General features: G+C 68.0%; 60 protein-coding genes and 1 tRNA gene (2 of these 61 running past the window's edge). 26 read left to right on the top strand and 35 right to left on the bottom strand.

All coding sequences use genetic code 11. The annotated features are described in order from the left end of the window. The 3 genes in view from ASF63_RS01625 to ASF63_RS01615 are tightly spaced (at most 53 nt apart) and all read left to right on the top strand, a layout consistent with a single transcriptional unit that may run on beyond the window. Positions 1-787: the 3' portion of a cysteine desulfurase family protein gene (locus ASF63_RS01625; RefSeq protein WP_056508753.1), read on the top strand. The gene continues 353 nt to the left of window position 1, outside the view; only the last 787 of its 1,140 coding nucleotides appear in the window; its start codon lies off the left edge, out of view; the stop codon is at positions 785-787. Between the two features lie 53 nt (positions 788-840). After that, positions 841-1,788: a glycosyltransferase family 2 protein gene (locus ASF63_RS01620; protein ID WP_056508751.1), complete on the top strand. Its 948-nt coding sequence runs from the start codon at positions 841-843 to the stop codon at positions 1,786-1,788. 20 nt (positions 1,789-1,808) lie between these two features. Continuing rightward, positions 1,809-2,582 (top strand): SDR family NAD(P)-dependent oxidoreductase, encoded by a 774-nt coding sequence (locus ASF63_RS01615; protein WP_056508749.1) that lies wholly within the window; start codon positions 1,809-1,811, stop codon positions 2,580-2,582. 45 nt (positions 2,583-2,627) lie between these two features. Here ASF63_RS01615 and ASF63_RS01610 read toward each other — a convergent pair whose 3' ends face one another. Next, positions 2,628-4,673, bottom strand: coding sequence for an ABC transporter ATP-binding protein (locus ASF63_RS01610; protein ID WP_056508747.1), 2,046 nt, complete (start codon positions 4,671-4,673; stop codon positions 2,628-2,630). 173 nt (positions 4,674-4,846) lie between these two features. On the opposite strand from ASF63_RS01610, the gene ASF63_RS01605 reads away from it, so the two are divergent. Continuing rightward, positions 4,847-6,325, top strand: coding sequence for a DHA2 family efflux MFS transporter permease subunit (locus ASF63_RS01605; RefSeq protein WP_056508745.1), 1,479 nt, complete (start codon positions 4,847-4,849; stop codon positions 6,323-6,325). 26 nt (positions 6,326-6,351) lie between these two features. Here the strand turns inward: ASF63_RS01605 and ASF63_RS19265 are convergent, their stop codons facing one another. Next, entirely contained in the window at positions 6,352-6,495 is a 144-nt protein-coding gene (locus ASF63_RS19265; protein WP_200933952.1) for a hypothetical protein, read from the bottom strand. 93 nt (positions 6,496-6,588) lie between these two features. Here ASF63_RS19265 and ASF63_RS01600 point away from each other — a divergent pair, with 93 nt between their 5' ends. Beyond that, on the top strand, positions 6,589-7,170 hold the full coding sequence (locus tag ASF63_RS01600) for a 1-acyl-sn-glycerol-3-phosphate acyltransferase (protein ID WP_056508743.1): 582 nt from the start codon (positions 6,589-6,591) through the stop codon (positions 7,168-7,170). A gap of 111 nt (positions 7,171-7,281) precedes the next feature. Next, the gene (locus tag ASF63_RS01595) at positions 7,282-7,812 is read left to right on the top strand and encodes a DUF6328 family protein (RefSeq protein ID WP_056508741.1); all 531 of its coding nucleotides are present in this window, start codon (positions 7,282-7,284) and stop codon (positions 7,810-7,812) included. An 18-nt stretch (positions 7,813-7,830) separates the two neighbouring features. Here the strand turns inward: ASF63_RS01595 and ASF63_RS01590 are convergent, their stop codons facing one another. Beyond that, on the bottom strand, positions 7,831-8,373 hold the full coding sequence (locus tag ASF63_RS01590) for a Dps family protein (RefSeq protein ID WP_056508739.1): 543 nt from the start codon (positions 8,371-8,373) through the stop codon (positions 7,831-7,833). Between the two features lie 162 nt (positions 8,374-8,535). Between ASF63_RS01590 and ASF63_RS01585 the strand changes: the two genes are divergently transcribed. The 3 genes from ASF63_RS01585 to ASF63_RS01575 all read left to right on the top strand — a co-directional run bounded on the left by ASF63_RS01585 (position 8,536) and on the right by ASF63_RS01575 (position 9,860). After that, positions 8,536-9,009: a GNAT family N-acetyltransferase gene (locus ASF63_RS01585; RefSeq protein ID WP_056508737.1), complete on the top strand. Its 474-nt coding sequence runs from the start codon at positions 8,536-8,538 to the stop codon at positions 9,007-9,009. Between the two features lie 76 nt (positions 9,010-9,085). Further along, a complete protein-coding gene (locus ASF63_RS01580) occupies positions 9,086-9,385 on the top strand; it encodes a hypothetical protein (RefSeq protein WP_056508735.1) in 300 nt (99 codons plus the stop codon). A 130-nt stretch (positions 9,386-9,515) separates the two neighbouring features. Continuing rightward, positions 9,516-9,860, top strand: a complete 345-nt coding sequence (locus ASF63_RS01575; protein ID WP_056508732.1) for a LysR family transcriptional regulator — start codon at positions 9,516-9,518, stop codon at positions 9,858-9,860. A 19-nt stretch (positions 9,861-9,879) separates the two neighbouring features. Here the strand turns inward: ASF63_RS01575 and ASF63_RS01570 are convergent, their stop codons facing one another. From ASF63_RS01570 to ASF63_RS01555, 4 genes are read right to left on the bottom strand one after another with little or no spacing between them, the layout of a single operon-like run. Then, complete coding sequence (locus ASF63_RS01570) at positions 9,880-11,544, bottom strand: ABC-F family ATP-binding cassette domain-containing protein (protein WP_056508729.1); 1,665 nt, start codon at positions 11,542-11,544, stop codon at positions 9,880-9,882. A 12-nt stretch (positions 11,545-11,556) separates the two neighbouring features. Further along, positions 11,557-11,817: a hypothetical protein gene (locus ASF63_RS01565; protein ID WP_056508726.1), complete on the bottom strand. Its 261-nt coding sequence runs from the start codon at positions 11,815-11,817 to the stop codon at positions 11,557-11,559. Between the two features lie 27 nt (positions 11,818-11,844). Next, the gene (locus ASF63_RS01560; protein ID WP_056508724.1) at positions 11,845-12,381 is read right to left on the bottom strand and encodes an isochorismatase family protein; all 537 of its coding nucleotides are present in this window, start codon (positions 12,379-12,381) and stop codon (positions 11,845-11,847) included. A gap of 4 nt (positions 12,382-12,385) precedes the next feature. Beyond that, on the bottom strand, positions 12,386-12,946 hold the full coding sequence (locus ASF63_RS01555) for an alpha/beta fold hydrolase (protein ID WP_056508722.1): 561 nt from the start codon (positions 12,944-12,946) through the stop codon (positions 12,386-12,388). A gap of 146 nt (positions 12,947-13,092) precedes the next feature. Between ASF63_RS01555 and ASF63_RS01550 the strand changes: the two genes are divergently transcribed. Next, positions 13,093-13,431 (top strand): hypothetical protein, encoded by a 339-nt coding sequence (locus ASF63_RS01550; RefSeq protein ID WP_056508720.1) that lies wholly within the window; start codon positions 13,093-13,095, stop codon positions 13,429-13,431. Positions 13,432-13,494: 63 nt separating this feature from the next. Here the strand turns inward: ASF63_RS01550 and ASF63_RS01545 are convergent, their stop codons facing one another. After that, positions 13,495-15,261 (bottom strand): GNAT family N-acetyltransferase, encoded by a 1,767-nt coding sequence (locus ASF63_RS01545; RefSeq protein ID WP_056508718.1) that lies wholly within the window; start codon positions 15,259-15,261, stop codon positions 13,495-13,497. An 84-nt stretch (positions 15,262-15,345) separates the two neighbouring features. Here ASF63_RS01545 and ASF63_RS01540 point away from each other — a divergent pair, with 84 nt between their 5' ends. Both ASF63_RS01540 and ASF63_RS01535 read left to right on the top strand, forming a co-directional pair. After that, on the top strand, positions 15,346-16,125 hold the full coding sequence (locus ASF63_RS01540; RefSeq protein WP_056508717.1) for an alpha/beta fold hydrolase: 780 nt from the start codon (positions 15,346-15,348) through the stop codon (positions 16,123-16,125). 148 nt (positions 16,126-16,273) lie between these two features. Beyond that, positions 16,274-16,564, top strand: a complete 291-nt coding sequence (locus tag ASF63_RS01535) for a hypothetical protein (RefSeq protein WP_235560661.1) — start codon at positions 16,274-16,276, stop codon at positions 16,562-16,564. A 104-nt stretch (positions 16,565-16,668) separates the two neighbouring features. On the opposite strand, the gene ASF63_RS01530 is transcribed toward ASF63_RS01535, so the two are convergent. The 3 genes from ASF63_RS01530 to ASF63_RS01520 form a co-directional block, all read right to left on the bottom strand. Next, positions 16,669-16,887 carry a hypothetical protein gene (locus ASF63_RS01530; RefSeq protein ID WP_056508715.1) on the bottom strand — a complete coding sequence of 73 codons (219 nt, stop codon included), beginning with the start codon at positions 16,885-16,887 and terminating at the stop codon, positions 16,669-16,671. Positions 16,888-16,984: 97 nt separating this feature from the next. Beyond that, positions 16,985-18,058, bottom strand: a complete 1,074-nt coding sequence (gene ychF, locus ASF63_RS01525) for a redox-regulated ATPase YchF (protein WP_056508713.1) — start codon at positions 18,056-18,058, stop codon at positions 16,985-16,987. A gap of 59 nt (positions 18,059-18,117) precedes the next feature. Next, on the bottom strand, positions 18,118-18,867 hold the full coding sequence (locus ASF63_RS01520; RefSeq protein WP_056508711.1) for a class I SAM-dependent methyltransferase: 750 nt from the start codon (positions 18,865-18,867) through the stop codon (positions 18,118-18,120). Positions 18,868-18,926: 59 nt separating this feature from the next. Here ASF63_RS01520 and ASF63_RS01515 point away from each other — a divergent pair, with 59 nt between their 5' ends. Together ASF63_RS01515 and ASF63_RS01510 are read left to right on the top strand one after the other, a co-directional pair. After that, positions 18,927-19,520: an exonuclease domain-containing protein gene (locus tag ASF63_RS01515; protein ID WP_056508708.1), complete on the top strand. Its 594-nt coding sequence runs from the start codon at positions 18,927-18,929 to the stop codon at positions 19,518-19,520. Between the two features lie 44 nt (positions 19,521-19,564). Then, positions 19,565-20,896, top strand: a complete 1,332-nt coding sequence (locus ASF63_RS01510) for a DNA recombination protein RmuC (RefSeq protein ID WP_056510122.1) — start codon at positions 19,565-19,567, stop codon at positions 20,894-20,896. Between the two features lie 2 nt (positions 20,897-20,898). Here ASF63_RS01510 and ASF63_RS01505 read toward each other — a convergent pair whose 3' ends face one another. Together ASF63_RS01505 and glpX are read right to left on the bottom strand one after the other, a co-directional pair. After that, positions 20,899-21,198, bottom strand: a complete 300-nt coding sequence (locus tag ASF63_RS01505; protein WP_056508707.1) for a hypothetical protein — start codon at positions 21,196-21,198, stop codon at positions 20,899-20,901. Between the two features lie 158 nt (positions 21,199-21,356). Beyond that, entirely contained in the window at positions 21,357-22,343 is a 987-nt protein-coding gene (glpX, locus tag ASF63_RS01500) for a class II fructose-bisphosphatase (RefSeq protein WP_056308721.1), read from the bottom strand. 184 nt (positions 22,344-22,527) lie between these two features. Between glpX and fbaA the strand changes: the two genes are divergently transcribed. Then, positions 22,528-23,556 carry a class II fructose-bisphosphate aldolase gene (gene fbaA, locus ASF63_RS01495; RefSeq protein WP_056508705.1) on the top strand — a complete coding sequence of 343 codons (1,029 nt, stop codon included), beginning with the start codon at positions 22,528-22,530 and terminating at the stop codon, positions 23,554-23,556. Positions 23,557-23,620: 64 nt separating this feature from the next. Here fbaA and ASF63_RS01490 read toward each other — a convergent pair whose 3' ends face one another. From ASF63_RS01490 to ASF63_RS01480, 3 genes are all read right to left on the bottom strand, one after another. Beyond that, positions 23,621-24,145: a DUF6264 family protein gene (locus ASF63_RS01490; protein WP_056508703.1), complete on the bottom strand. Its 525-nt coding sequence runs from the start codon at positions 24,143-24,145 to the stop codon at positions 23,621-23,623. Between the two features lie 266 nt (positions 24,146-24,411). Continuing rightward, the gene (locus ASF63_RS01485; protein ID WP_056508701.1) at positions 24,412-25,203 is read right to left on the bottom strand and encodes an IclR family transcriptional regulator; all 792 of its coding nucleotides are present in this window, start codon (positions 25,201-25,203) and stop codon (positions 24,412-24,414) included. 2 nt (positions 25,204-25,205) lie between these two features. After that, on the bottom strand, positions 25,206-26,249 hold the full coding sequence (locus ASF63_RS01480) for a 4-hydroxy-3-methylbut-2-enyl diphosphate reductase (RefSeq protein ID WP_200933967.1): 1,044 nt from the start codon (positions 26,247-26,249) through the stop codon (positions 25,206-25,208). Positions 26,250-26,339: 90 nt separating this feature from the next. Between ASF63_RS01480 and xseA the strand changes: the two genes are divergently transcribed. The 5 genes from xseA to ASF63_RS01455 are packed head-to-tail and all read left to right on the top strand — an operon-like array spanning position 26,340 to position 30,648. Next, positions 26,340-27,632 (top strand): exodeoxyribonuclease VII large subunit, encoded by a 1,293-nt coding sequence (gene xseA / locus ASF63_RS01475; RefSeq protein WP_056508697.1) that lies wholly within the window; start codon positions 26,340-26,342, stop codon positions 27,630-27,632. Between the two features lie 31 nt (positions 27,633-27,663). Continuing rightward, complete coding sequence (locus ASF63_RS01470; protein ID WP_056508695.1) at positions 27,664-27,900, top strand: exodeoxyribonuclease VII small subunit; 237 nt, start codon at positions 27,664-27,666, stop codon at positions 27,898-27,900. Continuing rightward, complete coding sequence (locus ASF63_RS01465; RefSeq protein ID WP_056508693.1) at positions 27,897-28,535, top strand: DUF4245 family protein; 639 nt, start codon at positions 27,897-27,899, stop codon at positions 28,533-28,535. Before ASF63_RS01470 ends, ASF63_RS01465 begins: the two co-directional genes overlap by 4 nt. 5 nt (positions 28,536-28,540) lie before the next feature. Then, on the top strand, positions 28,541-29,230 hold the full coding sequence (locus ASF63_RS01460; RefSeq protein WP_056508691.1) for a carbonic anhydrase: 690 nt from the start codon (positions 28,541-28,543) through the stop codon (positions 29,228-29,230). Beyond that, entirely contained in the window at positions 29,227-30,648 is a 1,422-nt protein-coding gene (locus tag ASF63_RS01455) for a class II fumarate hydratase (RefSeq protein ID WP_056508688.1), read from the top strand. Before ASF63_RS01460 ends, ASF63_RS01455 begins: the two co-directional genes overlap by 4 nt. 67 nt (positions 30,649-30,715) lie before the next feature. Here the strand turns inward: ASF63_RS01455 and ASF63_RS01450 are convergent, their stop codons facing one another. From ASF63_RS01450 to ASF63_RS01430, 5 genes are all read right to left on the bottom strand, one after another. After that, complete coding sequence (locus tag ASF63_RS01450; protein WP_056508686.1) at positions 30,716-30,922, bottom strand: YbdD/YjiX family protein; 207 nt, start codon at positions 30,920-30,922, stop codon at positions 30,716-30,718. Further along, the gene (locus ASF63_RS01445) at positions 30,922-33,153 is read right to left on the bottom strand and encodes a carbon starvation CstA family protein (protein ID WP_056508685.1); all 2,232 of its coding nucleotides are present in this window, start codon (positions 33,151-33,153) and stop codon (positions 30,922-30,924) included. The genes ASF63_RS01450 and ASF63_RS01445 overlap by 1 nt, the downstream gene beginning before the upstream one ends. Before the next feature lie 139 nt (positions 33,154-33,292). Continuing rightward, positions 33,293-34,675 carry a PhoH family protein gene (locus ASF63_RS01440; protein WP_056508684.1) on the bottom strand — a complete coding sequence of 461 codons (1,383 nt, stop codon included), beginning with the start codon at positions 34,673-34,675 and terminating at the stop codon, positions 33,293-33,295. A 170-nt stretch (positions 34,676-34,845) separates the two neighbouring features. Further along, positions 34,846-35,964 (bottom strand): aminotransferase class V-fold PLP-dependent enzyme, encoded by a 1,119-nt coding sequence (locus ASF63_RS01435; protein ID WP_056508683.1) that lies wholly within the window; start codon positions 35,962-35,964, stop codon positions 34,846-34,848. A 36-nt stretch (positions 35,965-36,000) separates the two neighbouring features. Then, entirely contained in the window at positions 36,001-36,780 is a 780-nt protein-coding gene (locus ASF63_RS01430) for an isoprenyl transferase (RefSeq protein WP_056508681.1), read from the bottom strand. A 97-nt stretch (positions 36,781-36,877) separates the two neighbouring features. Between ASF63_RS01430 and trhA the strand changes: the two genes are divergently transcribed. Further along, a complete protein-coding gene (trhA, locus tag ASF63_RS01425; protein WP_056508680.1) occupies positions 36,878-37,606 on the top strand; it encodes a PAQR family membrane homeostasis protein TrhA in 729 nt (242 codons plus the stop codon). Between the two features lie 16 nt (positions 37,607-37,622). Here the strand turns inward: trhA and ASF63_RS01420 are convergent, their stop codons facing one another. Continuing rightward, positions 37,623-37,907, bottom strand: coding sequence for a hypothetical protein (locus ASF63_RS01420; RefSeq protein WP_235560660.1), 285 nt, complete (start codon positions 37,905-37,907; stop codon positions 37,623-37,625). 69 nt (positions 37,908-37,976) lie between these two features. Here ASF63_RS01420 and ASF63_RS01415 point away from each other — a divergent pair, with 69 nt between their 5' ends. Continuing rightward, entirely contained in the window at positions 37,977-38,363 is a 387-nt protein-coding gene (locus tag ASF63_RS01415) for a DUF4307 domain-containing protein (RefSeq protein WP_056508678.1), read from the top strand. A 96-nt stretch (positions 38,364-38,459) separates the two neighbouring features. Further along, positions 38,460-38,951 (top strand): transcription elongation factor GreA, encoded by a 492-nt coding sequence (gene greA / locus ASF63_RS01410; RefSeq protein WP_056508676.1) that lies wholly within the window; start codon positions 38,460-38,462, stop codon positions 38,949-38,951. A gap of 80 nt (positions 38,952-39,031) precedes the next feature. Here greA and ilvA read toward each other — a convergent pair whose 3' ends face one another. Next, entirely contained in the window at positions 39,032-40,261 is a 1,230-nt protein-coding gene (gene ilvA, locus ASF63_RS01405) for a threonine ammonia-lyase (protein WP_056508675.1), read from the bottom strand. Then, positions 40,258-41,454 carry an AI-2E family transporter gene (locus ASF63_RS01400; protein WP_056508673.1) on the bottom strand — a complete coding sequence of 399 codons (1,197 nt, stop codon included), beginning with the start codon at positions 41,452-41,454 and terminating at the stop codon, positions 40,258-40,260. The genes ilvA and ASF63_RS01400 overlap by 4 nt, the downstream gene beginning before the upstream one ends. A 77-nt stretch (positions 41,455-41,531) precedes the next feature. Here ASF63_RS01400 and ASF63_RS01395 point away from each other — a divergent pair, with 77 nt between their 5' ends. Continuing rightward, complete coding sequence (locus tag ASF63_RS01395) at positions 41,532-42,794, top strand: winged helix-turn-helix domain-containing protein (RefSeq protein WP_056508671.1); 1,263 nt, start codon at positions 41,532-41,534, stop codon at positions 42,792-42,794. Further along, entirely contained in the window at positions 42,791-43,270 is a 480-nt protein-coding gene (locus ASF63_RS01390) for a hypothetical protein (RefSeq protein ID WP_056508669.1), read from the top strand. The genes ASF63_RS01395 and ASF63_RS01390 overlap by 4 nt, the downstream gene beginning before the upstream one ends. A 69-nt stretch (positions 43,271-43,339) precedes the next feature. On the opposite strand, the gene ASF63_RS01385 is transcribed toward ASF63_RS01390, so the two are convergent. The 3 genes from ASF63_RS01385 to ASF63_RS01375 form a co-directional block, all read right to left on the bottom strand. Further along, positions 43,340-43,906, bottom strand: a complete 567-nt coding sequence (locus tag ASF63_RS01385) for a LemA family protein (protein WP_056508667.1) — start codon at positions 43,904-43,906, stop codon at positions 43,340-43,342. Between the two features lie 91 nt (positions 43,907-43,997). Then, positions 43,998-45,311, bottom strand: a complete 1,314-nt coding sequence (locus tag ASF63_RS01380) for a D-arabinono-1,4-lactone oxidase (RefSeq protein ID WP_056508665.1) — start codon at positions 45,309-45,311, stop codon at positions 43,998-44,000. Then, positions 45,308-46,555, bottom strand: coding sequence for an alanine racemase (locus ASF63_RS01375; protein WP_056508663.1), 1,248 nt, complete (start codon positions 46,553-46,555; stop codon positions 45,308-45,310). Before ASF63_RS01375 ends, ASF63_RS01380 begins: the two co-directional genes overlap by 4 nt. Positions 46,556-47,042: 487 nt before the next feature. Between ASF63_RS01375 and ASF63_RS01370 the strand changes: the two genes are divergently transcribed. After that, positions 47,043-47,115 (top strand) — tRNA-Leu (locus ASF63_RS01370). Between the two features lie 12 nt (positions 47,116-47,127). Here ASF63_RS01370 and ASF63_RS01365 read toward each other — a convergent pair. The 8 genes from ASF63_RS01365 to ASF63_RS01330 form a co-directional block, all read right to left on the bottom strand. Beyond that, positions 47,128-47,835 (bottom strand): DedA family protein, encoded by a 708-nt coding sequence (locus ASF63_RS01365; protein ID WP_056508658.1) that lies wholly within the window; start codon positions 47,833-47,835, stop codon positions 47,128-47,130. After that, positions 47,832-48,656: a hypothetical protein gene (locus tag ASF63_RS01360; RefSeq protein ID WP_056508656.1), complete on the bottom strand. Its 825-nt coding sequence runs from the start codon at positions 48,654-48,656 to the stop codon at positions 47,832-47,834. The genes ASF63_RS01365 and ASF63_RS01360 overlap by 4 nt, the downstream gene beginning before the upstream one ends. A 289-nt stretch (positions 48,657-48,945) precedes the next feature. Continuing rightward, positions 48,946-50,433 carry an NAD(P)/FAD-dependent oxidoreductase gene (locus tag ASF63_RS01355; RefSeq protein ID WP_056510117.1) on the bottom strand — a complete coding sequence of 496 codons (1,488 nt, stop codon included), beginning with the start codon at positions 50,431-50,433 and terminating at the stop codon, positions 48,946-48,948. Positions 50,434-50,472: 39 nt separating this feature from the next. Beyond that, positions 50,473-51,765, bottom strand: a complete 1,293-nt coding sequence (locus ASF63_RS01350; protein WP_056508655.1) for a S8 family serine peptidase — start codon at positions 51,763-51,765, stop codon at positions 50,473-50,475. Then, the gene (locus ASF63_RS01345) at positions 51,762-52,304 is read right to left on the bottom strand and encodes a DUF501 domain-containing protein (RefSeq protein ID WP_056508653.1); all 543 of its coding nucleotides are present in this window, start codon (positions 52,302-52,304) and stop codon (positions 51,762-51,764) included. The genes ASF63_RS01350 and ASF63_RS01345 overlap by 4 nt, the downstream gene beginning before the upstream one ends. Positions 52,305-52,369: 65 nt before the next feature. Next, entirely contained in the window at positions 52,370-52,933 is a 564-nt protein-coding gene (locus tag ASF63_RS01340) for an FtsB family cell division protein (protein WP_200933951.1), read from the bottom strand. A 53-nt stretch (positions 52,934-52,986) separates the two neighbouring features. Then, positions 52,987-54,267 carry a phosphopyruvate hydratase gene (gene eno, locus ASF63_RS01335; protein WP_056308775.1) on the bottom strand — a complete coding sequence of 427 codons (1,281 nt, stop codon included), beginning with the start codon at positions 54,265-54,267 and terminating at the stop codon, positions 52,987-52,989. Positions 54,268-54,366: 99 nt separating this feature from the next. Beyond that, positions 54,367-54,891, bottom strand: partial view of an O-methyltransferase gene (locus tag ASF63_RS01330; RefSeq protein WP_056508651.1) — the 3' portion only. Its footprint extends 135 nt past the window's final position; 525 of the gene's 660 nt are visible here — the last part of the coding sequence; its start codon lies beyond the right edge, outside the window; it ends in the stop codon at positions 54,367-54,369.

Here is a 54,891-nt window from a genome sequence, read left to right as displayed (position 1 = left end):
GGCGGCGGCCGTCGACTCGCACGGCCGGGTCTCCGCGGCATCCCTGCGAGCGGTGGTGCGGCGGGACACCGCGCTGGTCGCCATCGGGCACGCCAACAACGAGATCGGCACGATCCAGGACGTGGCCTCGCTCGCGGAGGTGACCCGCGCCGCCGGTGTTCCGCTGCATGTCGACGCGGTGCAGTCCGCGGGGTGGCTGCCGCTCGCAGGAGTCGGGGCAGATGCGATCGCGATCGCCGGGCACAAGCTCGGAGCGCCGAAGGGAATCGGAGCCCTCGCCGTGCGCGGCCGGGTTCCCCTCGAACCTCTTCTGCACGGGGGCGGTCAGGAGCGCGGGCGTCGGTCGGGGACGGAGAACGTCGCAGGGGCGGTCGGCCTCGCCGTGGCGTTGGAGCTCGCCGAGGCGGAACGCGACACCGTCGGCGCCCTCGTCGGAGCGGTGACGCAGCGTTTCATCGCCGCCGTCCTCGCGGCCGTTCCTCAGGCCGCGCTCACGGGAGATCCGGTCCGGCGGCTCCCCGGGACCGCGAGCTTCACCTTCGCGGGAGTGAGCGGCGAGGCCGTGCTGCTCGAGCTGGAGCGCCGGGGCGTGGTGTCGTCGAGCGGCTCAGCGTGCGCCGCCGGGAACGACGAGCCGTCGCACGTGCTGCTCGCCTGCGGCGTCGATCCCTCCGTCGCGCAGAGCTCCGTGCGGTTCACCTTCGGCCACGACCCGCTGCCCGACGATCTGCCCGACCGACTCGCCGCCCTCGTGTCAGAGTCCGTGCGCGCCGTCGTCGGCGCCTGAGAGGCGAGACGGCTGAGAGGCGAGACGCCCGTAGGCGGCCATAGACTCGGCTGGTGACCGCCCCCGCCCCGATCGTGACGCTGATCGTCCCCGGCCGCGACATCGCCGGCTTCGCCCCGGCCGCACTCGATTCGCTGCGCGCGCAGACCGAGAATCGGTGGCATGCGATCCTCGTCGACGACGGCTCGACCGACGACACCGCCGAGATCTTCGCTGCGGCTGCGGCATCCGATCCGCGCTTCCGTGCCGTGCGACATGAGGCGTCGCGCGGCCTCGGCGCCGCGCGGAACGTGGGGATCGATCTCGTCGACACCCCGCTCGTGGGGTTCCTCGACGGCGACGATGAGCTGACCCCCACCGCGCTCGAGCGTCTCATCGGAACCCTCACCGAGACGGGGAGCGACTTCGTCGCCGGTGCGTACGTGCGCTCGCGCTTCGACGGCGAACGCTACGTCCCTGGGCGCGTGCAGCCCTGGGTCGAGGCCGCGACGTCGCCGGCACGACTCGGAACCACGATCGTCGAGCACCCGCAGGCCAGCGCCAACATCGTCGCCTGGTCGAAGATCAGCCGCACCGAGCTCTGGAGCGATCTGCGGTTCCCCGAGGGGGTCGCCTACGAGGACCAGGTGGTCGCTCAGCTCATGTACACCCGGGCACGCGCTTTCGACGTGATCCCCGACACGGTCGTCCGGTGGCGGCTGCGGGCCGACGGCACCTCGATCACACAGGGCCGCGCGCAGCTGCCGGTGCTCCGCGACTACCTCCGCGCACTGCGGGGAGGTATCGGCGTGCTGTATGACGCCGGTGCGCATGCGGCCGTCACCGCACGCCTCGAACTGATCCTGGCGATGGATCTGCCGCCGCTCCTCGAGATCGCCGCCACCCACCCCGACCCGCGCTACGCCGAGGGCGTGGAGTCGTTCGCCGCCGAGATCCAGGCACTGCCCGAATACGCCGATGCGCGCCCCAATCCCGCTCTCACCGCTGCCCTGGCGTGGTGAGAGCACGCCCCAGGAGACACATGAACGGCTACCTCGCCGACCTCTTCTCGCTCGACGGCCGCACGGCGGTCGTGACCGGAGGCAGCTCCGGCATCGGTCGCGGCATCGCCACGGCACTCGCGAAGGCGGGCGCCTCGACCGTGATCGTGGCTCGAGGCAAGACCAGGGTCGAAGAGACCGTCGCCGAACTCACGGATGCCGGATGCCGTGCGGCGGGCGTCGTCGGCGACCTCAGCACTCGGGAGGGGATTGGTGCTCTGGCGGAAGCTGCCACCGTTCCCTTCGGGGAGCCGGACATCCTGGTGAACTCCGCCGGCATCAACATCCGCCCACCCTTCGCCGAGATCACCGAGGACGACTGGGACGCGACGATGACCGTCAATGCTCTCGCACCGTTCCTGCTCGGGCAGCGTTACGGCGTCGGCATGGCCGAGCGCGGATACGGCAGGTTGATCCACATCAGCTCGCAGCAGGCGCACCGCGCTTTCGTCGGCAGCGGGATCTACGGGGTGTCGAAGGGTGCGGTGGAGTCGCTGATGCGGTCGGAGGCCGAGGCGTGGGGCGGCACCGGCGTCACGAGCAACACGCTGGTCCCCGGGTTCGTTCTCACCCCGCTGAACGCCCGCCTGCAGGAGGACCCCGCCCAGATCGCCGCCCTCGCCGCCCGTACGATGATCGGTCGCAACGGCCTGCCTTCGGACTTCGCAGCGGCCGCCGTCTTCCTGGCTGGTGCGGGATCGAGCTACGTCACCGGTCAGTCGCTGTTCATCGACGGCGGCCTCTCGGTGCACTGACAGCAGCTCCGCGCACTGACACCAGCTCCGCGCGTTGACACCGGCTCAGCCCTCTGCCGGGTACACCCTCTCGTCGGCGCGTGGAGCGTCGAGCAGCGGCACCGACGCCGTGAGGGTCGCGACCGCATCCGCTCCGGCAGAGTCCTCCGGCGCACGGTCGGCCCGCCGGTCGGCGAGCGCGGCGCTGACTCCCCCGGCCACGGCCTCCTCGATGACGGCCTCGGTCTCGATCACCCGAGATGCCGCGACCTGCTGCGCGGCGAGCTCGGCATAGAGTCCGCCACGCGCGATGAGCTCGGTATGGGTGCCGGACTCGACGATCTGCCCCGCCTCGAGCACGTGGATGACGTCCGCGCCGATCACCGTCGACAGTCGGTGCGCGATCGTCAACGTCGTGCGTCCCTTGGCGGCCTCGTCCAATGCCTCCTGCACGACGCGCTCGGAGACGGTGTCCAGAGCCGAGGTGGCCTCGTCTAGCAGCAGCACCGGCGGATCCTTGAGCAGCACGCGGGCGATCGCGATGCGCTGCTTCTCGCCGCCCGAGAGCCGGTAGCCGCGCTCTCCGACGACCGTGTCGTAGCCGTCTTCGAATCCGGCGATGATGTGATGGATGTTCGCCGCGACACAGGCGGCGACCACCTCGTCCTCCGTCGCGCCCGGTTTCGCGTACAGGAGGTTCTCGCGGATCGTCGCGTGGAACAGGTAGGTCTCCTGCGACACGATCCCGACCTGATCGATGATCGACTCCTGCGTGAGTGTGCGCACGTCCGCCCCCGCGAAGAGCACGGCGCCGCCGTGAGCCTCGTACAGGCGTGGAGCGAGGTAGAGCACGGTCGTCTTTCCCGCGCCAGAGGGCCCCACGAACGCCACGTGCTTCCCCGGTTCCGCGACGAACGAGACGCCGTGGAGCGTGGGTCGGGCATCCGGTGCGGCATCGGGATAGCGGAAGACGACGTCGTCGAACTCGATCCGCCCACGCGGCCCTGGCGCCTCTGCGACGGTGATCGCATCCGGTGCGTCCTGGATCTCGGGGACGAGGTCGAGGTACTCGAAAATGCGCGCGAACAGCGCAGACGAGGTCTGCAGATCCAGCGAGACCCGCATGAGGCCCATCAACGGCTGGAGCAGCCGCGCCTGGACGGTGGTGAACGCGACGACGGTGCCTGCGGTGATCGCTCCGGTGCCGCCCGCGATCAGGTATCCCGAGACGAGATAGATGACCGCCGGCACGCTCGCCATGAGCACCTGGACGACGGCGAAGAAGCCCTGGCCGCTCATCGCCCTCCGCACCTGCAGCTTCACCTGGTTGCGGTTCTCCGCCTGGTAGCGCTGGGATTCGGTGCGCTGCCGGTTGAACGCCTTCGACAACAGCATTCCCGAGACGCTCAGTGTCTCCTGCGTGATCGAGGTGAGCTCCGACAGCGACTCCTGTGTCTCACCCGCGATGCGGGCACGAACCTGGCCGACGCGCCGCTGCACGATGATCAGGAACGGCATCAGCACGACCGCGATCAGGGTCAGACGCCAATCGATCAGGATCATCGCGACCAGCGAGGCGATCACCGTGACGACGTTGCCCAGGATGCTGGTGACCGTGTTCGTGAGCACGCCCGATACGCCGCCGACGTCGTTCTGCAGCCTCGACTGGATCACCCCGGTCTTCGTGCGCGTGAAGAAGCCGAGCTCCATCGCCTGCAGGTGCTCGAAGAGCCGTACTCGCAGATCGCCTGTGACGCTGTTGCCCACTGTCGAGGTGAGCCAGGTCTGGGCGACGCCGAGAACTGCGGAGACGAGGAACAGGCAGACCATCGCCGAGACGAGCCAGATGAGCAGCTGCAGCTGCGGACCGCCGCCGTCGACGGGGAACAGCGCGTCATCGAAGATGCGCTGCACGATCAGCGGCGGGATGACCGCGATGGCGGCGCCGATGACGACCAGCACGCCCGTCCAGAAGATGCGCCACCGGTATGGCCGGAACAGGGTGATGACTCTGGCCCCGAGTCCGCTGATCCGCGGCGCCTCGGCATTGAGCCGACGCTGCGCGCTCTCGTCCACGCCGCGGAATCCGCCGCGTCCGCCACCCATGCTCATGTCGCCAGCGTAGTCAGGGTGACGGACACCGGGCCGCCCGCGCGTTCGCCGGACCGTCCGCTGAGAGCGGATCCACACGGATCCGGAATGAAATGTCCGAAGCTGTGGTTACGCTGAATGGTCCCCGCGCACTCGCGCGATCTCCCCCCCTCTCTCAGTGCCTAGGAGGCCGTATGTCTGCCGTCGACACCGGTTCGATCACCACGCCCCCTGCGTCGTCAGGAGGGGAGATCTCTCGCAGCGACATGCGCGTGATCTGGCTCCTTCTCGTCGCTGCCTTCGTCGCCATCCTCAACGAGACGACGATGGGAATCGCAATCCCGCACCTGAACGCGGATCTCGGCGTCCCGCCCGAACTCGGGCAGTGGCTCACGAGCGCGTTCATGCTCACCATGGCCGTGGTCATCCCGACCACCGGTTTCATCCTGCAGCGCTTCACGACGCGCCAGGTCTTCATCGCCGCGATGATCTCGTTCTCGCTCGGAACGCTGGTCGCGCTGGTCGCGCCCGGCTTCGAGGTGCTGCTCGCCGGCCGCGTCATCCAGGCCGCAGGCACCGGAATCATGATGCCGCTGCTCATGACGACGATCATGAACGTGGTGCCGCCGCAGTCGCGCGGTCGCATGATGGGCCGTGTCGGTCTCGTCATCTCTCTCGCTCCCGCGATCGGTCCGACGATCGCCGGCGCTGTGCTCGAGACGCTGCACTGGCGCGCACTGTTCGCGATCATCCTGCCGATCGCCCTGATCTCACTCCTCATCGGCGTCAAGTGGATGACGAACCTCGGCGAGACCCGCGAGGTTCCGCTCGATGTGCTCTCCATCCCGCTGGCGGCCCTCGGATTCGGTGGCATCGTCTTCGGTCTCAGCCAGTTCGGCGGAGAGGGCGGATCCGGCGAGACCGCAGGCATCGTCGCGCTCGTCGTGGGCGCCGTCGCGCTCGCGCTGTTCGTGTGGCGTCAGCTCCTCCTGCAGCGCATCGACGACGCACTGCTCGACCTGCGCGTCTTCCGTTCCGCGAACTTCACGTTCTCGGTCATCATCATGACGATCCTCGCGCTGTCGATGTTCGGCACGCTGACCCTCCTGCCCCAGTACCTGCAGAACGTCGCGGGCCTCAATGCCCTCGAGTCCGGCCTCATCCTGCTGCCGGGTTCCGTGCTGATGGGTCTGCTCGGTCCGATCATGGGCCGCGTGTACGATGCACGCGGAACGCGACCGCTGCTGATCCCCGGAACGATTCTCGTGTCAGCGGCCCTGTTCTACTACTCGACCGTGGGCGAGCACACCGTGTGGTGGGTGCTGATCATCGTGCAGGCCGCGATGTCGGTCGGACTCGCGATGTCGTTCACGCCGCTGTTCTCCGCCTCGCTCGGATCCCTGCAGCGGTCGCTGTACTCGCACGGATCGGCTGTGCTCAACACGCTCCAGCAGGTCGGCGGAGCGGCAGGAGTCGCCGTGCTCACCGTGACCTACTCGGCGATCCTGCACGCCGGTGAGGCCGAAGGGCTGCCGACGGCTGCGGCCGGAGCACCGGGTGCGCGGATGGCGTTCCTGATCGCCGCGATCATCTCGCTCGCCGCCGTCGCGCTCAGCGCTTTCGTGCGCAAGCCTGCCGATGACATCGCCGGCGGAGTGCACGGCGGACACTGATCACCGCCACGGCGGCGTCTGACCGGCTACTGCGTCTTCGGCGCGGGGAAGTGGCAGACGCCGCCGCTGCAGTACCCGGCGGAGTCGTTCTCGAGCAGGTTCAGAGAGTCCGGCAGCGGCTGGAGCGCGGTGGGTGCGTCCTGCTCGACGGAGTCCTGTGTCTTGGCCATCATTAGATGCTACGCCTGCTCCGACCGGATGGCGCGGAAATCGACACGCCGATCGACAGCGGACGGACAGCCGCGCTCCCCTACGGTTGACGAGTGCTCAAACGACTCATCGCCCGCCTGTACTGGACGCTCAGCCGCTGGGCCCTCACCGCTGAGGGCACGCCCACCCGTCCGACGATCCTGATCGGTGCGCCGCACACATCGAACTGGGACTTCGTGCTGATGCTGGCCATCGCCTGGCGCCTCGACATCGAGGTGCACTGGCTCGGAAAGAGCAGCCTCTTCCGAGGATGGCGTGGTCCGATCATGCGCCGCCTCGGCGGCATCCCCGTCGACCGAGCGGACCCGGCCCGGGTCGTCACGGACGTGGTGGCACAGGTCCACTCGGGAAGCGTGTTCGGTCTGGTCATCACCCCCGACGGCACCCGTGGAGGCAACGAGTACTGGAAGTCGGGCTTCTACCGCATCGCTCGAGAGACCGGTATGCCGGTCACGCTCGGGTTCGTCGACCGCACCACGATGACGACCGGCCTCGGACCCACGATCGACCTGACCGGCGATATCCCGGCCGACATGGATCGGATCCGTGACTTCTACGCAGATAAGGCGGGGGTGCGCCCCGAACGCCGCACGGAACCGCGCCTGCGAGAAGAGAACCCGGCCGGCGACAGCTGACCGCGGCCCGGATCGATCATCGTCCGCCGCATCGACCTCCGCCCGAGCCTGGTGATCGATCGTCGTGCAAGAGCCTGGACAGCATCCGGCTTCCCCCGCGAGACTGACCACATGGAACCCGAGGAGCGGCTGCCTGCCGCCGAACGCGATGACCTGGTCGACGGACGCGATGAGACCCGCAACGAACGCGCCGACCGCAATTGGGAGGAACTGCTCCAAGAATTGCGGGTGATGCAGACCGGAACGCAGATACTCACGGGTTTCCTCCTGGCCGTGGCATTCACGCCTCGCTTCGAGGACATGGACGAGTTTCAGCGAGACGTGTACGTCGTGCTCGTGGCTCTCGCCGCGGTGGCCACGATCCTGGCACTCGCCCCGGTCGGCATGCACAGGGCGCTGTTCGGCCGGCGCCGCAAACCGGAGCTCGTGCGGGTGGCGGCGCGAATCGTCAAGATCGATCTCGTGGCTATCGCAGCCCTCACGATCGGCGTCACGACCCTCATCATCGACTTCACAGTGAATCGCGCCGCGGGGCTCATCGCGCTCGTCGCCTCACTGGTGGGGGTGCTCCTCCTCTGGGCCGTCCTCCCCCGCCTCGTTCGTCGCGAGGGCGAGCGAGGCGGGGCGGACGACCGGCGCTGAGAGACAGCCCCCGAGCGCTCAACGCCCGGCGGGGGTCCGGTTCTCGGCGCTGACCATCCACGCGAACTGCTCGAGGCTTTCGAGGACAGCGTGCAGGATGTCGGCCGACGTGGGGTCCTCTTCGTCGACGGCATCGTGCACGTCGCGGATCGTGCCGATCGTGGCCTCGAGGCGCGCAGTGATGAGGTCGATCGTGTCAGTCGTCGACACCTCACCCATCGGGAACGCCGGAAGCGAGGTCGACTCGGCGATCGTGTCCGTGCGTCCATCGGGCACGGCGTGCAGCGCACGCATGCGCTCGGCGACCGTGTCGCTGAACGCGCGCGCGGCATCGATGATCTCGTCGAGTTGACGGTGGGTGTCGCGGAAGTTGCGTCCGACGACGTTCCAATGGGCCTGCTTGCCCTGCAGCGAGAGCTCGATGAGGTCGACGAGCACGACCTGCAGGTTGGCGGCCAGCGTCGAAGAGGCGGTGAAGCCCTTCTCGGCGTTCTGGCGCCTCGTGGTCTTCGCGCCGCGCTTGGACGTGCTGCCTGTCTTGGACTTGGTGTTCTCAGCCATGGGATCCTCCTGGGGTCTGGCCTGCGACGGTAGTCTCCGCGGCTTCCGCGTTCGAGGGGGTTGACAGTCAACCGGTGCAGGCCTGATCGTGGCGCAGTGACTGAACCAGCGACACCCCACGACCAGACCGGCAGCGACGAACCAGAGGCGGCCATCGCGCCGATGACCGAAGCGGATGCCGGTGAGGTGCTCACCCTGCAGCGTGCGGCCTTCGTCTCGGAGGCGCAGATCTACGGAAGTGCCGACATGCCGCCGCTGACGCAGACGCTCGCAGAGGTCGAGGCCGAGCTTCGAGCGGGCAACGGACTGACTGCTCGTATCGACGGCCGTCTGGTGGGCGCGATCCGGTACGTCGAGGACGACGGCGTACTGCTCATCGGCCGCATCGCGATCGCGCCCGACATGCAGGGCGAGGGCATCGGCCGGACTCTCCTCGACGCGGCGGAGCGCTCGTCCGCGGCTGCGGAGGCGGAGCTCTTCACAGGCAGCCTGAGCGAGGCGAACATCCGCCTGTACGAAGCGTGCGGTTACCGAGAGACGGTAAGAGTGCCCGACGGCGACGGGACGGAACAGGTCTTCCTGAGAAAACCTCTGCATCAGGTGGGAGACCCCTCCGAACCGGGCGCGTCGGGTTGAAACGCGTCACCGGGTGGGGAATCGTGGCCCGGACACGCCGCACCCGCGTCGTGACCGCAACCGGAAGGAGAGTCTCGTGCTCACCCTCACCGATAACGCCACCGCAATCGTGAACACCCTCGTCAGCCGTCAGACCGACGCCACCGACGCAGGGCTCCGCATTCACTCCACGCCCGCACCCGGACCCGACGGCGGTGCGCGCCTCGCCGTCCTGGTCACGCCCGATCCCGAGCCTGAGGATCAGGTCGTAGAGGTCTCGGGCACCCGTCTCTTCCTCGATGAGACGGCCGCCGCCGCGCTCGACGACAAAGTCCTCGATGCCGGCGTCGACGACGAAGGCTCGGTGTCCTTCGCCGTTCTCCCGAAGGTCGCCTGACGAAGACTCCCCGGATGCCGCGGCTCATCGAGCCGCGGCATCCGTGCGTCCGGAGTGTGTGCGCCCCCGGCTCGCGTAGGTTAGAACCAGAGCCGCGATCGTCGTGGTTCGAGAAGGACCGTTCACGCGCATGAAGTTGGCACTGCTCCGTCGCTACGTCGTCCTCGCCGAGACGTTGCACTTCCCCCGAGCCGCGAAGGAGCTGGGCATCCCGCTGGCGTCGCTCTACACCTCGCTCGACAAGCTCGAAGCAGAGGTGGGCCACACGCTCATCAACCGTGAGGGGACGCCTCGCCTGACGAGCGTCGGTGAACTGTTCCTCGTCGAGGCTCAAGCCACTGTCGCCGCCGCTCCCCCGCCGGCCCCGAAGACCGCGGCTCCGGCGGGCGGTAAAGCCAGGGCGTCCAAGGGCAAGGGACGGGCGCCCATCGTCAAGGGGCAGCCCAAGCCGTACAAGAAGCGCCAGGGTCGCTGAGCTTCCGAGGCACCGAGACTCAGCGCTCTTCGACCTGTCCGTTCTCGACGCTCCAGCGGCGGTTCGTCTGCACCGCCTCCAGCATCCGACGGTCGTGCGTGACGAGCAGAAGCGTGCCGGTGTAGGACTCGAGGGCCTGCTCGAGCTGTTCGATCGCCGGAAGATCGAGGTGGTTGGTGGGCTCGTCGAGCACCAGCAGGTTGATCCCGCGCGCCTGCAGCAGGGCGAGTGCCGCCCTCGTGCGCTCCCCCGGTGAGAGATCGTCCACCGGCCGCGTCACGTGGTCGGCCCTGAGACCGAACTTGGCCAGCAGAGTCCGCACCTCGGCCGACGCCATCTCGGGTACGAGCGCCTCGAACGCATCGGCGAGCGCAGCCTCACCGACCAGGAGCGAGCGCGCCTGGTCTATCTCTCCGATCAGCACGCTGCTTCCGAGGGTCGAGGTCCCCTCGACGGGCGCCTGTCGCCCGAGGAGCGCGCGCAGCAGAGTGGACTTCCCCGCTCCGTTCGGCCCGGTGATCCCGATGCGGTCGCCCGCATCGACCTGCAGCGACAGCGGACCGAGCGTGAAATCGCCCTGCCTTAAGACCGCGGAGTTCAGCGTCGACACGACGGTGCTCGAGCGAGGTGCGGAGCCGATCGTGAACTCGAGCTGCCACTCCTTGCGAGGCTCCTCGACCTCGTCGAGGCGCGCGATCCGGCTCTCCATCTGGCGCACCTTCTGCGCCTGCTTCTCGCTGGACTCCATCGACGCCTTGCGCTTGATCTTGTCGTTGTCCGGAGACTTCTTCATCGCGTTTCGCACGCCCTGGCTCGACCACTCGCGCTGCGTGCGGGCACGGGCGACGAGATCGGCCTTCTTGTCGGCGAACTCGTCGTACTTCTCCCGCAGATGACGGCGGACGACCGCACGTTCCTCGATGTACGCGTCGTACCCGCCGCCATAGACTCGATGGGAGTTCTGCGCGAGGTCGAGCTCGAGAACCCGGGTGACGCTTCGCGCCAGGAACTCCCGGTCGTGACTGACCAGCACGACGCCACCGCGAAGCCCGCGCACGAACGACTCCAGCCGGTCGAGGCCGTCGAGATCGAGATCGTTGGTCGGTTCGTCGAGGAAGACGATGTCGAAGCGCGACAGCAGCAGAGCGGCCAACCCGACGCGTGCGGCCTGACCTCCTGACAGTCCCGTCATGAGTGCGTCCTCGGCCACGCGTCCGCCGCTCGGGAGGCCGAGGTCCGCCAGCACCGCGGGGATGCGCTCATCGAGGTCGGCCGCGCCGCTGGCGAGCCATCGATCGAGTGCCTGCGAGTACGTGTCGGCCGGATCCGTTCCCGCGGGTGCGAGGGACGGGTCTCCCAGGGCGGCAGCCGCGGCATCCATCTCCTGCGTCGCCTGGGCACACCCCGTCCGACGCGCGATGTACTCGGCCACCGTCTCACCCTCGACACGCTCGTGCTCCTGCGGCAGCCAGCCGACGAAGGCGTCGATCGGTGCGAGGGACACCGTTCCGTCGGCGGGAGCGAGAACCCCCGCGAGGATCCGAAGCAGCGTGGACTTGCCTGCGCCGTTCGCGCCCACGACGCCGATGACGTCACCGGGAGCGACGGTCAGGTCGAGGCCCTCGAAGAGGATGCGGTGACCGTAGCCACCAGCCAGATTCTGGGCGACGAGGGTAGCGGTCATCACACCAGTCTGTCAGGAAGCCATTCCGCCGACCGCACGGAAGAACAGCGAGAACCAGATGATGAAGAAGCCGATCTGAGCGAGCGTGCCGAGGATGCCGATCACCATCGCCCAGCGGGCGAGTCCGCGGCCGGCTTCGGCGTTGCCCGGCGCATCGAGCTGACGCCGGGCGAACACGGACAGGATCACGCCCGCGAGCGGGATCATGAATGCGGCGATGAAGCCGACGAGGGCGAGCACGTTCGTCTTGGCCGATGCGGCGTACTGGGTCACGGGATCAGGATAGAGCGCGACCCGCCCTCAGAGCGCGACCTCGTCGTGCGTGGCGATCGCGAACCGCTGGCCCGGATACCGCAGTCCTGAGAAGTACATGTTCGTGTGTGCGACGATCTGCTCTCCCGAGATCAGCACGCCGTCCCACTCGGTGTCGACGGTGGTGTGCGCGTCGCTCACGAGCGTGACGTCGTAGCCCTCCGCCGCAGCACGCTGCATAGTGGTGCGCACACAGAAATCCGACTGCGCCCCGGTGATCACCAGGTGCGTCGCTCCGAGCTCGTCGAGCGTCTCCCTCAGCGTCGTGTCGGCGAAGGAGTCGCGGTAGCTCTTGCGCACCAGAGGCTCTCCTTCGGCGCGGTGAAGTGGCGCCGCGAGCTCCCATTCGGGTGTTCCCACTCCGACGGGGTCGTGATGCACCCAGACCACCGGAACGTCAGCGGCCCGAGCGCGATCGACCAGCGCCGCAGCGCGCGAGAGCACACCGTGCTCGTCGTGGCATCCGGGCATCACCCCTGCTTGCAGGTCGATCGCGAGGACGACGGTGCGCTCACCCGAGGCCATCGGTTCAGTCCCAGTCCAGGTATTCCTCGATGATCACGCCGGTCTCGATCGGGTGATGCATCGGGAAGAGGTGATCGCCAGCGATCGTCTTGATGCTCGAGCGGTCGGGGATCGCGGACTGCAGCGCCTCGGCGTTCGCGGCGGGAGTGTCGGTGTCTTCGGTTCCCTGCACGATCAGCACGGGAATCGCGGGCGCCACCTCGATGTCGACGTCTTCGACACCCAGCAGCAGGAGTCCGTTCGCGCGGTCGACGTGTGCGGCGACCAGCGCCCGAGCGATGGTTCCACCGAATCCGTGCCCTCCGACCCAGGTGTCGTCGATGCCGACGTGGTCGATCACGTCGACGACGTCGTCGACGCGCTCGTCGAGCGTCGCCTCGCCGGCTCGGTGGCCGATCCGCAGCACATGGAACCCTGCCTCCTCGGCGAGGTAGTGTGCGGCGACGCCCAGAACGTCGGCCGCGAGCCCCTGCTCCTGGATCAGCACGAGCTTGACCGGCCCGTCGCCCTCATCCACGAAGGGGATGGCGCGGCCTTCTGGCTCGAAGATCTGGGTGTCGGTCATGGGCGCGCGGCTCCTCGTTCAGCGTTCAGGGGTCGTGTTCCAGCGTAGTCGAGCGCGTCTCATCGCGACCGTCGCGCTCCGCGCCGGAGGCCTACAGATGCGCACACGCAGCGCCGACTGCGGATCTCCTCGACCAGACTGGGACCGTGGACGATTGCGAGACCTGTGACTCAGCCGGGGTGCCGGGCATCGGCACGCTGCCGTGGGATATCGGTGCGACGACGGAGGCGTTGATCCGGAGGGTCGACAGCGGGAGGATGCGCGAGCTGCGTCATGACGTTCCACTTGAGGACATGATCGCCCTGCTCGAGTCGGATCTGAAGTACACGATCGTCAGCTTCGTGGAGTGCCTCGACTGCGGCCGCGTGCTCTTCTGGGGGCTCTGCATCCGTGGGAACCCCATCCTCCGGCATGCGGACAGGACCGAGATCGATCGTCGGCGGTGGAGCGAGGTGCCACCACGACGGCGATGGGCGCGAAGCTGACAGCATCCGCCCGTCCGCCGGCGCTGCTGCGGGCAGGCAGGCAGGCAGGCACACCGTGCGCCGCTAGAGGTGCCGCTTCAACCCGACGTGGGCAGTCTCATACCCGAGTCGGGTGTAGAAGGCGCGAGTCCGATCCCGCGCTTCGTCGGTGGTGATCTGTGACAGTCGCGCTCCCCGTGCCCGCCCGAACTCGTGTGCCCACTCGAGCATCGCCGCGCCCAGGCCCTGTGACCGTTCCCCTGGCGCGACTCGCAACCCCTCGATCTGCAGGCGGGTCGAACCACCGCGAGAGAGCCCCGGGATCACGGTCAGCTGCATGGTGCCGACGATGTGGTCGGCACTGTCGCGGACGACCCCCAGATAGTTGGATGCATCGCGAGCGACCGCGCTGAAGCCCGCCTCATATCGTTCGAGCTCGACGCCCTCACGATCTGGACCGAACTGGTCGTCGCCCAGCAGCGCTGCGATGGCCTCGATGTCTTCGCGGCTCGCGCGCTCGAGCCGGAAGGTGCGGCCCGCGACCTGAAGTCGCCCGCGAACCGAGGACCGCGCGTCCGCCTGCAACCTGGCGACGAGCAGATCGAGCCAGCCACCGACGTTGGCGCGAGCCTCGGCGGTGTCGGGATAACGGCATCTCAGGTGCAGACCGGACTCGTCCAGGATGAACCACAGCATGACACCGTCGGTGTCGGTCGCCGCGCTGACGTACTGCGCGTCGAGCCCGACGGAATCGATCCGCACGGGGAGTCTGCGCAGGTCGAGCCACGAGATCGCGAACATCCCGGGAGCCACGGGCATCCCGCCCCACGGCGCGAGTACATCTGCGAGCGGCCAGGCACCGAGCTGCACCGCCTCTTTCACCGCTGCCGCCGCCGCGTGCGGTTCGGCGAGCTCCGATTCGAGGACGGAGTTGGTGATGAACCAGCCGACCGAGTCGTGCCAGTTCTCCTCGAAGCGGCTGTGCACGGGAAAGACGGCTCGCAACGCCGTGCCCGCCAGCTCGCGGGTCACCGCAGTCATCGCGACGACCGCGCGTGCGAGGGTAGAGACGCCGTCGTCACGGGCTTGTGCAGCGAACGCGGCGGCGTCGTCGACGTCGAACACATCGCGCACTTCCACGCGCTCACGATGCGGCTCGGGAGACCCCAGCGACAGCGGGAACTGCGGCATGACGCCGCCGCTGTCCGCGATGATGGCCTCCCACCGCTGACGGACGCGATCGGGTGCGGCATCCCGATCCAGCAGTGCCTGCGTGTGTTCGACGAAGGCGGGCGCTGGCCCGGGCATCGGCTTCGCGCCGGCCCTTCCCGCGTCGAGCGCAGACAGCAGGTCGCGCGCGATCACCAGCATCGACCACATGTCGACGTGCGCATGATCGGCCGCGATCACGACCGTGAGCCCCGCAGCAGTCTCCAACACGCACAGCCGGTGAGACGGACGTCGGTACGGCGAACACGCGGCATCGAGGATGTCCCGCAACGCGTCGTTGACCGCCTGACCGGGGCCCACCTCGTGTTCTACCCAGCTTCCGGGGCCGACCTCGATCTCGTGAAGCTCCGGATCGCCATCCGCGCCGAGCGCGAATGCCGATCGCAGCGTGCCATGGCGAGCGACGACAGCCAACCAGGCATCGGCGATCGACTCACGACGAGTCTGTGCCGGCAGCCGGAAGGACAACGCCATCCACGAGCCGGGTCGATCGCCCGCCCCGACATGGAGTCGCTGATCGAACGACACGGGGAGGCGCCGTCCGAGCGCAGACGCGCTCACGTCGTACCCCCAGAGCCGTCCGAACGGGAGGCGGAGGTGCGTGACGTTGGTCAGTCGCATGGGTAGCACCTTATCGGCCCCAGATAACCTGAAAACTCCACGACTGCCCGACCCGACGCGGTCAGTCACCGATCGAGGAGCCTGATGCCCACATTCGAGGTACCCGGAGCCGAGCTGGCTGTCGCCTTGAGCGACGAGGGCGGACACCCGGTCGTCCAGCTGCACGGTCTCACATCGAGCCGGGCCCGCGACAGGGTGCTCAATCTCGACCTCGGTCGAGGACTCAGCGGAACTCGACTGCTGCGGTACGACGCACGCGGCCACGGTCGGTCGACCGGGAGGAAGGTCCCTGAGGACTATCGCTGGGAGAACCTCGCCGACGATCTTCTGCGAGTGCTCGATCAGTGGTTCCCGGGCGAGCGCGTGCACGGAGTGGGCCCCTCGATGGGCACCGCGACGCTTCTGCATGCTGCGACGATCGAGCCGGACCGCTTCATCGGGCTCACACTCATGGTGCCGCCCACCGCGTGGGAGACCAGACCCGATCAGGCCGCGATCTACCGGGCGGCGGCCGCGCTCATCGAAGCCGATGGTGTGGAGGCGTTCCTCGCCGGCACGCGCGGATCGACGCCGCCCCCGGCCACTGTCGCCGCGCCGGAGACATGGCCCGACGTCGCGGATGCCCTCTTGCCGTCGTTGCTTCGCGGCGCGGCGCTCAGCGATCTGCCGGCACCTGAGGACATCGCGCGGATCGATGTGCCGACGACGATCTTGGCGTGGGTGGACGATCCGGGCCACCCACTGTCGACTGCGGAACACCTCGCCCAGCTGCTCCCGCACGCGACCCTGACGGTCGCCCGCACCCCAGGGGACGTCGAAGGGTGGCCCGAGGTCTTGCGTCAGGACGTCGAGCGGCACGGCTAGACCGGCTGTTCGCGCCGAGTTCGCTCGCGACAGCGCTCTGATCGTCAGAGGTCGAGTGACACCAGTTCTCGCCCTCGCTCCGACAGCGCAGTGATATCTTCATGCGGTGAGGCCAGAGTTCGGGGATACCGCAAACGCGACTTTCGCCGTGACCATCGTCGTGGACATGCCGATCACCAAGCTCCATGCGCTGGACGTCATCGCTTTCGTGGCGGACAGTGCCATCGGAGACGCACGCACCGCGTCTCCTCGGGTACCTCTTTCGCCCAACGCCTGGGCAGAGGTGCAGATACCACGCTTCGCCGATCCGCCGCCGATCGCCATCGACGTCTGCTCAGACGCAAGCTTCGATGTCGCGCGCGATGCCGCCGACCGGCTTGCGGAGGCATTGGTGCAGGTCGGCTGGACCGTGCGTGCTCGACGTAGCGACCAGATCTGATTCGCGACCCGCGGCTTCGTACGAGCCGGTGCCGATCTCCTCAGCACTTGGGCAGGACCCCGCTCAGTTGTTGAAGCGGAACTCCACCACGTCTCGCGCGGACATCAGATTTCCATCCCGCGCCTGGTCATTTCGCCTTCCACGGCCTGTCGGCGCGCTTTCCAAGCGCGCCGCGTACTTGGGCTGTTGTGCCTGCCGTTGCTGGATGTGCGGGCCTCGCCCGAGGCCGCCCAATGAAGGATCGCCCTGAGACGATCCTCATCCGCCGTGCGCAGGTCCGATTCGAACGCGGCCTCGTTCTTCCACCGCATGTCGGCAGTCATCGCAGATCACCCCACCCGCGATTCCGACTGTCGTCGCCCGACCGCCGCCAGTGAGGTGAGATTGGAGAGGACCCTGCGCAGACATCGGAACCATCGCTCAGTTGTTGAAGCGGAACTCCACCACGTCGCCGTCCTTCATGACGTAGTCCTTGCCCTCGAGGCGTGCCTTGCCCTTTGAGCGGGCTTCGACGACCGAGCCGGTCTCGACGAGGTCGTCGAACGACACGATCTCGGCTTTGATGAAGCCCTTCTCGAAGTCGGTGTGGATGACACCGGCGGCCTGCGGAGCCTTCGAACCCTTGGGGATCGTCCAGGCGCGGGCTTCCTTGGGGCCTGCCGTGAGGTATGTCTGCAGACCGAGCGTGTCGAAGCCGATGCGGGCGAGCTGGTCGAGGCCCGACTCGTCCTGACCGGTCGACGCGAGAAGCTCTGCGGCATCCTCAGGGTCGAGGTCGATCAGTTCGGACTCGATCTTCGCGTCGAGGAAGATCGCCTTGGCCGGGGCGACGAGTGCCGCGAGCTCCGCCTTGCGTGCGTCGTCCGTGAGCACGCCCTCATCGACGTTGAAGACGAAGATGACGGGCTTGGCCGTCAGCAGGCCCAGTTCGCGGATCGGCGTCAGGTCGATGCCGGCGACCGACAGCAGCACGCCGCGCTCCAGAGCATCCTTCGCTGCAGTCGCGGTCTCGAGCACGACCGGCTCGATCTTCTTGCCGCGAACCTCCTTCTCGTAACGGGTGATCGCCTTGTCCACCGTCTCGAGGTCGGCGAGCATCAGCTCCGCGTTGATCGTCTCCATGTCGGATGCCGGGTTGACGGCGCCGTCGACGTGCACGACGTCATCGTCGGCGAAGCCGCGGACGACCTGAGCGATGGCATCCGCCTCACGGATGTTCGCCAGGAACTTGTTGCCGAGGCCCTCGCCCTCACTCGCGCCGCGCACGATGCCGGCGATGTCGACGAACGACACGGCGGCGGGGAGGATGCGCTCGCTGCCGAAGATCTCGGCGAGCTTGTCGAGACGAGGATCGGGCAGGTTCACCACCCCGACGTTCGGCTCGATCGTCGCGAACGGGTAGTTCGCCGCGAGCACGTCGTTCTTGGTCAGAGCGTTGAAGAGGGTGGACTTGCCGACATTGGGCAGGCCGACGATTCCGATAGTGAGAGCCACGGGGGTCGAGTCTACCTGTCGCAGATGCTCCGCCCCTGCGGAAAGGCGGGATCAGCCGTTCAGTCGCGCACGGCGCGGAACACGTGCGTGACGTAAGGAAGATCGATCGTCGAGTCCCCCTCGAGCCCGAGCTCGTCGAACAGCGCGTCCATCTGGCGTGTGATCTCCGCACGCTCGTCAGCGGACGCAGCGATCAGGTAGCTGCGCGAGCGCGCCATCTGATGCAGTTGAGTGCGCGTGATCGGACGGTTCCACTCCCAGCGCTGCGTCACTACCTGACCGAAGGGCGCGGCGATGCGCGGGCCCTCGGATTCGGGACCGTTGACCATGTTCTCGGCCGGGCTGCTGTGCATGACGTCGGTGAGCCGCCGCACCCACTCGGTGCGCTCGTCGCGGATGTTCCAGATGAGACCCAGCACTCCCCCGCTGCGGACGACCCGCCCCAGCTCCGCGGACGCGGCGATCGGCTCCACCCAGTGCCACGCCTGACCGAGGACCGCCGCGTCGAGGCTCGCGTCCGGCAGGGGCATCCGCTCCGCCGATCCCTGGAAGGTGGGCACTCCGGGAACGCTCTGTCGCAGCGCGGCGAGCATCGCCGCATCCGGATCCACGGCGACGATCTCCGCACCCGGCGCATGGCCGAGCACCCGAGTGAGCTTTCCGGTGCCGGCGCCGACGTCGGCGATGCGGCGCGAATCGGCCGGCATCCGCTCGAGCATCCACGCGACAGCCTCGAACGGATACTCCGGCCTTCCAGCCTCGTAGTTCGCGGCCTCCGCGCCGAAGGATGTCGCCCTGTCTGCACTCATATCGCCAGCCTACGGCGAGTCCTCCTCGGGCGTCATCGACACCGGGAGAGAGTGGGACCGTGCCACTGGACTTCACCGCGATCGACTTCGAAACCGCGAACTCCAGCCCCGCCTCCGCGTGCTCAGTCGGACTCGTGCGAGTGCGCGACGGCCAGGTCGTCGCCACGGCAGGGTGGCTGATCCGTCCGCCCGTCGGCCACGACGAGTTCCAGGAGTGGAACACCAAGATCCACGGCATCCGCGCGCAGGATGTCATCTCGGCCGCCACCTGGGCCGACCAGTTCGATCGTCTGTGCGCCTTCGCCGGCGCCGACGTGCTGGTCGCCCACAACGCGGGCTTCGACCTGAACGTCCTGCGCCGCGCATCGGAGGTCACCGGCGGAGACTGCCCGCCGTACCGCTCGCTGTGCAGCCTGCAGGTCGCACGCAAGACCTATGAGCTCGAGTCCTACCGTCTTCCGAAGGCCGCAGAGGCTGCGGGCTTCACCGGTTTCTCGCACCACGATGCGCTCGCAGACGCCCTCGCCTGCGCCCAAATCATCATGGATGCCGCACGACGACACGATGCTACGGACGTGTTCGACCTGGCTGCAGCACTCCGACTGCGTGTGACCGAACCTGTCGTCGCCACCCCGGAGCGCGCTGTCGCCTGAGTCGCAGCGGACGAATGTCCGAGGCCGAGCGCATCATGGAGCACATGGATGCTCTGACGATGGTTCTGCTGCTGGTCGCCCTGGTGGCCGGCGCTGCGGTGGGCTGGTTCCTCCGCGCCTCGCGTGGCGCTGCCGATCTCGCCCGAGCGCAGGCCGAATTGGCAGCCGCGAGAGACGACCGCGATCGGCAGTACGACCTGTATCGGGATGCCGTCGAGCACGCCCGGATCGAACAGCGCGCCGAGGCGCAGCGGGTGCAGCAGCAGAACGCCGTGCTCACGGCTCTCGCGCCGGTGCGCGAGAGCCTGCAGCAGATGCAGCAGAAGGTGTCGGCGATCGAGCAGGAGCGCCATGCGCAGTTCGGGTCGCTCGCCGAGCAGCTGAGGCGCGCACAGGAGTCGGATGAAGCGCTGCGGGCGACGACGGAGTCCCTCGCCGGTGCGCTCAAGTCGACCGCCACGCGCGGCGTGTGGGGCGAGACTCAGCTTCGCCGCGTGGTCGAGGCCGCGGGACTGACCAGGCACGTGGATTTCGATCTCCAGTCGACCATCTCCTCCGACCGCGGCCAGGGTCGCCCCGACATGGTGATCCGGCTGGCGGGCGGCACGTCGATCGCGGTCGACGCGAAGGTCCCGCTGGATGCCTATCTCGAGGCCTCGGCGCTGCCGATCGGTGACGCCCATGAAGCGCAGCGCCGGGTGCACATGCAGAAGCACGTCAAGGCGGTGCGTGCCCATATCGACGCGCTCGCCAAGAAGGCGTACTGGTCGGGGCTCGACGCCAGCCCCGAGTTCGTCATCTGCTTCCTGCCGAGCGAGTCGCTGCTGGCCGCGGCCATCGACGAGGATCCGACTCTGCTCGACTACGCCTTCAGCAAGCGGGTCGCCCTCGCGTCCCCCGTGAACCTGTGGGCGGTGCTGAAGACCGTCGCCTACACCTGGACGCAGCAGGAGGTCTCCACCGAGGCGCGATCTCTGCTGAACCTCGGCACCCAGCTGTACGACCGACTGGGAGTGCTTGCCGGTCACGCCGACGACCTCCGTCGAGCGCTGGAACGCACCGTTGACAGCTATAACCGCTTCGCTGGCTCGCTCGAGAGCAGAGTGCTCGTGACGGCGCGGCAGTTCCCCGGCATCAGCGCGACGACGCTCGACTCCGCTCCCCCGACGATCACAGCTCAGACGCGCAGGTTCACGGCCGAGGAACTCGTCGAGAAGACGAAGCTCGTCGAGAAAACGGAGCTCGTCGAGAACGCCGAACAGCAGGGCTCAGGGCTTCTGGCAGACGTCGGCGAGATCCGATCGCGCCTGATCGGTCACGACGCAGCCGACCCCACGGACTCCGAATCGAACGGATCCGAGACGATGAAGCGCTGAGCTCAGGCGATTCCGGGCACGCCGCTGAGCAGCAGGATGACCAGGCCGCTCGTCACGACGAACGCACCGATCATCCACCAGGAGCTGAGTTCGTGCCCCTCATCGAGGCGCTTGCGGAAGAGCACGTCTGCGCGGCGAGCCGGGTCCGCGACAGCAGGCGCCTTCGCCACCGGCACAGCCGGCGTGCCGGATGCGATCGGCGTACCCGCCTCGTCGACCTTGACACGCATGATGCGGCCCGTGCTCGTCGTGACGATCTTCGTCGGTGCGGCTTTGGAGCCACTCGTGTGCTGCGTTGTCATCGGTCTGCCCTCCTGTGCCTGCGGTGCCTGGCGGCTCCGTCGACGGCGACAAATCCAGTGACAATTGTGACACGGCGACGCTCGAATGCCGGGCCCCGCACTCCGCAGAGCGGTACCGGGTCGGTAACGATGGCCCGCAGTCGCTCAACCGACCGGCGTCAGAGCCACTTCGAGACCAGGTGCTCCGAGGCGATCCTGCGCAGTGTGCCCGAGGCACCGCGCAGCACGACGCTCTCGGTATAGATGTAGCCGCCCTCACGACGCACGCCGGCGACGAGCTGCCCGTCCGTGACGCCGGTCGCGACGAAGATCGTGTTGTCCCCTCGCACCAGGTCGTCGGCCTCGTAGACCTTGTCCATGTCGAGCCCCGCATCGATACCGCGCTGGCGCTCGTCGTCGTCGCGCGGCCAGAGGCGCCCCTGAATGTGACCGCCGAGCGCCTTGATGGCACAGGCCGTGACGATGCCCTCCGGGCTGCCTCCGACGCCGACACACATGTCGGTGCGTGCGGCGTGACGCGCGGCGTTGATGCCGCCGGCGACGTCGCCGTCGCTCATCAGACGCGTCCCTGCTCCGGCATCCCGGATCTCCTGGATCAGCTTCTCGTGACGAGGCCGATTGAGCACCGAGACGACGATCTCGTCGACGGGCTTGCCGAGTGCACCGGCGAGCTTGCGGATGTTCTCACCGATCGGAAGGCGGATGTCGACCACTCCGACGCCCGCGGGTCCGGTCACGAGCTTGTCCATGTAGAACACGCTGGAGGCGTCGAGCATCGATCCGCGGTCGGAGACGGCGATCACGGAGAGAGCGTTCTGGCGACCCGCCGCGGTGAGCGAGGTGCCGTCGATCGGGTCCACGGCGATGTCGCACTGCGGCCCGGTGCCGGTGCCTACCTCTTCACCGTTGAACAGCATCGGCGCGTTGTCCTTCTCGCCTTCACCGATCACGACACGCCCCTGGAACGCGACGGTGCCGAGGAACGCGCGCATCGCATCGACCGCGGCGCCGTCCGCCGCTTCCTTCGCACCCCGACCGATGAACGGCACGGCGCGGATCGCGGCTGCCTCAGTGGCCCGCACCAGCTCCATCGCGAGGTTTCGATCGGGACGAAGGGGGCTGAGATCCGCTGTAAGACTAACCATGCGGTCAGCCTAGCCATCGAGACGCTGTCAATCGGGGTGTTTTCGTGCAGCAGAGGCCGAAGGAAATGCGATTCTTAACGTGAGCGCAGGAGCGGGATGCTCACCGCGCCTCGCCGCCGGAAACCGAGAGCCAGCCCCGATAGAGTGACTGCTGTCCCGGCTTCCCAAAATCGCAGGAGTTCTCATGCCCGTCGCCACCCCGGATCAGTACGCCGAAATGCTCGACCGCGCGAAGGCCGGCGGCTTCGCGTACCCCGCATTCAACGTCTCGAGCTCGCAGACGATCAACTCGGTCCTCCAGGGCCTGACCGAGGCAGGTTCCGACGGAATCATCCAGGTCACCACCGGTGGCGCGGACTACTTCGCCGGCCACACCGTCAAGGCACGCGCGACCGGCGCACTCGCCTTCGCACGCTTCGCGACCGAGGTCGCCAAGAACTACCCGATCACCGTCGCGCTGCACACCGACCACTGCCCGAAGGACGCCCTCGGCGGCTTCGTCGAGCCGCTGATCGCAGCCTCTGAAGAAGAGGTCAAGGCCGGACGCAACCCGATCTTCCAGTCGCACATGTGGGACGGCTCGGCTGTGCCCCTCGCAGAGAACATCGAGATCGCTCAGGATCTCCTCCCCCGCATGAAGAACATCAACGCCATCCTCGAGGTCGAGATCGGCGTCGTCGGCGGCGAAGAGGACGGCGTCGCACACGAGGGATCCAACGATGCCCTCTACACGACCTTCGCCGACGTCGACCAGGCCGTCCAGGCGCTCGGCCTCGGCGAGCAGGGTCGCTACATCGCCGCGCTCACGTTCGGCAACGTGCACGGTGTCTACAAGCCCGGTGGCGTCAAGCTGCGCCCTGAGCTCCTGGGCGAGATCCAGCAGCAGGTCGCCGCGAAGTACAACACGGGCGCGAAGCCGCTCGACCTCGTCTTCCACGGCGGCTCCGGCTCGACCGACGAAGAGATCGCCCTCGCGGTCGCCAACGGCGTCATCAAGATGAACATCGACACCGACACGCAGTACGCGTACACCCGTGCGATCGCCGACTACATGTTCAAGAACTACGACGGCGTCCTCAAGGTCGACGGCGAGGTCGGAAACAAGAAGCAGTACGACCCGCGCGCCTGGGGCAAGATCGCGGAGACGGCGATGGCCGCCCGCGTCGTCGAGTCGACGCGTCAGCTCGGCTCGTACGGACAGTCGAAGAGCTGACTCAGCCCTGACCGAGAGATGCCCCCGACCACTGAGATCGGGGGCATCTCTGTGTCTCAGCCGCTTACTGGCTGGCGGTCTTGGCGACGAAGTCGATGAAAGCCGGGTCGTTCATCAGCGGGATGGCGGCGCAGATCGATGCCGCAAGAAGCGTCACAGCGGCTCCTGCGAGCGGTACCCACCACGAGGCCTTGCCGCTGCGGAGCCGACGGATCGAGAAGTACGCGGTGAGCGACCACCCCGCGGCGAGGACGATCGCGGCGACCGTTCCCCAGACCTTGCCCTGAGCGAAGTTCGTGAACTCGCCATCGACCCCCAGAACGCTCATCATCTGGTTCATCGCGGTGGGGAAGTCGAGGTACGACATCCCGGTCACCACGACGTTGACGAGACCGTAGGCGAGCAACGCAATCGTGATGAATCTGTCGACCGGACGCGGCCGGGCGGGCGCTGCGCCCGCGGGCACCACCTCAGGGGCCGGCGCGGCGGCGAGTGCAGGGGGCATCTCGTCGAGCGGCGGCAGGCCTGCTGCCTTGCGCTGCTCTTCGAGGGTCGCGATTTCGCCGTACTGAGGCCGCTGGTCGGTCATGCCGCCATGCTATCCGCACCGTCTCTGCGCGGCTCTCAGACTGAGCCGCCCGAACATGATGGCGGCCCCGGAGAAGTGGGGACTCCTCGGGGCCGCGGATTCGGAACGCTGGGGACGTTCGTCATCCAAGTGGGTCGAGGAACGCTGGGGACGTTCCACCACCAGTAGTGCCGTTTGCACATGCGACTACATCTCACATGTTAGGAAAGCGCGTGCCGACCCGCTAGCGGCATTTCTTCAGATAGTGAACCGGCCGGCACGCATCGTCACATAGCCGTCCGGTGACCCGGCTCGCCATCCGTCAGCACATCCGCGCCCAGCTGCAGCGACAACCGCGACGCGCTCTGCTTGAGCTTCGAGACGAGACCCCGGTCGACGTGTGCACGGTCAGCGGGGAGGGAGATCGCCAACGACGCCACGAAGTTCGGAGCGATCACGGGAACGGCGACACACATGTTGCCTATCGCGTACTCCTCACGGTCGAGGGCGAAGCCCGGTGACCGCTCCAGCTCGGCCAGGAGTGCGCTCCGGTCGCTGATGGTGCGCGGTGTGAGCTCCTCCAGGCGATGGCGTGACAGATAGTCGAGACGCTCACCACAGGTGAGGTCGGTGAGGATCTGCTTGCCGAGCGCCGTCGCGTGCGCACTCGATTCGAGGGCCACCGACAGGTCGATCCGCGGAGTCCGTGCCGCATCGACGATGTCGACGAGGCGCATCTCGCCATCGTGGTACCGAGACAGATAGGCCGTCTCTCCCACTGCTTCCGTGACCTCGCGCAGCGCGGATCGCACTCGCGCGAGGAGCACTCCGCCGGCATCCGGAGCCGCCCGGAACACCGGGAAGCTGGCGCCCAGAACGAGACCGTCCGGCTCGTTGGCCAGGTATCCCTCGTGGATCAGCGTGCGAACGAGGTTGTAAGTGGTGCCGAGTGTGAGACCCGTGAGTGCTGCAAGCCCCTTGACGGACACGGGGCGGGCCGAGTTCGCCACGATATCGACCAGGCGCAGAGCGCGCTGGACCGATCCGATGAGCGTCGGCGCAGCCTCCGTGGTCGGCATCGTCAGGCGTTTCCGCCGGAGGCGCGGCCCCCCAGCGCACGATCATCGCGCTGACCCGAGGCATCGTGTCGGAGCTCCTTCGGCAGCGAGAACATGAGGTCCTCCTCTGCCGTCTTGACCTCTTCGACGTCGCGGTAGCCCGCACCGTCGAGGGCCTCGAGCACCTCTCGCACGAGCACCTCGGGAACGGACGCTCCGCTGGTGACGCCGACGGTGGCGACGCCGTCGAGCCACTCCTGCTTGACCTCTTCGGCGTAGTCCACGCGGTAGGCGGCCTTCGCGCCGTACTCCAGGGCGACCTCGACCAGGCGCACGGAGTTCGAGGAGTTCGACGAACCGACGACGATCACGAGGTCGGCGTTCGCCGCGACCTTCTTGATCGCCACCTGACGGTTCTGGGTCGCGTAGCAGATGTCGTCCGACGGAGGATTGTGCATCTCCGGGAAGCGCGTCCGCAGGCGGTTGACCGTCTCCATGGTCTCGTCGACAGAGAGAGTGGTCTGCGAGAGCCAGACGACCTTCGACGGGTCCTTCACCTGCACGGTGTCGGCCTCAGCGGGAGAGTTGACGATGGTCACGTGATCGGGCGCCTCACCGGCGGTGCCCTCGACCTCTTCGTGCCCCTCGTGGCCGATCAGCAGGATCTCGAAGTCATCCCGAGCGAAGCGGACGGCCTCGCGGTGAACCTTGGTGACGAGCGGGCAGGTCGCATCGATCGCGTGCAGGCCGCGATCAGAGGCGGCCTCCACGACAGCGGGCGAGACACCGTGTGCGCTGAAGACGACGTGAGCGCCCTCAGGCACCTCGTCGACCTCCTCGACGAAGACCGCGCCCTTCTCTTCGAGTTCGGACACCACGTGGATGTTGTGCACGATCTGCTTGCGCACGTAGACGGGTGCGCCGTAGCGCTCGAGCGCCTTCTCGACCGCGACGACCGCGCGGTCGACGCCGGCGCAATATCCGCGCGGAGCGGCGAGCAGAACGCGCTTGTTCCCGGCCACCGGGTTATCCTGAAGCCGCCCGGCCGCCCCACGTACTCGTGGGATGCGCGGCAGAGGCAGATGAACGGCAGTCGAGGTCACACTGGAATTCTACCGCCGAGAACCTGAGCAGGAGCGGGAAGGTGCACTGAGCGGATGACGGTCTTCGAAGCCTCGACGCGTCCGGGCGAGACTCCCCCGGCCGATGCGGTCGCTCCGCGCGATTCTTCCGCGGATGCCCCGACCTCCGTCGCCCGTCTGAACGGCACGATCCGAGATTTCATCGCCCGGTGGAACACCGTCTGGGTCGAGGGAGAGATCACCTCCTGGAACGTCCGCGGCGGCAACATCTTCGCCCGATTGAAGGACACCCGCTCGGACGCCCAGATCTCGATCCGGGTGTGGTCGAGCGTCCGCCCCCGCATCCCCGGCGATCTGGCCGTGGGTGACCACGTCGTCGCAGCCGTCAAAGCCGACTACTTCGTCAAGGCCGGCGACTTCAGCTTCACCGTCTCGGCGATGAAGCACGTCGGGCTCGGCGATCAGCTCGAGCGACTCGAGAAGCTCCGACTGCAGCTGCGCCAGGAGGGATTGTTCGACTCCTCCCGCAAGAAGCGCCTCCCGTTCCTCCCGCACGTGATCGGTCTGATCACGGGCGAGCGCTCCGATGCCGAGAAGGACGTGCACCGCAACGCGGAGCTGCGCTGGCCGCAGGTCCGCTTCCGCACCGAGTACGCCGCCGTCCAGGGCGACCGATGCGTGCCCGACACTCTTGCCGCCCTCGCCCGACTCGACGCCGACCCCGATGTCGATGTGATCGTCATCGCCCGCGGCGGCGGAGACCCGCAGACCCTCCTCGGATTCAGCGATGAGCGACTCATCCGCGCCGTGGCCGCAGCATCCACCCCTGTCGTGAGCGCGATCGGACACGAGAACGACCGCCCACTCCTCGACGACGTCGCAGACCTCCGCGCCTCGACTCCGACCGACGCGGCGAAGCGCGTCGTTCCCGATGTCAGCGAGCAACGCGCGCTGATCGCCCAATTGCGGTCTCGCGCGACCTCACGCCTCACGCAGAGGCTGTCTCACGACATCGCCCAGCTCGAGCAGCTGCGCTCCCGCCCCGCGCTGCGCTCACCCGACCCCATCATCGACTCGCGCTCGCACGAGGTGTGGTTGCTGCTGTCGCGCGGACGCGACACGATCACGCGCCAGCACGATGCGGCAGGGCGGGCGACCAGCGAGCTGCGCGCGTCACTTCGCGCGCTCTCCCCCGCCGCCACGCTCGCGCGCGGCTATGCGATCGCCCACCTCGAAGGCGGCGTGATCCTTCGCGATGCGGCGGATGCACCGGCCGGCAGCGCTCTGACGATCACCGTCGACCGAGGGTCGGTCGCGGCGCGTTCCGAAGGAGAGATCGCCGAAGGACCGGCGCCTCGCTCCGGATGAGCACAGCCTGCGCACCGCGTAGGATGGAGGCGTGAGTGCGCTGAACGACACCCCTGTGGACACGCTGTCGTTCGAGGCCGCTCGCGACGAGCTCGTGAAGGTCGTCTCCGAGCTGGAACAGGGTGCTCCGACCCTCGAGCAGTCGCTCGCCCTCTGGGAGCGCGGCGAGGCTCTCGCCGCCCGATGCGAGGAGTGGCTGCTCGGCGCGAAGCGTCGCCTCGAGGCCGCCCGCGCCGCCGCCGACGCCCCCGACGAGGACGAGTCGTGAACAAGCCCGCACCCATCGTCGCAGAACTCGGCCGCCCCGAGACCCCCGCTGAGACGGCGGCCCGCAAGGCTGCATCGAGCAAGGCTTACCGCTCGAGCCAGACGGTGCGCAGCCTGATCGCCGCTCTGATCGCCACCCTGGCCATCGTCGCGGTGATCGTGTTCGCCGTGCCCCGCGGCGAACCAGCGACGAGCACCACCATCGACATGGTCGGCATCGCCGCCGACGTGGAGTCCACCGTCGACAGCCCGGTGATCGTTCCCGATCTCGACGACTTCTGGCGCGTGAACGAGGCCGGCCTCACGAGCGGCGCGACCGCGGTATGGGATGTGACGCTCGCCCCGTCTGCCGAGAACGAGCGCGGCTTCGTCAAGCTCGCGCAAGCCTTCGGCGCGGATTCATCGTGGGCTCCGCAGCGCCTGAACGGAACCGCGCCCACGGACACGACGTCGATCGGCGGCCTCGAGTGGGATGTCTATGAGCCCGGCGATGCCGGTGCGAAGCAGAACATCACCTACGCGATCGGCACCCAGGCGGGTGACGACTACCTTCTGCTCTACGGCTCGCGTTCGGCCGATTCCACGGCTGAGCTCGCCGAATCCCTCGTCCCGCAGATCCGCGACCTCTCGGAGTAGCCCTCATGACAGATACGCTCACGCCCGCCGCCGCCTGGAAGCAGATGCAGGAGGGCAACCAGCGATTCGTCGATGACGCCCCTCGGCACCCGAACCAGGACGTCGCGCGACGCAAGCACCTGGCGGCCGCGCAGCATCCGGTCGCGACGCTGTTCGGATGCTCGGACTCGCGCCTCGCGGCGGAGATCATCTTCGATCTCGGCCTCGGTGACCTCTTCGTCGTCCGCAACGCCGGTCAGGTGATCGGCGAGTCGATCGTCGCCAGCCTCGAGTATGCGGTCGCCGTGCTGAACGTGCCCCTGATCGTCGTCCTCGCGCACGACTCGTGCGGTGCCGTGCGCGCCGCCATCGACGGGACCGCGATCGACGCCGCTCCCCTGCCTCCGCACATCTGGAAGCTCATCGCGCCGATCGTCCCCGCCGCCCGCAAGGTGCTCGTCGAGAACGGCGGAACCACCGTCGACGAGATCGACGCCGACCTCGTCGGCCAGGAGCACCTGCGCAACACCGTCAGCGATCTGCTGCAGTCGTCCGAAGTGATCTCCCACGCGGTCGCCGAAGGCCGCCTGGGCATCGTCGGCGCCAACTACCGTCTGGCCGAGGGCACCGCGGTGCCCGTCATCACGGTCGGAATCGACACAGACGGAATCGACACCGAGGGGCACGGCCCCGCAACCAAGGAGGGTTCGGAATGACCGACACCGACCAGCTCAGCGGCGAGAACTCGCAGGGCTACCGCATCGAGCACGACACCATGGGCGAAGTGCGGGTTCCCGTGAACGCGCTCTACGGCGCTCAGACGCAGCGCGCCGTAGAGAACTTCCCGATCTCGGGCAAGGGCCTCGAGTCGACGCAGATCGCCGCTCTCGCGCGCATCAAGAAGGCAGCAGCGCTCGCGAACAAGGAGCTGGGAACCCTCGACGGCGCCATCGCCGACGCGATCGCCCAGGCCGCCGATCAGGTCGCCTCGGGCGCACACGACGGCGAGTTCCCGGTCGACACGTATCAGACGGGCTCAGGCACGTCGTCGAACATGAACATGAACGAGGTCCTCGCGACTCTCGCAACGCGCATCCTCGGTGCGAACGTGCACCCGAACGACCACGTGAACGCTTCGCAGTCGTCGAACGACGTCTTCCCGACCTCCGTGCACATCGCCGTGACGCAGGCCCTGATCGACACCCTGATCCCGGCGCTCGACCACCTCGCCGTCGCCCTCGAGGCGAAGGCGGAGCTGTGGAAGGACGCGGTGAAGTCTGGACGCACCCACCTCATGGATGCGACCCCGGTCACCCTCGGCCAGGAGTTCGGCGGCTACGCACGTCAGATCCGCCTCGGCATCGAGCGCGTGCAGTCGGCGCTCCCCCGCGTCTCCGAGGTCCCCCTCGGTGGAACGGCCACCGGCACCGGGATCAACACGCCGCTCGGCTTCCCGCAGAAGGTCATCGCGCTGCTCGCGGCCGAGACCGAGCTGCCGATCACCGAGGCGAAGGACCACTTCGAGGCGCAGGCCAACCGCGATGGCCTCGTCGAGGCATCGGGTGCGCTGCGCACCATCGCCGTCTCGCTGACCAAGATCAACAACGACCTCCGCTGGATGGGTTCCGGCCCCAACACCGGTCTCGGCGAGCTGCACATCCCCGACCTGCAGCCCGGATCCTCGATCATGCCCGGCAAGGTCAACCCGGTCGTCCCCGAGGCCGTGCTCATGGTCTGCGCGCGCGTGATCGGCAACGACGCGACCGTCGCCTGGGCCGGTGCCTCCGGTTCGTTCGAGCTCAACGTCGCAATCCCGGTCATGGGCACCGCACTGCTCGAGTCGATCCGCCTGCTCGCGAACGCCTCACGCGTGCTCGCCGACAAGACCGTCGATGGCCTGCAGGCCAATCTCGAGCGCGCTGCCGCATTCGCCGGTATGAGCCCGTCGATCGTCACCCCGCTGAACAAGCTCATCGGATACGAGGCTGCGGCGAAGATCGCCAAGCACGCCGTCGCGAAGGGCATCACGGTGCGCGACGCGGTCATCGACCTCGGATACGTCGAGCGCGGCGACCTGACACTCGCGCAGCTCGACGAGAAGCTCGACCTGCTGTCGATGACCCACCCGGGTTGATCGTCAGGCACTGACACACGGATGCCGCAGAGACTCGGTCCCTGCGGCATCCGTCGTCTTCGGGCTCTCAGCAGCAGCGCGCCCCGGGATCGGCGTCCTGCTGGGCGTAGTGCGCTCGCCAGAACTCGCGCTCCGTGAGGGGCTCCCGGTCCGGATGCCGCTCGCGCTCATGGGTGACGTACGCCGTATACCTCGATTGCCCGGTCACCCCGTTCACATACCAGGCGACCGCTCGCCAGACCCGCCGAACATGATCGGTCACCGCGGCGGCCATCAGTGCCCCCTTGTCGGTTGAGCGGATGCAGGCAGAGCAGCCCATTGCTTCTCGACGGCGCGCTCTTCCGACGACGCGATGAGACCGGCCGGCGCGAAGCGGCGCGACGGCACCTCAGGATCCTCGTGATCGACGACAGGGCCGGGGCGCACGGCCCGGATCACCTTGATGAGCGAGATCGTGATGACGATCACCGAGAGCACCAGGAAGGTCACCGACAGCACCCCCTGGATCATGGTGTTGCGCACGACCGCCTCCATGGCTGCGACGCTCGTTGCGGTTCCGAACGAGGTCTCCCCCGCCGCGAGCGCGTCGCGGAACGCGACGTGATTCGCGAAGTAACCCACCTGGGGCACGGTCGAGAAGATCTTCTGCAACGAGGCTGTGACGGTGACGACGGTCACGAAAGCCAGAGGCAGCGCGACGACCCACAGGACCTTGAAGGTGCGCCTGCGGGCCACGATCACCAGGACCACGGCGAGCGCGATCGCTGCGAGCAGTTGATTCGCGATGCCGAAGAGCGGGAACAGGGTGTTGATGCCTCCGAGGGGATCTGTCACCCCCATGATCAGCACCGCGCCCCATCCCGCGACCATCACCGCGGTGCAGATCCACGCCCCCACTCGCCACGATGTGTCCTTGAAACGAGGGATGACGTTGCCCACAGAGTCCTGCAGCATGAAGCGCGCGACGCGGGTGCCCGCATCCACCGCCGTCAGGATGAACAGCGCCTCGAACATGATGGCGAAGTGATACCAGAACGCCATCATCCCGGTGCCGCCGATCCACTGCTGCATGATGTTCGCGAGGCCAAGAGCGAGTGTCGGCGCGCCACCCGTGCGTGAGACGATCGATTCCTCACCCACCGCCTCCGCCGTGCTCGTGAGCATCTCGGGCGTCAGGTTCACCCCGGTCAAGCCGAGGCTGTTGACGAACTGCACAGCGCCCTCCACCGTGCCGAGAGTGGCCGCCGGAGACGAGTTCATCGCGAAGTACAGACCGCGGTCGATCGAGATGGCTGCGACCAGAGCCATGATCGCCACGAAAGACTCCATGAGCATGCCGCCATAGCCGATGAAGCGGGTCTGCTTCTCCTTCTCGATCATCTTCGGCGTCGTGCCCGACGCGATGAGTGCGTGGAAGCCGCTCAGCGCTCCACAGGCGATCGTGACGAAGAGGAACGGGAACAGCGCTCCCGCCCAGACGGGCCCGGTCTCACCTGCGGCGAACTCGCTGAACGCCGGAACGGTGATCTCAGGACGCACGAACAGGATCGCGACGGCGAGCGCGACGATCACACCGATCTTCATGAAGGTCGACAGGTAGTCACGTGGAGCCAGCAGCATCCATACCGGCAGCACCGCGGCGATGAAGCCGTAGACGATGATCCCCCATGCGATCGTCGTGCGGTCGAGCGTGAAGATCGCCTGACCCCAGTCGGTCTCCGCGACCATGCCGCCGCCGATGATGGCGGCCATCAGCAGCACGAATCCGATGAGCGACACCTCGGTGATCTTGCCGGGGCGGATCCACCGGAGGTACGCACCCATGAAGAGGGCGATCGGGATCGTCATCGCCACGGAGAAGACGCCCCAAGGACTCTCGCCGAGGGCGTTCACGACCACGAGCGCGAGGATCGCCGTGATGATGATCATGATGAGGAGCGTCGCGATGATGGCCGCCGTGCCGCCGAACCGGCCGAGCTCGTCACGCGCCATCTGCCCCAGCGACCGTCCGCCTCGTCGCATCGAGAAGAACATCACGAGGTAGTCCTGCACGGCACCGGCCAGAACGACACCCACGATGATCCAGATGGTGCCGGGCAGGTAGCCCATCTGCGCAGCCAGCACAGGTCCTACGAGGGGGCCGGCTCCGGCGATGGCGGCGAAGTGATGGCCGAACAGCACCCGGCGGTCGGTGGCGACGTAGTCCTTGCCGTCGGCCTTGTACTCGGCCGGGGTCGCCCGCCGATCGTTCGGCTTCACGAGGTTCCGCTCGATGAACTTCGAATAGAAGCGGTAGAAGACGAGGTACGCGCACACGGCGGCGAAGACGAACCAGATCGCGTTCACCGTCTCCCCCCGGACGATTGCGAGCATCGTCCAGGCGATGCCGCCCAGCAAGGCTATCGCCGCCCACAGCACGATCTTGAGCGGCGTCCACCGAGGTCTCTCATCCACTGCCACCGGTGGCAGCTCGGCGCCTTCGACCGTCTTCGTTGCATCACTCATCGCGCATCACTCCATCGTCTGCGGTTGATGCGTCGAGCCTAATCCCGGCTCCGACGTGAGGGAATGCGGATCGCCGTGGCAGGTAGCGGACATACGGAAGCGGATGCCGCGAACCCACGGCATCCGCTTCCGGGCGAGCTCAGCTGAGTTCGCCACCCTCCAGAAGTTCGGTGACGAGGGCGGCGATCGCAGAGCGCTCCGACCGCATCAGCGTCACGTGCGCGAACAGGTCGTGTCCCTTGAGCGTCTCGATCACACTGGCGATGCCATCGTGGCGGCCGACGCGCAGGTTGTCACGCTGGCCCACGTCGTGCGTGAGCACGACCCGGGAGTTCTGTCCCATCCGACTGAGGACCGTGAGCAGTACGTTGCGTTCGAGCGACTGCGCCTCGTCGACGATCACGAACGCGTCGTGGAGCGACCGGCCACGGATGTGCGTCAGCGGCAGCACTTCGAGGATGCCCCGTTCGACGACCTCTTCCATGACGTTGCCCGAGACCACAGAGCCGAGGGTGTCGAAGACGGCCTGGCCCCAGGGCCCCATCTTCTCGCCCTGGTCTCCGGGAAGGTACCCGAGCTCCTGGCCGCCGACCGCGAACAGCGGGCGGAAGACGATGATCTTCTTCTGCTGCTGCCGTTCGAGCACCGCCTCGAGTCCGGCGCACAGCGCGAGCGCCGACTTGCCGGTGCCCGCTCGTCCGCCGAGAGAGACGATGCCCACGTCGGGGTCGGTCAGCAGATCGATCGCGATGCGCTGCTCGGCCGAGCGGCCGTGCATACCGAAGATGTCGCGATCGCCTCGTACGAGCTTGTACTCGCCGTCGCCCGTCATCCGACCGAGGGCGGAGCCGCGCTCGGAGTGGATGATGAGGCCGGTGTTCACCGGAAGTCCCCTGGCGTCCTCGCTGATGCCGACCTCGCTCTCATAGAGGTCGCTGATCTCGTCGCCCGAGAGGTTCAAGGTCGTGATACCGGTCCAGCCGGAGTCGACCGCCTGCTCGGCCAGGTACTCCTCGGCACGGAGACCGAGGGACGCCGCCTTCACGCGCATCGGGAGGTCTTTCGAGACGATCGTGACGTCTTGCCCGTCCTGCGCCAGATGCATGGCGACCGAGAGGATGCGAGTGTCGTTGTCGCTGAGCCGGATTCCTGCCGGAAGCACGGAGGCGTCGGTGTTGGCGAGCTCGACGCGAAGAGTGCCGCCCTCTCCGACCTCGACCGGGAAGTCCAGTCGACCGTGCTCGACGCGCAGGTCGTCGAGATGACGCAGCGCCTGCCGGGCGAAGTAGCCGATCTCCGGGTCGTGGCGCTTGCCCTCGAGCTCGGTGATGACGACCACCGGAAGCACGACCGAATGCTCGGCGAACCGGAAGAACGCCTGCGGATCGCTCAGCAGGACGGACGTGTCGAGCACGTAGGTCCGGAGATCCTGATCAGGATCAGCGGACGCCGCTCGCGTCGTCGTCTTACGGGTGGACTGCTGCGCGGTGCTTGCGGACTGCTGCGCTGTACGTGAGGTCACGACCCACTCCCGACCCGGGGAGAATCCCGGTTTTTCGAACGAGTCGACCAGGGGGTCACGAGTCGTCAACCTGAGGCCGACCCGACGGGCACCTTGCCCGATGCCTAGAAGCTACGACCAGGTGCCGACATTAACGCGACTCGACACGCCATCACTTCGTTACGTGTTGATTAACGGGTGGTGCCGTGTCCCTGAAGCGCCTCGTCGAGCATCGCCAGCGTGGCGGCATCCGTGCCTGCGTGGGGCGCCACCCGGATCGATGTGCCGCGCGCGGTGACCACGAGCCCCGCGTTCGCCAGCGCTGCGGCGAGATGTGCGGGCTCGGCGGGCAGCAGCGACACGATGCCGGCACGATGCTCGCGCGCGCGGGGGGAGATCACCGGGATCCCGTGCCGGTCGGCGATCTCGAGCACCTCGTCGACCTGCTCGGCGAGACGTGCCTCGATCGTCGCGACGCCGGCGTCGCGCATGTCGCGAAGGCCGATCGCGAGCCGACCTGCGGCGAGCGTGTCGGGGCCGCTGACCGTGTAGGCCTGTGCCGTCGGTGCCGGAGCCGGGAGCTCGTCGACCGGAAGCCCTGCGGACGATGAGCCGGTGATGCCGCTGAGCAGCGGCGCGATCCTCTCCCGCGCGCGGGGCGAGAACCACGCGAAACCGCTGCCGCGCCCGGCGCGGAGCCACTTGTATCCGTGGCCGACCACGACATCGGCTGCGGAGTAGTCGACGTCCAGCACACCGAAGGACTGCACGGCGTCGACGATCAGCAGACGGTCGGGACCGATCAGCTCTCGCAGCGCCGCGAGGTCGGCGCGATAGCCGGTGCGGAAATCCACGTGGCTCAGCACCAGAGCGGAGACACCCGCGTCGAGCGCGTCGGCGACGGCATCCGGCGTGATGCGTCCGTCGGCCGGCGTGAGCCAACGCGGGTCGAGCGATCCGTGCGATGCCGCGGCAGCACGCTCGAGGGTGAGGCTGACGCTCGGGAACTCGGCGCCACCCGCGATGACCGATCCGCTCAACCCGTACAGGGCGTGCATCAGGCCGTGAGTCGAGGACGGCTGGAGAGTGACATCAGCGGGATCCGCCCCGAGCATCTCCGCGACGAGATCCTGTGCCTGTCCGACCCGTTCTGCAACGAGCGCGAGGGACGAGGGACGACCGCTCGCGAGCAGATCCGCGTCGGCGAACACCTCCTCGCGGACGGAAGGAGACAGCGGCCCGAAGGCAGCCCAGTTCAGATATCCCGGCTCACCCTCGAAAGAAGCGAGGTAGGCGTCGAAAGCACTCACCGACCAATTCTGGCACGGCGGTGCAGAGGCCTCGGATCAGCGCCCGAAACGCCGATCGCGATCGGCGAAGTCGCGGATCGCTCGCAGGAAGTCGACCTGCCTGAGATCCGGACCGAGAGCCTCGACGAAGTAGAACTCGCTGTGGGCGCTCTGCCAGAGCAGGAAATCGCTCAGGCGCTGCTCACCGCTCGTGCGGATGACGAGATCCGGATCAGGCTGCCCGCCCGTGTAGAGGTGCTCGCCGATCATCTCGGGCGTGAGGTGCGCGGCGAGATCCTCGATCGTTCCGCCCGAGGCCTGGTGCGACGTGACGATGCTGCGCACCGCGTCGACGATCTCGTTGCGTCCGCCGTAGCCGACCGCGAGATTCACATGGAGCCCCGTGTGATCGCGCGTGCGCTCCTGCGCGTCGTCGAGCACCCTGGCGAGCTCCGGCGGCAGAATGTCGGATCGCCCGACGTGCTTGACGCGCCAGTTCGGCTCCTGCGACAGCGCCTCAGCGAGCTCCGCGATGATCTCGATGAGGTCTGCCAGTTCTGCGGAGTCGCGTTTGAGCAGATTGTCGCTGGAGAGCAGATACAGCGAGACGACGCGCACGCCGAGCTCGTCGCACCATCCGAGGAACTCCCGCATCTTGGCGGCACCTGCTCGGTGTCCCTCTGCCGGGGTCTCGTATCCGAGCTGTCGGGCCCATCGCCGATTCCCGTCGATCATCATCGCGACATGGTGCGGAACGGACGCCGGGTCGAGGTGGCGGCGCAGCCTGCTGGTGTAGAGCCGGTACAGCGGCCCCCGCCCCTGACCATCACGTGACATCACCTCCCTACGCTATCGTGCCGGGGCCTGAGCGACAGTGGGCTGACGCTCAGGATATGTACGCCTGGTGGAATGGCGGCCCGCATAGAGTGAGGGCGTGAGCACATCCGACTCCTCGGTACCTGACGTCCCCCAGCTGCCCCTCCTGGAGGAGGCGGCGCACGATGCGGCAGTCGAGATCAAGCCCACCTGGCGCGGCTGGATCCACGCGGCCACCTTCCCGATCGCGATCGTCGCCGGTGTGGTGCTCATCATCGTCGCCCAGGGCGGCGCTGCGAAATGGGCGGCGGCGGTCTTCATGGCGACGTCGCTGCTGCTCTTCGGCAACTCCGCGCTCTATCACCGGTTCGACTGGAGTCCGAAGGTCAAAGTCGTCCTCAAGCGGATCGACCATGCGAACATCCTGCTGCTCATCGCCGGCACCTACACGCCGCTGGCCGTGCTCGCCCTGCCGCCCGAGAAGGGTGCACTGCTCCTCGTACTCGTCTGGAGCGGTGCCCTGCTCGGCATCCTCTTCCGGGTGTTCTGGATCAACGCACCGCGCTGGCTCTACGTCGCGCTGTACCTCGTGCTCGGCTGGGCGGCCGTGATGTACATGGCCGATCTGCTCGTCGCGAACGTGGCGATGATGGTGCTCGTCATCGTCGGCGGCCTGCTGTACACCGGCGGGGCGATCGTCTACGCGCTCAAGAAGCCCAACCCGTGGCCCGGCCATTTCGGCTTCCACGAGATCTTCCACGTGTGCACGGTGCTGGCGTTCCTGTGCCACTGGACAGCATGCCTGCTCATCGCTCTGGCGCCGCTGTCGCCGTCACTCGGAGCCTGAGCGGCTCAGTGAGCGATCAGCGCTTCTCGGGGTCGTCGTCGCCCTCGCGGACGATCGGCAGGTCGGCATCCGTCTCGGTCGCCTCATCGGCCTGAAGCGCGGCCTCTTCGGCATCGAGCTCTTCTCTGACCTCTTCCCGGTAGCGGACGCGGCGGATCCGTCGGTTCATGTCGAGGATCAGAAGGATCACGGCGACCAGGATGATCACCACGGCGGCGAAGCCGACGAAGCCGGGCGTGACCAGCTGGGGGTCGACCGTCATCGTGGGCGTCGGCATCGGGGTCTCGGTCAGAGCAAGCACGGAGTCGGCCTTTCATGCGCAGGTCGCATAACCTGGAGTTACCAGCCTAACGACCGGAAGCGCCACGCCGTGACAACCGCAGAACAGCTCGACGACCGATACGGCCGCACCCGCCGGCGACGAGGCCCGTGGATCGTGGTCATCGCGATCGCCGTGCTGCTCGTCGGAGCCTTCGGATGGATGACCGTGACCACGCAGATGAACGCGGTCGACTCCGACGATCTCGGTTTCGATCTGGTCGACGAGCACACCGTGAACGTGCGGTTCCAGATCACAGGAGTGCAGGGCAAGGACGTGGCCTGCATCGTCGAAGCGCTCGACGAGGAGTTCGGCGTCGTGGGGTGGAAGGTCGTCGAGATCCCCGCCGGAGACGCCCATTCCCAGGCTCTGTCGGCCACCGTTCCCACCGTCTCCGCGGCCACGACAGGTTTGGTGAACAGCTGCTGGGTCGCCTAGACTCATCGCAGCAAGACGACGCCCTGGCAACCTGCCGGGGCGTCTTGGCATATCCCCCGCACATCGTCGGCGGGTACCTACCGAAGGAGCTTCGTCATGTCTACTGACGCTCAGGTTCCCTTCCTCACGCAGGAAGCATACGACCGGCTCGTCTCCGAGCTGGACCACCTGTCCACGACGGGACGCGACGAGATCGCCAAGCGCATCGAAGCGGCCCGCGAAGAGGGTGACCTCAAGGAGAACGGCGGCTACCACGCGGCCAAGGACGAGCAGGGCAAGCAGGAGGCGCGCATCCGCACCCTGGAGAACCTGCTCAAGACAGCGAAGGTCGGCGAGGCTCCTGCCAGCCGCGGCATCGTCGAGCCTGGCACCGTCGTCACCGCGGTGGTCGCGGGTGGCGAAGAGGTCTTCCTCCTCGGAAGCCGCGAGATCGCGGCCGGCGGCAGCGACCTCGACGTGTACAGCGAGGCCAGCCCGCTCGGGCAGGCGATCCTCGGTCTCAAGGTCGGTGAGAAATCGTCGTACGAAGCTCCGAACGGTCGCTCCATCGCCGTCGAGATCGTCAACGTCGAGACGTACACCGGCTGACACCGCAGCCCGGGCGATCATGCCCGTCGTACGAAGAGGCCCCGTCCGCTCGGACGGGGCCTCTTCGTATGCTCGGGTGCTCAGTCCGGGACGATCATCGGGTGGAAGCCCGCCCGACGCAGCGTGTCGAGGGTGTGCTCGGAGTGCTCGGCGCCGCGCGTCTCGACGCTGAGTTCGAGGAACACCTCGCTGATCTGCAGCCCGTGGCCATGGCGGGTGTGCATGGCCTCGATCACGTTGGCTCCCGCCTCGGCGATCAGCTCGGAGACGCGCGCGAGCTGACCGGGGCGGTCGGGCAGCGGGATGCGGATCGTCAGGTACCTGCCGGATGCCGCGAGGCCGTGCGCGACCACGCGCTGCAGCAGCAGAGGGTCGATGTTGCCGCCCGACAGCACGGCCATGGTCGTACCCGACGCCGATACCTTGCCCGCAAGGATCGCGGCGACTCCCGCGGCCCCTGCAGGCTCGACGACGACCTTGGCCTGTTCGAGCAGGATCAGGATCGCGCGAGCCAGATCATCGTCGGAGACCGTGACGACCTCGTCGACGAGATCCTTGATGATGTCGAACGGGATCGCACCTGGACGCGCCACGAGGATGCCGTCGGCGATGGTCGGCTTGGTCTCGATGTCGACCGGATGCCCCGCATCGAGCGACGGCGGAATCGCCGCCGCATTCTCGGCCTGGACGCCGATGATGCGAACCGTGCGTCCGAGCTGGGCGGCCCTGGCCTTGACGGCCGCTGCGACCCCCGCGATCAGTCCGCCGCCACCGATCCCGAGCACGATCGTGTCGACCTCGGGCGCGTCGTCGAGCAGCTCGAGCCCGAGAGTTCCCTGACCCACGACGACGTCGCGGTGGTCGAACGGGTGGATGAGCATCGCGCCGGTGCGCTCGGAGAACTCCGACGCGAGGCGGAGCGAGGTCGCCACGGTCTCACCTTCGAGCACGACCTCCGCGCCATACCCCCGGGTGGCGAGCAGCTTCGGCACCGGCACCCCGATGGGCATGAAGATCGTGGCGGGGATGCCGAGGGCCTGGGCCGCCAGCGCGACGCCCTGGGCATGGTTGCCGGCCGACGCCGCGACGACGCCGTGCGAGCGCTCTTCGGCGCTCAGACGGGACAGACGATACGCAGCGCCGCGGATCTTGAACGAACCGGTGCGCTGCAGGTTCTCCATCTTGAGGAGCACGGGTGCGCCGAGAATGTCGGACAGCGCCCGCGACGGAAGCGTCGGTGTGTGCGTGATCACCTCAGCCAGACTCTGAGCAGCGCTCTCGAACTCGGTCAGGCTGGGGACTGCGCTCATCGATTCCTCCGTCTCCGCTCGCGCGGAACTGTACTCCAGATAAGGTCTGCGTCGGGTTGGTCGCCGGTGCGCCACGAGCCGGTGCTGACGGTGACGGCTGCGACGTTGACGAACGCCGCGAGCGGCACAGCGAACAGCGCGCCGGGGATGCCGCCGACCATCGAGCCGCCGGCGACGACCAGCACGACGGCGAGCGGATGCACCTTCACGGCCGACCCCATCAGGATCGGCTGGAGGATGTGGCCCTCGAGCTGCTGCACTCCGAGCACCACGGCCAGCATGGCGAGTGCGATCCAGGGGCCGTTGTAGACGAGCGCGAGCAGCACCGCGATCGCGCCGGTCACGACGGCACCCACGATCGGGATGAACGATCCGAGGAAGACGAGCACCGCCACGGGAATCGCGAGCGGGACGCCGAGGAGTGCAGCACCGACGCCGATGCCGACCGCGTCGATCGCCGCCACGAGCATCTGCGTGCGCGCGTAGTTGACGATCGTGGCGAACCCGTTGCTCGCGGCGGCGTCGGCGGCAGGGCGTGCGGCGCGCGGGAAGAGACGCAGCGTCCACTTCCAGATGCCACGCCCGTCGGCGAGCAGGCAGATGAGGATGAAGAGCGAGAGCACGGCGCCGGTCACGACATGCGCGGCCGTGGTGCCGACAGCGAGGGCGCCGTTGAGCAGCGCCTGAGTCTGCTCGTTGATGATCTGCAGGCCCTGATCGATGTACCCCTGGATCTGCGATTCACTCAGGTGCAGCGGGCCGTCGAGCAGGAACGTGCGGAACTCGTCGACAGCTTGGGAGCTGCGCGCCTGGACATCGGGGAGCTGCGCACGGATCTGCCAGATCACGAGCCACAGCAGCAACGACACGATCGCCAGCGTGCCGATGATCGAGAGGGCGACGGCGAGCCACCGCGGGAAGCGGTGGCGCAGCATCCACTGGAACCCCGGCCAGAGCAGCGCGGTGATCAGGATGCCGACCATGAGCGGGATGACGAGCAGCTTGAGCTCGATCACGAGCCAGATGAAGCCTGCGACGACCGCGGCGATCAGCAGCACCCGCCACGCGTACGCCGCGGTGACACGCAGACCGACGGGCACCGACGCATCGGCGTCGGTGGTCGGAACGCGGTCCGTCGCCACCGGGCGCGGACGGAAGAGATCCCTCAGCCGCGGACGCTGCTCTTCGCTCATCGCCCAAGTCTACGGCGCTGCCGTGGGCGGCATGACGACGGGGTCACGATGTCCGACACCGGCGATACGCTGACGACGTGACCGACACTCTCAGCTCCGCCCAGGCGCGTCGAATCGCGCTGGCCGCTCAGGGGTTCACCCGTGCCCGTCCGCGTTCCGTGTCGGCTCGGCATGTGCATCGCGTGATGGATCGGCTCGGCGTGCTGCAGATCGACTCGGTCAACGTGTTCGCACGCTCGCATTACCTGCCGCTGTTCTCGCGTCTGGGCTCGTACGAGCCCGCGCTGCTCGACCGGGTGTTCCACTCGCGCACGACCCACTACGTCGAGTACATGGCTCACGAGGCGACGTTCATCCCGGTCGAGGACTGGCCGCTCTGGCGGTTCCGCATGGACGACTTCCGCGCGCGCTGGTCGGGGCCGGACTCCTGGATGAGCAACAACTCCCGCACACTGCGCTGGGTGCAGGACGAACTGCGCGATCGTGGCCCCCTGCGTCCCGCCGACCTCAGAGCGGACGCTCCCCGAGAGCGCGGCACCTGGTGGGACTGGGACGACGTGAAGCTCGCGCTGGAGCATCTGTGGCGCACGGGCGACGTGGCCATCAGCGGCCGCAAGGGATTCGAACGCAGCTATGCGCTCGCCGAGCACGTGATTCCCGACGCCGTGCTCTCTCAGCAGATCCCTCGCGACCAGGCGATCCGCGAGCTCACGCGCCGTGCGGCACGGTCCTCCGGAGTCGCCACGCAGTCCGATCTCGCCGACTATCACCGCATCCGCGATCGCGCGGCGGTGTCGCAGTCCATCTCCGACCTCGTCGATGCCGGAGAGCTCCACCCGGTCGCGGTGCGAGGCTGGGAGCGAGCGGGGCGCCCGCTTCCCGCGTGGCGACACCACGAGGCCGTGCTCCCGCGCAAGGTCGACGCTGCGGCCCTGCTGACGCCGTTCGACCCGGTCGTCTGGTTCCGCGACCGGGCGCTGCGCGCGTTCGAGCTCGACTACCGCATCGAGATCTACGTCCCCGCCGAGAAGCGGCGCTACGGCTACTACTCGTTGCCGGTGCTGGTCGGCGACCGGATCGTCGCGAGGGTCGATCTGAAGTCCGACCGTGCGAGTTCGACCCTGCAGGTGCAGTCGGCATGGTGGGAGCCACAGTCGCGGCCCCACGAAGATGCGGAGCGGATCGCTGCCGAGCTGTCGCTCGCCGCGTCGTGGCAGGGGCTCGCCCACGTCTCCGTCTCCGGGTGGGGCACCGCTGCCGAGAGCCTGCACTCCGCCCTCTCCGGCCGTCCGGAGGCCTCCGTCCGCCGCCATGTGCATGCCCGGGAGACGGTGACATGACTCGTCGCCTCACGTGGACGATAGGCGCGGGGGTCGCTACCCTCGTCATCGCCGGGGCGGCAGTGTGGCTGTGGCAGTCGACGAGCGTGCCCCGGCCGGCCCCGGCGTCGCCCGCCGCGACCGTCGCACCCACCGCCGACGCACAGGCTCTCGCGCAGCAGCAGCTCGACGAGCATCTCGAGAGCTGCACGGCGGAAGAGATCACCGGGGGTGCGGTCCCCGAAGGGTGCGGGATCCGGATCCCCTGGGGCACGGAGTTCGCCGCGGTCGCGAGCGTGCGCTTCCGAATCGAGCGGATGCCCGTACTGGAGCTGACCGACGACGGATTCATCGCCGACGGCGGAGTCCTCGTCGCGACGGTGTCGGGCACCGGGCAGGACGGCGCCGCGAGAACCGAGACCTACCGTACCGAATCGTGGAGCGTTCGCGGCAACGTCGCGGCCGACGGAGACCGGGTCGATCTCGACGTCTGGTGACGCACCGCATCCTCCCCGTCCGGGTACGCAGAAGGCCCGATGCGGCGGTGCGCATCGGGCCTTCGGACGTCAGAACTGCACGCGTGGCGGTTCGGAGATCGCACCGCTGTCCGCGACCTCGAAGAACTCGCGCTCGGTGAATCCCAGTCCCTTGGCGAACAGGTTGTTGGGGAAGACCTTGATCTTCGTGTTCAGCTCTCGGACGCCGCCGTTATAGAACCGGCGGGCCGCCTGGATCTTGTCTTCGGTGTCGACGAGGGCCTGCTGCACCTGCAGGAAGTTCTGGCTGGCCTGCAGCTGCGGATATGCCTCGGCCACTGCGAAGAGGCTGCGGAGGGCCTGCTGCAGGTGTCCTTCTGCGATTCCCGCTTCTCCGGGGCCTCCGGCAGACAGCGTCTCGGCGCGCGCACGGGTGACGTTCTCGAACACCGCCTTCTCGTGCGAGGCGTAGCCCTTCACCGTCTCGATGAGGTTGGGTATCAGGTCAGCCCTGCGCTTCAGCTGCACGGTGATGCCGCTCCATGCCTCGTCGACGCGCACGTTCAGCTGCACCAGCGAGTTGTAGGTCGCCCACAGGTAGATTCCGATGAGCAGAATCACACCGACGACGATCAGTACCGGCACGAGCCATTCCATCAGAGGCCCACCCTTCCTCGTGTTTGTCTCATCCTATCGGCGCAGTCTGCGCGTCGACTGGGTGCGGCCGCACGGCCGCCGGATTTCCGGATCATTCACCGAGGACGCGATCCAGATACCGGTTCGTGAATCGACGATCAGGATCGAGCTGATCCCGAAGCGCCGTGAAGTCGCCGAATCGCGGATAGCGTTCGCGCAGTTGCTCGGAGCCCAGAGTGTGCAGCTTGCCCCAATGCGGGCGCCCGCCGTGCTCGATCATGATCTGCTCGACGGCCTCGAAGTACGTCGTCGGGTCGGCTCGCCAGTATCGGTGCACGGCGATGTATCCGGTCGCTCTCCCGTATGCGGTGGAGAGCCACCGGTCGTCCTCCGCCGCGAACCGCACCTCGATCGGGAATTCGATCCGCCACCCACGCTTCTCGATGAGCGCCCGGACGGCACGGAAGGCGGAGACCACGTTCTCGGCCGGCAGCGCGTATTCCATCTCGCGGAACCGCACCGTGCGGCTCTGCGTGAGCACTCGATGCGACAGATCGGTGTATTGACGGTCGCCCGTCAGCTTCACCGCGAGACGGCTGAAAGGCGGAGTGACCGCGGGCACGACCTGCCCTGCCGCGCAGACGGCTCGGTACACACCGTTCGACAGCAGGGTCTCATCGATCCACCTGCCCACCACCGGGAGAGGCTGGCGCCGAGTCGACTCCGGCACGCGGGTCTGACGTTTGGTCAGCGCGACGTCGGTGTGCGGAAACCAATAGAACTCATAGTGATCCGACGCTGCGACACGGTGCGTCAGGGTCGCGAGGACGTCATCGAGCGGCGCGGGCTCATCGATCGCCTTCATCACGAATACCGGCACGCATTGGAGCGTGACGTCGACGATGATGCCGAGAGCACCGAGACCCAGCGCGACGGCTGGCAGCATCTCGGTGTTGTGCTCCGCGTCGATGCGCAGGAACTCGCCTGCTGCCGTCACCAGCGTGACGCCCGCCACCTGCGTCGCGAGTCCGCCGAACCTCGCGCCGGTGCCGTGCGTCCCCGTCGAGATCGCGCCGGAGATGGACTGCCGATCGATATCGCCGAGGTTCTCCATCGCCAGCCCGAACGGCGCGAGCAGGCCGGGGATCCGGTGCAGCCGCGTGCCCGCGAGCAGCGTGACCCGCCCGGTGGCGGCATCGGCCGACACCAGACCCTGGAGGTCGTCGAGCTCGAGCAGCACACCCGGTGCCACGGCGATTCCGGTGAAGCTGTGGCCGGCGCCGACCGCCTTGATGGTGAGCCCTTGTGCGACGGCGGCCTTGACGGCGCGTTGCACCCCTTCCGGCGTCCGAGGGCGCTCAACGCGAAGCGGCTTCACCTGCGCCGATCGCCCCCAGTTCTGCCAGGTGCCACCGATCCTCGTCACAGGAACGCCTTTCCTTCGCCGCGGTACGTCGGCAGCTCGTCGATGATCTCGTCGCCGGAGACGAGCTGATAGCTCAGGGTGCGCTCGGCAGGTTCGCCACTCTTCGCATGGCGGAACCAGACGCGGTCTCCGACGCCGAGGCGAGCCGCCGCGCGACCCTGCAACGGCGTCTGCACCTCCCCCGCAGCTTCACGAGGGAGCGTGCGCAACCCCGACGGCCACACCGGAACAGGTTGGCGGGACGCCAGTGCGGGCCCCGAGGCGATCCAGCCGCCGCCGAGCACCGTCGCGATGTCGGCGGTCGGTCGACGCACCACGTCGAATGCGAAGGCGGATGCCGGAGCGGGGCGGAACGAGCGGTAGCCGTCGAAGAGGTGGCCGCCCAGCAGCCCGCTGCCCGCACTCGCCTCCGTCAGCGACTCGTCACTGCCGGTGAACTCGAGCGAACCGGTGCCCCCGCCATTGAGGAACTCGAGATGTGCGATGTCCGTCAGAGCGCCGACGATGGCCGCTCGCCGATCGCGCAGTTCGGCGCGCGAGCGAGCCTGGACGAGACGGATGACCGGCGCATCCGCTCCGGCGTTGTCGCCCTGGCCGGCGATCTGCGCCTCGTACATCTGCAGCCCGACCAGCGTGAAGCCGGGGCGACGGACGATCGTGCGAGCGAATGCGGCGACCTCGCCGGCGGTGAACAGTGCCGACCTGCGCACTCCGATGTGACCGAGCGCGGCTGAACGCAGTGACGCATCGGCATCGATGGCCACCCGGATGTCGGGCCGGCTTCCCGCGGAAGCGACGCTGTCGATGACGTCGAGATGCGCGGGATCGTCGACCATCAGCGTGATGCGACGGGAGGCCTCCTCAGACGCGAACAGCTGGGCGAGACCGCTACGGTCGACCGTCGGATAGCCGAGCACGATGTCGTCATGGGTCTCCGCGAGCCACAGGGCCTCGGCGAGGGTGAACGCCAGGATCCCCCGGTAGCCGGGCAGCTGCAGCACTGCGTCGAGCACCGAGCGCACACGCACGGACTTCGATGCGACTCGGATAGGGAGCCCTCCCGCGCGGACGAGGAGATCCATCGCGTTGTGGCGCAGAGCCTCGCGATCGATCACCGCCACGGGAGCCGGAAGATGGCCGGTGGCCGCCGAGAGGCGCGGCCAGAATCGCGACGGGTCCTGCCACTCGGGGGAGACGGCGGAGGGTCCCTTTTCAGGGCTCAGATCGGCGGTGAGGTCGAGCACTCCCCCACCCTACGGCGTGGACGAACTCGGATTCATTCTTTCCGGAATCGAGTCGCACCGCTCAGCGCGCGTCGGAATCCCGATACTTTGGCCAGAAGTGGCGTCATGAACGTCGACGATCATCGTCTCTATCTCCGGGACCGTCGTTCAGACGGGCTCACCGGCCGGAGTCCGGTCGGTTGCCGGGGGGTAGCGATGCTGTCTCAGCAGCATCAGCAGAGAGACGGGCGCTGAGACGCCCGTCTCTCTTGCGCTTCCCTCGCGTGGACGTCGAGTCCCTCCTCAGAGATTTCGGGAGGCAGCGTCACGTTCCGACTTCACAGGGGTCTTGCCTGATGGACCGTTCCGGAGCGGTCCGCAGCACCGCGGCCGTCGACCCGCCTCCCCGTGGTCGCCGGTGGTCAGTTCGCGTGCTGGAGAGGTGGGCGCCCCCTGACGGCGCCCACCTCTGACCCCCGTGTACTCTGAGCCAGAGTCATGGCCGACCGCCCCCGTAGCCCAATGGCAGAGGCAGGCGACTTAAAATCGCTTCAGTCTGGGTTCGAGTCCCAGCGGGGGCACCCGCCGCTCTGTCACTCGAGCACTCCGTCGGGCCGGTCGGCAGCGCGAGATGCCCCTACGGCCCCCGTCCCACGCGCCTCGCGGACTCGACGGACGACGAGGATGCCGACGGCGATCGCGATCGCCGCATAGACGACGTAGTCGATGTAACCCAGGACGCCCTCGAGCTGCTCGTGCTGGGTGCCGAGGGCGGCACCCACGCCGATCAGGAACGAATTCCACAAGCCGCTCCCCGCGATCGTGTACAGACTGAAGCGGGCGAGGTTCATCCTGGTCGCCCCGGCCGGGATCGAGATCAGGCTCCGGACTCCCGGCACCAGTCGTCCGACGAGCACCGTCCACCCTCCGCTGCGCAGAAACCACCGTGCTCCGCGGTCGAGATCCGAACGACTCACGAGCTTGGTCGCCGCGAGGAATCGCACGGCTCGCTCCACCCCCACTGCCGCGCCGAGCCAGTACAGCAGCAGCGCGCCGATCCACGACGCGAGGGTGCTCCAGACGATGAGCCAGCCGAGGTCGAGGTCTCCGCTCTGACTCAGATATCCGGCGAAGGGAAGGATCACCTCGCTCGGGATGGGCGGGATCAGCACCTCGACGAACACCAGCACGCCGACTCCGACGTCGCCGAGTGCGGTGAGGACGTCGGCTGCGAACCCGGTGAGGCCGGAGAAGCCATGATCCGCCTGCGCGGCGGCGATGACGGAACTGCCCACGCTCATCGGCCGAACAGGTCGCCGATGCCGGGGATACCGAGATCACCGAGGCGCTGGCCCCACTCACCGGCCGTGTCTCCAAGGCCAGACACGGTCTCCCCCGCCGAACCGAGAAGTCCCTCCGCAGCACCCGCGAGCTCTTCGCCACCGAAGCCGCTCGCGATCGCCTCGATGTCGAGACCCTGGGCGATGGCGTCGAAGTCGACGAGTCCGGTCGCCTGCTCGAGGAGAGGGCCGGCTACCGCGCTCCCCACAGCACCGACGGCGACGACACCGAGCACACCCACGGCTGCGCCGCCCACCATTCCCGCGGCACCGCCGCCACGGACGCGTGAGAGCAGTCCGCGCATCATCCCCGGTCGCGCGGCCTCTGTGCGCCCTGCCGCTCGGGCCAGATCCTCAGCCGACGATGATGCGGGGCGTTCTCCAGGCGAGAGCTCCACGTTCATGCGCTCCTGCACCTGTGCACGCTGCGCGGGCGTGAGACGCGCGAACGCCTCACGGTGGATCTGTTCGACGCTGCGGGGATCGGCTGTCTCGAGAAGGTAGTCGTATCGGGCGATGGCGGCGCGATCGGCGTCCGAGACCGTGGCACTGCGTTCCGTCCGTGCCGACGATGGCGTATAGGCGCCCTGCACTGTCTGGCGCGCGGGAGGCGGCGAGTACGAGTCGCGCCCGGACCGGTGCGGAGGGACCGGAGACGCGGGCGACTGCCGCGAAGCTGCCTGCGGCTGCGCCGACCGCTGGTCACTGCGCCCTTCACGTCCGCCGTCGTCGAGATCGAGCGCGCGAGCGGCCATGCCGATGAGCTTGGTCAGTTTTCCCATGGTGTCGATTTCCTTCGTGGCATGTGGACGACCACGGGATTCGACAGCGGGGCGACGAGGATCCATGGTCGTCCGCGGATACGGACGCCAGGTCTCCTCCACCCTCACGGGCCGGTGGGCCGGGACACGACATCATGTCCGTAATGACGACACCACCGCAGACGGGAGTACTCCCCTTGCTCGACCGACCTTATCGGTCGCCCCTATGAGCCCGGTGCGAGGATCCACCAGGCACCGGAGACGACGAACGCCCCGACTCCGCAGGAATCGGGGCGTTCGTGGAGCGAGATTACTTGGCTGCAGCTGTCTCGGCCGCCTTCTCGGCGGCGGGCTTCTTCGCGGCAGGCTTCTTCGCTGCGGGCTTCTTGGCGGCGGTCTTCTCGCCGGCAGGCTTCTCGTCTGCTGCCTTGTCGGACACGGCTGCCTGAGCGGCCGGGGCCGTGGTCGCGGGGGCCGCAGGACGCGGGCGTGCGGCGAACTCCTCGAAGACGTAGCGCGGGTTCTGCACCGTCTCGAGGTTCACCATGTCGCGGCCGAGCCACAGGTTGTTCCACCAGCCCCAGACCACACGGAACTTGCGCTCCCACGTGGGCATCGCGAGGCCGTGGTAGCCGCGGTGAGCGACCCAGGCGACGAAGCCCTTGAGCGCGATCTTGCCGGACTGGAACACACCGTTGTAGAGACCGAGGCCCGCGACGGCGCCGAGGTTCTTGTGGAAGTACTCCTTCGGGTCCTCACCGCGCAGAACGGCGACGAGGTTCTTCGCGAGGAGCTTGGCCTGACGCACGGCGTGCTGGGCGTTCGGCACGCAGAAGCCGCCGACGCCACCGCCCGAGAGGTCGGGAACGGCCGAGACGTCTCCGGCGGCCCAGGCTCCGGGGACGAAGGCCTCGGGCGTGCCCACGCGCAGGTCGGCACGGGTCTGGATGCGGCCACGCTCTTCGATCGGGAGGTCACCACCGCGGACGACGGTCGGGTTGGCCATGACACCGGCGGTCCAGACGATGAGGTCGGTCGGGATGACCTCGCCCGTCGAGAGCTCGACGTTGCCGTCGACCGCACTGGTGAGCTGCGTGTCGAGGTGCACGTTGGCACCGCGCTTGGCGAGATCCTTGAGGACCCACTCGCTCGTGGGCAGCGAGACCTCGGGCATGATGCGGCCCATCGCCTCGATGAGGTGGAAGTGCGTGTCCTCGAAGCGCAGCTGCGGGTACTTGCCCACAAGCGACGAGGCCAGCGAACGCAGTTCCGCGAAGACCTCGATGCCGGCGAAGCCGCCACCGACGACCACGACGGACAGCAGGCGGTCGCGCTCGGGACCTGCAGGCAGCGACGCGGCCTTGTCGAAGTTCGACATCAGGCGGTCACGGATCGCGACGGCCTCTTCGATCGTCTTCAGGCCGATCGCGTTGTCGGCGATCCCCGGGATCGGGAACGTGCGCGAGACCGCACCGGCGGTGACGACGATCTGGTCGTACGCGAACTCGTACGGCTCGCCCACAGGAGGGGTGATCGTCGCGACCTTCTCGGCGTGGTTGATGCCGGTGACCTTGGCGGTGAGCACGTTCGTGCGCTTGAGGTGACGACGGTGGGCTACCACCGAGTGGCGGGCCTCGATCGAGCCGGCGGCCACCTCGGGGAGGAACGGCTGGTACGTCATGTACGGCAGCGGGTCGACCATGGTGACGTCTGCTTCACCCTTGCGAAGGTGCTTCTCCAGCTTCCACGCCGTGTAGAAGCCTGCGTAGCCTCCGCCGACGATCAGAATCTTGGGCACAGTGCTGTTCTGAGGCACAGGGGAACAACTCCTCGGGAGTCAGGGATGTGGCGTGCGAGCGCGCGCCGATCGGATGCGCCGGGCAGCTGCGGTGACGCCAAGCGCTACCAGGATACCAGGGACTGTGAGTGCGATGAGCGGCAGGGTACCGTAGCGCAGCGAATCAGCGCTGGGAAGCAGCGGTGAACCGGGATCCGTCGGCGCGTCGGCTGCGGGAAGCGGGGGGACCTCGACAGGCGCGACCGTGGGCTCGGGCTCCGGAACGGTCTCGGCCCTTCGGTACAGCCGCACCCACTCGGCGAGATCGCCCATCGGGTTCTCGTCGACCTTCGCGACGTCGGCGCTGACCGCGGCCCCGGCATCGATCAGGCCATAGCCGTAGAGGGGGTCGGGCAGCTTGGCCGCCCCCGGCACCGGGATCGCCGTCTTGATGATGCGATTGATCACGTTCGCGGCGTCGAGGTCGGGGTGCGCCGATCGGATGAGGGCCGCGACCCCCGCGACGATCGGGGCCGCACCGCTGGTCCCGCTCCACGACACGAGAGTCCCGTCGGCGGATACGCCCCGCAGGCCCTCACTCGGGGCGGCGATGCCGATCGTGATTCCCTGCGTGGACGCCTCGATGCTCGCTGTACCCGTCTGGTCGACGCCGCCGACGGTGAGGACTCCGGGGATCGTCGCGGGGGCACCGATGATGTTGGTCCCGCTTCCCCGGTTGCCCGCGGCGACGACGACGACGACGTCATGGTCGAACGCGTAGAGGAACGCTTCGTCCCAGCTCCGGTCCCAGTCGAGCGTGTTGGTCGTGAACGAGAGATTGATGATGTCTGCACCATGGTCGACGGCCCAGCGCATGGCCTTGGCCACCTGCTCGGTGAACGGCACCGCGGCCGCCGCTCCGAAGCCCACGGAGATCGAGAGGAGGTCCGCCTCCGGGGCGACCCCGATCATGCCCTTGCCGTCGGCCGCGCCCCGGCCGGCGGCGAGCGACGCCACCCAGGAGCCGTGGTTGCCGTCGACAGCACCGACAGGGGTGCGCCCGTCGGGAGATCCGGTGCCGGACACATCGGTGCCGCCCGTGACGGCTTCATCGAAGACCCCAGGGACCTTGCCGATGCCGGTGTCGATCACCGCGATCGTCACCCCGTCGCCCCTCGTCGTCTGCCACGCGTCACGGATACCGGCACCGTCGAGCCAGTACTCCGACGCACGCACGGGATCTGCGGGGTCGTCGGGGACGGGAGGCGGCGTGGCCGCCGCCCCGAGGAGCAGAACGGATGCCACGACGGTCGCCAGCGCGACGCCGTTGCGCAGCATCCGATGCGGCCTCATGCCGACGATGCTTCGGCGTCGCGCACGGCAGCACCCGGATCATCGCACCGGCACTTCTCGGGAGACCAGCTCGAGCGCTCGAGCGCCAGGTCACCGATCGGGTTCACGCCACGGCCTGCGGCGAGTGCGTGGCCGGCGAGAGCATGGAGGCATTTCACGCGTGTGGGCATGCCACCGGCGGAGATCCCGTCGATCTCGCTCACCTCGCCGAACTGCCCGCGGTCGCTCAGGTACGCCTGGTGCGCGGCGACGTATGCTGCCGCGACGCCTTCATCGTCGGCGAGCAGCGCGGCGAGCTCGGGCATGACCTGGGTCGCCTCGAGCGTCGACATCGCCGCGGTCGCGGCCGGGTGCGTCAGGTAGTAGAACGTGGGGAACGGTGTACCGTCGGGCAGCCGAGGCGTCGTGGCGACGACCGTGGGGTTTCCGCATACGCAACGCGCCGCGATGCCGACGACACCTCGCGCCTGGCGTCCCAACTGGGCCGACACCACGGCGAGCTCGGCGGTCGTGGGGGCAGGGAAGGGAGGCGTGGTCACTCCTCCAGCGTACGGGAGACGCCGGGGAGGATGCTCGGAGGCAGCGGCGTCGCGAGCCCCAGCGTTCAGCGGGCGACCACGGCCGTGTCGCTCAGACCGGCGGCGGTCAGGGTGCGCAGCAACTGCGCCATCCAGTCGGACGGCGTCTCTTCGAGAGTGTCGCTGACCGGGCCCTGCTCCTGCGGAAGCGCCGCGGGGTCGAGGTCGTTGTCGATCAGGTAGACGACCTCGCCCGGCTTGACGTAGTAGAGGCGCTCGCGCGCCTGGGTGGTGATGTAAGCCGGATCGTTCCAGCGCTCGCGCTCCTTCTCGAGCGCGGTGATCTCGTCTTCGGAGACCTTGATCGACTGCTCGAGAGCGGCGATCTTCTGACGCTGGTCGATGAAGGTGCCGAGCGTGGGGACGAGCACCCACGCGCCCAGGACGACGAGCGACAGCATGATGACCGAGAAGGCGGACAGTCGGATGCCGGACGCCCATTCGCGCACATCGACCCGGCGCTCCTGGCCACCCCTGCTCGCCGCACCACGCGGCGGTCGCGAACTGCCGTTGCGTGGGGCGGGCTTCGCAGCCGAGCCCTGGCGGGAGGAGCCCGGAGACGCCGAAGGAGGAGCCGGTCGTCGTGCCACGGCTCCTCCTCCGTACGTGCCGCTCAGGCGGCGTGTGTCTGTCTCAGCTGCATTCAGCCCTGGTAACGCGGGAATGCCGAGCGGCCGGCGAAGACCGCCGCGTCACCCAGCTCCTCTTCGATTCGCAGAAGCTGATTGTACTTCGCCACGCGCTCGCTGCGAGCAGGCGCACCCGCCTTGATCTGACCCGCGTTCGTGGCGACGACGAGGTCGGCGATCGTGGTGTCCTCGGTCTCACCCGAGCGGTGCGACAGCATCGCCGTGTAGCCGGAGCGCTGCGCGAGGCTGACCGCATCGAACGTCTCGGTGAGCGTTCCGATCTGGTTGACCTTGACGAGCAGCGAGTTGGCGACGCCGCGCTTGATGCCGTCCGCGAGACGCGTCGGGTTGGTGACGAACAGGTCGTCGCCGACAAGCTGGACCTTCGAGCCGAGAGCATCCGTGAGGAGCTTCCAGTTGTCCCAGTCGTCCTCGGCGAGTGCGTCCTCGATCGTAACGATCGGGAAGTCCTTGACCAGACCCTCGTAGTACTCGATCAGCTCGGGTCCGGTCCAGTCCTTGTTGTCGAGGCGGTAGACGCCGTCCTTGAAGAACTCGGTGGCAGCCACGTCGAGGCCCAGCGCGATGTCGGTGCCGGGGGTGAAGCCGGCCTTCTCGATCGCCTTGACCAGGAAGTCGAGGCCCTCGCGGTTGCTGGGAAGGTCGGGGGCGAAGCCGCCCTCGTCGCCGAGGCCGGTCGCGTAGCCGGCGGCCTTCAGCTCGCCGCGCAGCACGTGGTAGGTCTCGACGCCCCAGCGGAGCGCCTCGGAGTAGGTCTCGGCACCGATCGGCGCGAGGAAGAACTCCTGCATGTCGATGCCGTTGTCGGCGTGCTCGCCGCCGTTGATGACGTTGAAGAGCGGAACGGGCAGCACGTGCGCGTTCGGGCCGCCCAGGTAGCGGAACAGCGGCAGGTCGGCCGAGTCGGCCGCGGCCTTCGCGACGGCCAGGCTGACGCCGAGGATCGCGTTGGCGCCGGTGCGCTGCTTGTTCTCGGTGCCGTCGGTCTCGATGAGGATCTCGTCGACGATGCGCTGCTCGCTCGCCTCGACGCCCTCGAGCGCCGGGCCGAGTTCATCGATGATCGCGTCGACGGCCTTGAGCACGCCCTTGCCGCCGTAGCGACTCTTGTCGCCGTCGCGCAGCTCGTACGCCTCGAATGCGCCGGTGGATGCACCGGAGGGGACGGCGGCGCGCTGGACGACACCGTCGTCGAGGAGCACCTCCACCTCCACGGTCGGGTTTCCGCGCGAGTCGAGAATCTCGCGTGCGCCTACAGCCTCGATCAGTGCCACTGATGTGCTCCTTGCTCAGAGAAAAGGTGTGTGGAGCGTCGTCGATCCGCGCCCAGTCTAGCCCGCCTGCGGCTCATGCCCCTGGCTCGAGTCGGATGCTCACACCACGACGGCGAGCGCGAAGCCGTCCCAGCCCTTGACCCCCACGGTCTGCAGGGCGGTGGCGTCGAAGCGGGGGTCCTCCCCCAGCATCCGCAGTCCGTCCCTGGTGCCGACGACCTTGGAGTCCGTGGAGTCGTCTCGGACGATCTCACCTTCTCGCCCGATGTTGTCGAGGATGATCACGGTGCCAGGGTGGCCCAGCTTCGCCGCCCAGTCGAGGTAGATCGTGTTCGACTCCTTGTCGGCGTCGATGAAGACCAGATCGAAGCCGCCGACGAGCGTGGGCAGCACGTCAGCACCTCGGCCGATCCTGATGTCCACGCGGTCGCCGACTCCGGCCGCGTCGATGCTCGCCCTCGCCACGGCGGCGTTGTCGGCCTCGGCTTCGACCGTCACGACCCGGCCCTCCCTGCCGACCGCACGGGCCAGCCAGATCGTCGAGTATCCCCCGAGCGTGCCGATCTCGAGCACGCGGCGAGCGCCGCTGATGCGCGCGATCAGATTGAGCAGCTTGCCCGAGAC

Source organism: Microbacterium sp. Leaf320, assembly GCF_001423485.1.
In the GTDB taxonomy this organism is placed as follows: Bacteria; Actinomycetota; Actinomycetes; order Actinomycetales; family Microbacteriaceae; genus Microbacterium.
Note: the sequence above shows the minus strand (reverse complement) of the source record. Positions and strands in the feature narration are given on the sequence as shown.

What these genes read in the sequence shown, in the direction of transcription:
- ASF63_RS01615 (WP_056508749.1), top strand. Translation starts at nt 1,809, where the DNA reads ATGAACGGCTACCTCGCCGACCTCTTCTCGCTCGACGGCCGCACGGCG.
- ASF63_RS01610 (WP_056508747.1), bottom strand. Translation starts at nt 4,673, where the DNA reads ATGAGCATGGGTGGCGGACGCGGCGGATTCCGCGGCGTGGACGAGAGC.
- ASF63_RS01605 (WP_056508745.1), top strand. Translation starts at nt 4,847, where the DNA reads ATGTCTGCCGTCGACACCGGTTCGATCACCACGCCCCCTGCGTCGTCA.
- ASF63_RS19265 (WP_200933952.1), bottom strand. Translation starts at nt 6,495, where the DNA reads ATGGCCAAGACACAGGACTCCGTCGAGCAGGACGCACCCACCGCGCTC.
- ASF63_RS01595 (WP_056508741.1), top strand. Translation starts at nt 7,282, where the DNA reads ATGGAACCCGAGGAGCGGCTGCCTGCCGCCGAACGCGATGACCTGGTC.
- ASF63_RS01590 (WP_056508739.1), bottom strand. Translation starts at nt 8,373, where the DNA reads ATGGCTGAGAACACCAAGTCCAAGACAGGCAGCACGTCCAAGCGCGGC.
- ASF63_RS01585 (WP_056508737.1), top strand. Translation starts at nt 8,536, where the DNA reads ATGACCGAAGCGGATGCCGGTGAGGTGCTCACCCTGCAGCGTGCGGCC.
- ASF63_RS01575 (WP_056508732.1), top strand. Translation starts at nt 9,516, where the DNA reads ATGAAGTTGGCACTGCTCCGTCGCTACGTCGTCCTCGCCGAGACGTTG.
- ASF63_RS01570 (WP_056508729.1), bottom strand. Translation starts at nt 11,544, where the DNA reads ATGACCGCTACCCTCGTCGCCCAGAATCTGGCTGGTGGCTACGGTCAC.
- ASF63_RS01560 (WP_056508724.1), bottom strand. Translation starts at nt 12,381, where the DNA reads ATGGCCTCGGGTGAGCGCACCGTCGTCCTCGCGATCGACCTGCAAGCA.
- ASF63_RS01555 (WP_056508722.1), bottom strand. Translation starts at nt 12,946, where the DNA reads ATGACCGACACCCAGATCTTCGAGCCAGAAGGCCGCGCCATCCCCTTC.
- ASF63_RS01545 (WP_056508718.1), bottom strand. Translation starts at nt 15,261, where the DNA reads ATGCGACTGACCAACGTCACGCACCTCCGCCTCCCGTTCGGACGGCTC.
- ASF63_RS01540 (WP_056508717.1), top strand. Translation starts at nt 15,346, where the DNA reads ATGCCCACATTCGAGGTACCCGGAGCCGAGCTGGCTGTCGCCTTGAGC.
- ASF63_RS01530 (WP_056508715.1), bottom strand. Translation starts at nt 16,887, where the DNA reads ATGACTGCCGACATGCGGTGGAAGAACGAGGCCGCGTTCGAATCGGAC.
- ASF63_RS01520 (WP_056508711.1), bottom strand. Translation starts at nt 18,867, where the DNA reads ATGAGTGCAGACAGGGCGACATCCTTCGGCGCGGAGGCCGCGAACTAC.
- ASF63_RS01510 (WP_056510122.1), top strand. Translation starts at nt 19,565, where the DNA reads ATGGATGCTCTGACGATGGTTCTGCTGCTGGTCGCCCTGGTGGCCGGC.
- ASF63_RS01505 (WP_056508707.1), bottom strand. Translation starts at nt 21,198, where the DNA reads ATGACAACGCAGCACACGAGTGGCTCCAAAGCCGCACCGACGAAGATC.
- glpX (WP_056308721.1), bottom strand. Translation starts at nt 22,343, where the DNA reads ATGGTTAGTCTTACAGCGGATCTCAGCCCCCTTCGTCCCGATCGAAAC.
- fbaA (WP_056508705.1), top strand. Translation starts at nt 22,528, where the DNA reads ATGCCCGTCGCCACCCCGGATCAGTACGCCGAAATGCTCGACCGCGCG.
- ASF63_RS01490 (WP_056508703.1), bottom strand. Translation starts at nt 24,145, where the DNA reads ATGACCGACCAGCGGCCTCAGTACGGCGAAATCGCGACCCTCGAAGAG.
- ASF63_RS01485 (WP_056508701.1), bottom strand. Translation starts at nt 25,203, where the DNA reads ATGCCGACCACGGAGGCTGCGCCGACGCTCATCGGATCGGTCCAGCGC.
- xseA (WP_056508697.1), top strand. Translation starts at nt 26,340, where the DNA reads ATGACGGTCTTCGAAGCCTCGACGCGTCCGGGCGAGACTCCCCCGGCC.
- ASF63_RS01460 (WP_056508691.1), top strand. Translation starts at nt 28,541, where the DNA reads ATGACAGATACGCTCACGCCCGCCGCCGCCTGGAAGCAGATGCAGGAG.
- ASF63_RS01455 (WP_056508688.1), top strand. Translation starts at nt 29,227, where the DNA reads ATGACCGACACCGACCAGCTCAGCGGCGAGAACTCGCAGGGCTACCGC.
- ASF63_RS01450 (WP_056508686.1), bottom strand. Translation starts at nt 30,922, where the DNA reads ATGGCCGCCGCGGTGACCGATCATGTTCGGCGGGTCTGGCGAGCGGTC.
- ASF63_RS01445 (WP_056508685.1), bottom strand. Translation starts at nt 33,153, where the DNA reads ATGAGTGATGCAACGAAGACGGTCGAAGGCGCCGAGCTGCCACCGGTG.
- ASF63_RS01430 (WP_056508681.1), bottom strand. Translation starts at nt 36,780, where the DNA reads ATGTCACGTGATGGTCAGGGGCGGGGGCCGCTGTACCGGCTCTACACC.
- greA (WP_056508676.1), top strand. Translation starts at nt 38,460, where the DNA reads ATGTCTACTGACGCTCAGGTTCCCTTCCTCACGCAGGAAGCATACGAC.
- ilvA (WP_056508675.1), bottom strand. Translation starts at nt 40,261, where the DNA reads ATGAGCGCAGTCCCCAGCCTGACCGAGTTCGAGAGCGCTGCTCAGAGT.
- ASF63_RS01400 (WP_056508673.1), bottom strand. Translation starts at nt 41,454, where the DNA reads ATGAGCGAAGAGCAGCGTCCGCGGCTGAGGGATCTCTTCCGTCCGCGC.
- ASF63_RS01390 (WP_056508669.1), top strand. Translation starts at nt 42,791, where the DNA reads ATGACTCGTCGCCTCACGTGGACGATAGGCGCGGGGGTCGCTACCCTC.
- ASF63_RS01385 (WP_056508667.1), bottom strand. Translation starts at nt 43,906, where the DNA reads ATGGAATGGCTCGTGCCGGTACTGATCGTCGTCGGTGTGATTCTGCTC.
- ASF63_RS01365 (WP_056508658.1), bottom strand. Translation starts at nt 47,835, where the DNA reads ATGAGCGTGGGCAGTTCCGTCATCGCCGCCGCGCAGGCGGATCATGGC.
- ASF63_RS01360 (WP_056508656.1), bottom strand. Translation starts at nt 48,656, where the DNA reads ATGGGAAAACTGACCAAGCTCATCGGCATGGCCGCTCGCGCGCTCGAT.
- ASF63_RS01350 (WP_056508655.1), bottom strand. Translation starts at nt 51,765, where the DNA reads ATGAGGCCGCATCGGATGCTGCGCAACGGCGTCGCGCTGGCGACCGTC.